Annotated in this window: 48 protein-coding genes, 2 tRNA genes and 12 pseudogenes (2 of these 62 only partly in view); 44 read left to right on the top strand and 18 right to left on the bottom strand. The window is 38.9% G+C overall.

Going from position 1 to position 57,671, the window contains the following annotated elements:
- The 7 genes and pseudogenes from rlmB to cysQ all read left to right on the top strand — a co-directional run.
- Positions 1 to 644: the 3' portion of a 23S rRNA (guanosine(2251)-2'-O)-methyltransferase RlmB gene (gene rlmB, locus V3224_RS15570; protein ID WP_334471598.1), read on the top strand. It extends 94 nt beyond the left edge of the window; 644 of the gene's 738 nt are visible here — the last part of the coding sequence; its start codon lies off the left edge, out of view; its stop codon occupies positions 642 to 644.
- A 209-nt stretch (positions 645 to 853) separates the two neighbouring features.
- On the top strand, positions 854 to 1,246 hold the full coding sequence (gene rpsF / locus V3224_RS15575; protein WP_334471600.1) for a 30S ribosomal protein S6: 393 nt from the start codon (positions 854 to 856) through the stop codon (positions 1,244 to 1,246).
- A gap of 8 nt (positions 1,247 to 1,254) precedes the next feature.
- On the top strand, positions 1,255 to 1,572 hold the full coding sequence (gene priB, locus V3224_RS15580; RefSeq protein WP_032114571.1) for a primosomal replication protein N: 318 nt from the start codon (positions 1,255 to 1,257) through the stop codon (positions 1,570 to 1,572).
- A 4-nt stretch (positions 1,573 to 1,576) separates the two neighbouring features.
- Entirely contained in the window at positions 1,577 to 1,804 is a 228-nt protein-coding gene (gene rpsR, locus V3224_RS15585) for a 30S ribosomal protein S18 (protein WP_000135199.1), read from the top strand.
- A gap of 38 nt (positions 1,805 to 1,842) precedes the next feature.
- A complete protein-coding gene (gene rplI, locus V3224_RS15590; RefSeq protein WP_180816009.1) occupies positions 1,843 to 2,292 on the top strand; it encodes a 50S ribosomal protein L9 in 450 nt (149 codons plus the stop codon).
- A gap of 408 nt (positions 2,293 to 2,700) precedes the next feature.
- Positions 2,701 to 3,321, top strand: coding sequence for an FKBP-type peptidyl-prolyl cis-trans isomerase (locus tag V3224_RS15595; protein WP_334471615.1), 621 nt, complete (start codon positions 2,701 to 2,703; stop codon positions 3,319 to 3,321).
- 316 nt (positions 3,322 to 3,637) lie between these two features.
- Positions 3,638 to 4,340 (top strand): annotated as a pseudogene (cysQ, locus tag V3224_RS15600) (3'(2'),5'-bisphosphate nucleotidase CysQ).
- 57 nt (positions 4,341 to 4,397) lie between these two features.
- On the opposite strand, the gene V3224_RS15605 reads toward cysQ, so the two are convergent.
- The 3 genes and pseudogenes from V3224_RS15605 to V3224_RS30085 all read right to left on the bottom strand — a co-directional run.
- The gene (locus V3224_RS15605) at positions 4,398 to 4,682 is read right to left on the bottom strand and encodes a YtfJ family protein (RefSeq protein WP_442890627.1); all 285 of its coding nucleotides are present in this window, start codon (positions 4,680 to 4,682) and stop codon (positions 4,398 to 4,400) included.
- A pseudogene (locus tag V3224_RS15610) lies at positions 4,664 to 5,638 on the bottom strand (IS701 family transposase). Before V3224_RS15610 ends, V3224_RS15605 begins: the two are co-directional and overlap by 19 nt.
- Positions 5,639 to 5,713: 75 nt before the next feature.
- Positions 5,714 to 5,980 (bottom strand): annotated as a pseudogene (locus V3224_RS30085) (YtfJ family protein); the annotation flags it as partial.
- 313 nt (positions 5,981 to 6,293) lie between these two features.
- Here V3224_RS30085 and V3224_RS15615 point away from each other — a divergent pair.
- From V3224_RS15615 to V3224_RS15640, 6 genes are all read left to right on the top strand, one after another.
- On the top strand, positions 6,294 to 6,500 hold the full coding sequence (locus V3224_RS15615) for a DUF1107 domain-containing protein (RefSeq protein WP_026821849.1): 207 nt from the start codon (positions 6,294 to 6,296) through the stop codon (positions 6,498 to 6,500).
- A gap of 376 nt (positions 6,501 to 6,876) precedes the next feature.
- The gene (locus V3224_RS15620; RefSeq protein WP_334471623.1) at positions 6,877 to 8,916 is read left to right on the top strand and encodes a M13 family metallopeptidase; all 2,040 of its coding nucleotides are present in this window, start codon (positions 6,877 to 6,879) and stop codon (positions 8,914 to 8,916) included.
- A 132-nt stretch (positions 8,917 to 9,048) separates the two neighbouring features.
- Positions 9,049 to 10,059: a carbon-nitrogen hydrolase family protein gene (locus tag V3224_RS15625; protein ID WP_334471625.1), complete on the top strand. Its 1,011-nt coding sequence runs from the start codon at positions 9,049 to 9,051 to the stop codon at positions 10,057 to 10,059.
- A gap of 447 nt (positions 10,060 to 10,506) precedes the next feature.
- Positions 10,507 to 12,249, top strand: a complete 1,743-nt coding sequence (tamA, locus tag V3224_RS15630) for an autotransporter assembly complex protein TamA (protein ID WP_334471626.1) — start codon at positions 10,507 to 10,509, stop codon at positions 12,247 to 12,249.
- Complete coding sequence (tamB, locus tag V3224_RS15635; RefSeq protein ID WP_334471628.1) at positions 12,246 to 16,019, top strand: autotransporter assembly complex protein TamB; 3,774 nt, start codon at positions 12,246 to 12,248, stop codon at positions 16,017 to 16,019. Before tamA ends, tamB begins: the two co-directional genes overlap by 4 nt.
- A gap of 2 nt (positions 16,020 to 16,021) precedes the next feature.
- Positions 16,022 to 16,372, top strand: coding sequence for a gamma-glutamylcyclotransferase family protein (locus V3224_RS15640; protein WP_334471629.1), 351 nt, complete (start codon positions 16,022 to 16,024; stop codon positions 16,370 to 16,372).
- A 62-nt stretch (positions 16,373 to 16,434) separates the two neighbouring features.
- Here the strand turns inward: V3224_RS15640 and ppa are convergent, their stop codons facing one another.
- From ppa to V3224_RS15660, 4 genes and pseudogenes are all read right to left on the bottom strand, one after another.
- On the bottom strand, positions 16,435 to 16,965 hold the full coding sequence (ppa, locus tag V3224_RS15645) for an inorganic diphosphatase (protein WP_334471631.1): 531 nt from the start codon (positions 16,963 to 16,965) through the stop codon (positions 16,435 to 16,437).
- Positions 16,966 to 17,104: 139 nt separating this feature from the next.
- A complete protein-coding gene (gene fbp, locus V3224_RS15650) occupies positions 17,105 to 18,112 on the bottom strand; it encodes a class 1 fructose-bisphosphatase (protein ID WP_334471632.1) in 1,008 nt (335 codons plus the stop codon).
- A 168-nt stretch (positions 18,113 to 18,280) separates the two neighbouring features.
- Positions 18,281 to 18,751, bottom strand: a complete 471-nt coding sequence (argR, locus tag V3224_RS15655; RefSeq protein WP_032114376.1) for a transcriptional regulator ArgR — start codon at positions 18,749 to 18,751, stop codon at positions 18,281 to 18,283.
- A 113-nt stretch (positions 18,752 to 18,864) separates the two neighbouring features.
- Positions 18,865 to 19,660: pseudogene (locus V3224_RS15660) on the bottom strand (IS701 family transposase); the annotation flags it as partial.
- 282 nt (positions 19,661 to 19,942) lie between these two features.
- On the opposite strand from V3224_RS15660, the pseudogene V3224_RS15670 reads away from it, so the two are divergent.
- Positions 19,943 to 20,917 (top strand): annotated as a pseudogene (locus V3224_RS15670) (IS701 family transposase).
- A 331-nt stretch (positions 20,918 to 21,248) separates the two neighbouring features.
- Positions 21,249 to 22,187, top strand: coding sequence for a malate dehydrogenase (gene mdh / locus V3224_RS15675; protein WP_334471635.1), 939 nt, complete (start codon positions 21,249 to 21,251; stop codon positions 22,185 to 22,187).
- A gap of 58 nt (positions 22,188 to 22,245) precedes the next feature.
- Here mdh and V3224_RS30090 read toward each other — a convergent pair.
- Positions 22,246 to 22,464, bottom strand: a pseudogene (locus V3224_RS30090) (helix-turn-helix domain-containing protein).
- Between the two features lie 570 nt (positions 22,465 to 23,034).
- On the opposite strand from V3224_RS30090, the gene V3224_RS15685 reads away from it, so the two are divergent.
- Complete coding sequence (locus tag V3224_RS15685; RefSeq protein ID WP_032114378.1) at positions 23,035 to 23,427, top strand: DNA-binding protein; 393 nt, start codon at positions 23,035 to 23,037, stop codon at positions 23,425 to 23,427.
- Positions 23,428 to 23,448: 21 nt separating this feature from the next.
- Here the strand turns inward: V3224_RS15685 and ispB are convergent, their stop codons facing one another.
- Entirely contained in the window at positions 23,449 to 24,420 is a 972-nt protein-coding gene (gene ispB, locus V3224_RS15690; RefSeq protein ID WP_334471637.1) for an octaprenyl diphosphate synthase, read from the bottom strand.
- 276 nt (positions 24,421 to 24,696) lie between these two features.
- Here ispB and rplU point away from each other — a divergent pair, with 276 nt between their 5' ends.
- The 3 genes from rplU (at position 24,697) to cgtA (ending at position 26,585) form a co-directional block, all read left to right on the top strand.
- Positions 24,697 to 25,011, top strand: a complete 315-nt coding sequence (gene rplU, locus V3224_RS15695; protein WP_334471640.1) for a 50S ribosomal protein L21 — start codon at positions 24,697 to 24,699, stop codon at positions 25,009 to 25,011.
- 19 nt (positions 25,012 to 25,030) lie between these two features.
- A complete protein-coding gene (gene rpmA / locus V3224_RS15700; RefSeq protein ID WP_334471642.1) occupies positions 25,031 to 25,288 on the top strand; it encodes a 50S ribosomal protein L27 in 258 nt (85 codons plus the stop codon).
- Between the two features lie 133 nt (positions 25,289 to 25,421).
- Positions 25,422 to 26,585, top strand: a complete 1,164-nt coding sequence (cgtA, locus tag V3224_RS15705; protein WP_334471644.1) for an Obg family GTPase CgtA — start codon at positions 25,422 to 25,424, stop codon at positions 26,583 to 26,585.
- 50 nt (positions 26,586 to 26,635) lie between these two features.
- Here cgtA and dacB read toward each other — a convergent pair whose 3' ends face one another.
- Positions 26,636 to 28,084 carry a serine-type D-Ala-D-Ala carboxypeptidase gene (gene dacB / locus V3224_RS15710; protein WP_334471646.1) on the bottom strand — a complete coding sequence of 483 codons (1,449 nt, stop codon included), beginning with the start codon at positions 28,082 to 28,084 and terminating at the stop codon, positions 26,636 to 26,638.
- Positions 28,085 to 28,348: 264 nt separating this feature from the next.
- Here dacB and greA point away from each other — a divergent pair, with 264 nt between their 5' ends.
- A complete protein-coding gene (greA, locus tag V3224_RS15715) occupies positions 28,349 to 28,825 on the top strand; it encodes a transcription elongation factor GreA (RefSeq protein WP_032114383.1) in 477 nt (158 codons plus the stop codon).
- A 113-nt stretch (positions 28,826 to 28,938) separates the two neighbouring features.
- Here the strand turns inward: greA and yhbY are convergent.
- A pseudogene (gene yhbY, locus V3224_RS15720) lies at positions 28,939 to 29,230 on the bottom strand (ribosome assembly RNA-binding protein YhbY).
- A gap of 134 nt (positions 29,231 to 29,364) precedes the next feature.
- On the opposite strand from yhbY, the gene rlmE reads away from it, so the two are divergent.
- From rlmE to V3224_RS15805, 18 genes are all read left to right on the top strand, one after another.
- Entirely contained in the window at positions 29,365 to 29,994 is a 630-nt protein-coding gene (gene rlmE, locus V3224_RS15725; protein ID WP_310511366.1) for a 23S rRNA (uridine(2552)-2'-O)-methyltransferase RlmE, read from the top strand.
- 59 nt (positions 29,995 to 30,053) lie between these two features.
- Positions 30,054 to 31,997, top strand: coding sequence for an ATP-dependent zinc metalloprotease FtsH (gene ftsH, locus V3224_RS15730; RefSeq protein WP_334472049.1), 1,944 nt, complete (start codon positions 30,054 to 30,056; stop codon positions 31,995 to 31,997).
- Positions 31,998 to 32,081: 84 nt separating this feature from the next.
- The gene (folP, locus tag V3224_RS15735) at positions 32,082 to 32,930 is read left to right on the top strand and encodes a dihydropteroate synthase (protein WP_334472050.1); all 849 of its coding nucleotides are present in this window, start codon (positions 32,082 to 32,084) and stop codon (positions 32,928 to 32,930) included.
- Entirely contained in the window at positions 32,923 to 34,260 is a 1,338-nt protein-coding gene (gene glmM, locus V3224_RS15740; protein WP_334471650.1) for a phosphoglucosamine mutase, read from the top strand. Before folP ends, glmM begins: the two co-directional genes overlap by 8 nt.
- A 241-nt stretch (positions 34,261 to 34,501) precedes the next feature.
- Positions 34,502 to 34,840, top strand: a complete 339-nt coding sequence (gene secG / locus V3224_RS15745; protein ID WP_334471652.1) for a preprotein translocase subunit SecG — start codon at positions 34,502 to 34,504, stop codon at positions 34,838 to 34,840.
- Positions 34,841 to 34,896: 56 nt separating this feature from the next.
- A tRNA-Leu gene (locus V3224_RS15750) sits at positions 34,897 to 34,983 on the top strand.
- A 62-nt stretch (positions 34,984 to 35,045) separates the two neighbouring features.
- Positions 35,046 to 35,122: transfer RNA gene (locus V3224_RS15755), tRNA-Met, on the top strand.
- 190 nt (positions 35,123 to 35,312) lie between these two features.
- Positions 35,313 to 35,765, top strand: a complete 453-nt coding sequence (gene rimP, locus V3224_RS15760) for a ribosome maturation factor RimP (protein WP_334471654.1) — start codon at positions 35,313 to 35,315, stop codon at positions 35,763 to 35,765.
- A gap of 23 nt (positions 35,766 to 35,788) precedes the next feature.
- On the top strand, positions 35,789 to 37,303 hold the full coding sequence (gene nusA / locus V3224_RS15765) for a transcription termination factor NusA (RefSeq protein ID WP_334471656.1): 1,515 nt from the start codon (positions 35,789 to 35,791) through the stop codon (positions 37,301 to 37,303).
- 21 nt (positions 37,304 to 37,324) lie between these two features.
- Positions 37,325 to 40,015, top strand: a complete 2,691-nt coding sequence (infB, locus tag V3224_RS15770) for a translation initiation factor IF-2 (protein ID WP_334471658.1) — start codon at positions 37,325 to 37,327, stop codon at positions 40,013 to 40,015.
- A gap of 261 nt (positions 40,016 to 40,276) precedes the next feature.
- Complete coding sequence (locus tag V3224_RS15775; RefSeq protein ID WP_334467716.1) at positions 40,277 to 41,149, top strand: IS982 family transposase; 873 nt, start codon at positions 40,277 to 40,279, stop codon at positions 41,147 to 41,149.
- Positions 41,150 to 41,302: 153 nt separating this feature from the next.
- Positions 41,303 to 41,719 (top strand): 30S ribosome-binding factor RbfA, encoded by a 417-nt coding sequence (gene rbfA, locus V3224_RS15780; RefSeq protein ID WP_334471660.1) that lies wholly within the window; start codon positions 41,303 to 41,305, stop codon positions 41,717 to 41,719.
- Positions 41,719 to 42,660: a tRNA pseudouridine(55) synthase TruB gene (truB, locus tag V3224_RS15785; protein ID WP_334471662.1), complete on the top strand. Its 942-nt coding sequence runs from the start codon at positions 41,719 to 41,721 to the stop codon at positions 42,658 to 42,660. Before rbfA ends, truB begins: the two co-directional genes overlap by 1 nt.
- A 122-nt stretch (positions 42,661 to 42,782) precedes the next feature.
- Entirely contained in the window at positions 42,783 to 43,052 is a 270-nt protein-coding gene (gene rpsO / locus V3224_RS15790; protein ID WP_180817329.1) for a 30S ribosomal protein S15, read from the top strand.
- 293 nt (positions 43,053 to 43,345) lie between these two features.
- On the top strand, positions 43,346 to 45,472 hold the full coding sequence (pnp, locus tag V3224_RS15795) for a polyribonucleotide nucleotidyltransferase (RefSeq protein WP_334471666.1): 2,127 nt from the start codon (positions 43,346 to 43,348) through the stop codon (positions 45,470 to 45,472).
- A gap of 123 nt (positions 45,473 to 45,595) precedes the next feature.
- Positions 45,596 to 46,474, top strand: coding sequence for a lipoprotein NlpI (nlpI, locus tag V3224_RS15800; protein ID WP_334471667.1), 879 nt, complete (start codon positions 45,596 to 45,598; stop codon positions 46,472 to 46,474).
- 110 nt (positions 46,475 to 46,584) lie between these two features.
- Positions 46,585 to 46,656, top strand: a complete 72-nt coding sequence (gene yrbN, locus V3224_RS30095; RefSeq protein ID WP_366212778.1) for a protein YrbN — start codon at positions 46,585 to 46,587, stop codon at positions 46,654 to 46,656.
- Positions 46,649 to 48,469 (top strand): DEAD/DEAH family ATP-dependent RNA helicase, encoded by a 1,821-nt coding sequence (locus V3224_RS15805; RefSeq protein WP_334471669.1) that lies wholly within the window; start codon positions 46,649 to 46,651, stop codon positions 48,467 to 48,469. The genes yrbN and V3224_RS15805 overlap by 8 nt, the downstream gene beginning before the upstream one ends.
- Before the next feature lie 86 nt (positions 48,470 to 48,555).
- On the opposite strand, the pseudogene V3224_RS15810 reads toward V3224_RS15805, so the two are convergent.
- From V3224_RS15810 to V3224_RS15830, 5 genes and pseudogenes are all read right to left on the bottom strand, one after another.
- A pseudogene (locus V3224_RS15810) lies at positions 48,556 to 48,816 on the bottom strand (LytTR family transcriptional regulator DNA-binding domain-containing protein); the annotation flags it as partial.
- Between the two features lie 27 nt (positions 48,817 to 48,843).
- The gene (locus V3224_RS15815) at positions 48,844 to 49,716 is read right to left on the bottom strand and encodes an IS982 family transposase (RefSeq protein ID WP_334471673.1); all 873 of its coding nucleotides are present in this window, start codon (positions 49,714 to 49,716) and stop codon (positions 48,844 to 48,846) included.
- Between the two features lie 115 nt (positions 49,717 to 49,831).
- A pseudogene (locus tag V3224_RS15820) lies at positions 49,832 to 50,170 on the bottom strand (response regulator); the annotation flags it as partial.
- A gap of 173 nt (positions 50,171 to 50,343) precedes the next feature.
- The gene (locus V3224_RS15825; RefSeq protein ID WP_442890531.1) at positions 50,344 to 50,493 is read right to left on the bottom strand and encodes a hypothetical protein; all 150 of its coding nucleotides are present in this window, start codon (positions 50,491 to 50,493) and stop codon (positions 50,344 to 50,346) included.
- Between the two features lie 2 nt (positions 50,494 to 50,495).
- Complete coding sequence (locus V3224_RS15830; RefSeq protein WP_334471674.1) at positions 50,496 to 50,933, bottom strand: sensor histidine kinase; 438 nt, start codon at positions 50,931 to 50,933, stop codon at positions 50,496 to 50,498.
- A gap of 66 nt (positions 50,934 to 50,999) precedes the next feature.
- On the opposite strand from V3224_RS15830, the gene V3224_RS15835 reads away from it, so the two are divergent.
- Complete coding sequence (locus tag V3224_RS15835) at positions 51,000 to 51,974, top strand: IS701 family transposase (protein WP_334471675.1); 975 nt, start codon at positions 51,000 to 51,002, stop codon at positions 51,972 to 51,974.
- A 65-nt stretch (positions 51,975 to 52,039) separates the two neighbouring features.
- On the opposite strand, the pseudogene V3224_RS15840 reads toward V3224_RS15835, so the two are convergent.
- A pseudogene (locus V3224_RS15840) lies at positions 52,040 to 53,260 on the bottom strand (LytS/YhcK type 5TM receptor domain-containing protein); the annotation flags it as partial.
- Positions 53,261 to 53,513: 253 nt separating this feature from the next.
- Between V3224_RS15840 and V3224_RS15845 the strand changes: the two are divergent.
- The 5 genes and pseudogenes from V3224_RS15845 to V3224_RS15865 all read left to right on the top strand — a co-directional run.
- Positions 53,514 to 54,472, top strand: a pseudogene (locus tag V3224_RS15845) (HlyD family secretion protein).
- A gap of 18 nt (positions 54,473 to 54,490) precedes the next feature.
- The gene (locus V3224_RS15850) at positions 54,491 to 55,633 is read left to right on the top strand and encodes an ABC transporter permease (RefSeq protein WP_334471676.1); all 1,143 of its coding nucleotides are present in this window, start codon (positions 54,491 to 54,493) and stop codon (positions 55,631 to 55,633) included.
- Complete coding sequence (locus V3224_RS15855) at positions 55,630 to 55,824, top strand: hypothetical protein (protein WP_442890534.1); 195 nt, start codon at positions 55,630 to 55,632, stop codon at positions 55,822 to 55,824. Before V3224_RS15850 ends, V3224_RS15855 begins: the two co-directional genes overlap by 4 nt.
- Positions 55,825 to 55,961: 137 nt before the next feature.
- Entirely contained in the window at positions 55,962 to 56,231 is a 270-nt protein-coding gene (locus V3224_RS15860) for an ABC transporter permease (RefSeq protein WP_442890630.1), read from the top strand.
- A gap of 173 nt (positions 56,232 to 56,404) precedes the next feature.
- A pseudogene (locus tag V3224_RS15865) lies at positions 56,405 to 57,187 on the top strand (ABC transporter permease); the annotation flags it as partial.
- A gap of 224 nt (positions 57,188 to 57,411) precedes the next feature.
- Here V3224_RS15865 and istB read toward each other — a convergent pair.
- Positions 57,412 to 57,671, bottom strand: the 3' portion of a protein-coding gene (istB, locus tag V3224_RS15870) for an IS21-like element helper ATPase IstB (protein WP_334467780.1). The gene runs 502 nt beyond the window's last position; the window shows 260 of its 762 coding nt (coding positions 503-762); its start codon lies beyond the right edge, outside the window; its stop codon occupies positions 57,412 to 57,414.

The following is a 57,671-nucleotide window of genomic DNA, read 5'->3' on the forward strand; positions in this document are numbered from 1 at the left end:
AAGATAAACGTTTATTGCCGATTATTCACCAGCTTGAAAAATTGGGCATTATTATCCAGTTAGCTAATCGTCAATGGATGGATAAGCAGACAGAGAACGCTGTTCATCAGGGTATTATTGCTCAGGTAAAACCCGGGCGGCAATATCAAGAGAGTGATTTAGATATTATTATTTCTCAGACAAAATCACCCTTTTTGCTTATATTAGATGGTATTATCGATCCACATAACTTAGGTGCTTGTTTACGTAGTGCAGAGGCTGCGGGTATTGATGCGGTTATTGTACCAAAGGATAAATCTGCTCAACTTAATGCCATCGCTAAGAAAGTTGCCTGTGGTGCAGCTGAGAGTATGCCATTAATTCGGGTTACCAATCTTGCGCGGACACTATGTCAATTGCAGCAGCATCATATCTGGATTGTTGGCACTGCAGGTGACGCCAATCATACATTATATGAGAGTAAGTTAACCGGAGCGGTTGCATTGGTGATGGGTGCGGAAGGTGAAGGTATGCGTCGTTTAACAAGGGAACATTGTGATGAACTGATTAGTATTCCAATGGCCGGTATGGTTTCGTCTTTAAATGTCTCTGTTGCGACCGGCGTTTGTTTATTCGAAGCAGTACGTCAACGGCACAGTTATTGAGAAAAAAGTAAGAGCATTGATAATCTTGGCAAGATTACTTAACCCAATTCAATGGCGATAAGTGATGATTTAATCTATTGCTTGAGTTTTAACTAAAGGATAGGTATAGTTACGCGTCGATTTTTCAGCCGCACTTAAATAAGTTCCTTGCCTCCATGGGATGCGGCTGACCCTGACAGGAGGCTGTTAATCCGTAAGGAGCAAAACTCATGCGTCATTACGAAATCGTTTTTATGGTTCATCCGGACCAAAGCGAGCAAGTTGCAGGTATGATTGAGCGTTATAGTAGTTCTATCACCGAAGCGCAAGGTCAAATCCATCGCTTGGAAGACTGGGGTCGCCGTCAATTGGCTTATCCAATCAATAAATTGCACAAAGCACACTATGTTCTGATGAACGTTGAAGCGCCGCAAGAAGTGATTGATGAGTTAGAAACAAACTTCCGCTTCAATGATACCGTTGTCCGCAGCATGATTATGCGTGTTAAGCATGCGTTTACTGAAGCTTCTCCAATGGTTAAAGCCAAAGACGATCGTCGCAGTCGTGATTTGGTTGATGAAGACCTGGAAGGAATTGAGGTTGCTGAGGATTCTGAAGAGTAAATTTGGTTGTGAATACTAATCGATTGGTGCTGTCAGGCAAAATCTGTAATGCGCCGATAAGAAAAGTCAGTCCAGCTGGGGTTCCTCACTGCCAGTTTGTGCTCGAACATCGTTCACAGCAGCAGGAAGCCGGTTTTAATCGGCAAGTATGGTGTAGAATAACCATCATCGCCAGCGGACAAAAATTACAACAGTTTACTCACAGTATAACGGTCGGTAGTTGGATCACAGTTATCGGTTTTATTAGTAGCCATCAGGGCGCTAATGGCTTGAATAACTTGGTGCTTCACGCCGAGCAGATTGAATTGATAGATTCTGGAGACTAGCCAAATGGCACGTTATTTCCGCCGTCGTAAGTTCTGCCGTTTCACAGCGGAAGGCGTTCAAGAGATTGATTATAAAGATATCGCAACGCTAAAAAACTATATCACTGAAAGTGGTAAAATTGTACCAAGTCGTATCACTGGTACTCGTGCAAAGTACCAGCGTCAGCTCGCTCGTGCTATCAAGCGCGCGCGTTACCTGTCTCTGTTGCCATATACTGATCGTCATCAGTAATTGGTACGGTCCATTAACGACTTAAAGAGGATAAGGTAATGCAAATTATTCTGCTGGATAAAGTAGCAAACCTGGGTAGCCTGGGTGACAAAGTTGATGTTAAAGCGGGTTATGCTCGTAACTATTTAGTTCCGCTGGGAAAAGCTGTTCCTGCAACTAAAAAGAATGTTGAATTTTTTGAAGCACGCCGTGCCGAATTAGAAGCTAAATTAGCCGATGTTCTGGCTGTTGCGGAAGGGCGCGCTGAAAAAATTAATTCATTAGCAACAGTAACCATCGCCTCTAAAGCCGGTGATGAAGGTAAATTGTTTGGTTCGATCGGGACTCGTGATATTGCTCAGGCGGTCACTGCTGCCGGTGTTGAGGTTATGAAAAGCGAAGTTCGCTTACCAAATGGTGTATTGCGTACTGTTGGTGAACATGAAGTTCATTTCCAAGTGCATAGTGATGTATTTGCAAAACTGAATGTGAATATTATTGCTGAATAATTGCTTTCTGATTATTATGCACAAACAAAAACACCAGCTGATGCTGGTGTTTTTGTTCCGATTTCTATCAGCTAAATCATTGTTGCTATTAATCAATCGTACAAAGTCAATTGTTTTACTTTTTTATCTCTGCCGAGTGTTAGAGGAATTTTTGGCTGGTAGTCGATAATTTTAATTCATGAAATTGTCACTGTTCATATATTATCATTTATAGATATTATATTTAGGAATAAAATTTATTTTTCAAACTGAAATCCCACCTTTAGGTTTTTAGTATTATAAAATTAATGAATTGATATAAAATTAGAATATTATTTTTAACTAGATTTATTTTATATGGTTATTTATCCATTTATTTGAGACTGTTATTCTTTATTATTATTTATAATTTAATAAATAGGAGCTGTTATGACAGATCAGGCATTTGATTCAATTGAAACTCAGGCAAGTTATGGCATTGGTCTTCAAGTTGGTCAACAGCTTTTAGAATCAGGCTTGGAAGGCATTCAGCCAGAAGCTTTACTTGCGGGTTTATGTGATGCATTACATAGTAAAACGCCGGTGGTTCCTGTTGAAGCTTTGCATAGAGCATTACGAGAGATCCATGAACGCGCGGATGCTCAGCGGCGTGAATTTCAGCAAGCTGCGGCGGTGGAAGGACAAAATTTTTTGGACAACAATCAGCAACGTGAGGAATTCAATACTACGGAATCAGGATTACAATTTAGTATATTAAAACAAGGTGAAGGCCCGGTCCCGGCTAAAGCAGATCGGGTTCGTGTTCATTATACTGGTCGATTAATCGATGGTACGATTTTTGATAGTTCAAAAGATCGAGGGCAACCAGCAGAATTTCCTGTTAATGGTGTGATTGCTGGCTGGATTGAGGCGTTAACATTGATGCCTAGAGGATCAAAGTGGGAACTTTATATTCCGCATAATTTAGCCTATGGTGAACGTGGTGCTGGTGCCGCTATTCCACCTTTTAGCACGTTAATATTCGAAGTTGAATTACTAGGAATTATATAATTAAGTTTTACTTGTCATCGAGTTAGTTGGTGTATTAATAAGATAATTCGATAAATAATCTATGCCGTTTTCCGAGATATATTATGCTTGAGCAAATATGTGATTTGGCGAAAGAAGCAGGTAGCGCAATTATGACTATCTCACGAGTTTCGCACGGGCATATAAAATTCTAGAAATGGCTTCAGAACAATAATTAATCTGTAACTTGCTAAGACGTATAAATTTACTTAAATTACAATAAGTTATTTTTAATTTATGAGATTTTTTCTATTTATATATTATGCTGAATTAAACTTAAAAATAGAGCGTTTTTTTATTGGTGCGAAACTCGTGTATCTATGAAAGTGCACAACAACTTGCTGTTAAGCACAAAAAAGATAGCTCTCCGGTGACTGAAGCCGATCTTATTGCTCACCAAATTATTAAAACTGGATTGACAAGTATAACTCCACATATTCCGCTACTCTCTGAAGAAGATCCACCGGCTTGGCAAGAGCGCTGTCATTGGGAAAGCTATTGGTTAGTGGATCCGCTCGATGGAACTAAAGAGTTTATTCATAGAAATGGTGAATTTACCGTTAATATTGCTTTAATTCAGTCGGGTTCTCCTGTTATGGGGATTATTTATGCGCCAGCAAAATGTGCTTTATGCTAGTGAGCAAGGGGCGGCATGGAAAATAGTGGATGGAGTAAAACAATCACTTCATGTTGCTAATGGGCATCCCCCGCTAATTGTTATTAGCCGTTCTTCTCAAGATAAAGAATTGACTGATTATTTGGCACAAATGGGGCAGCATGAAGTTATGGTGATGGGTTCTTCACTAAAATTTTGTCTTATTGCTGAAGGCAAAGCACAGCTTTATCCGCGATTTGGTCCCACTCATATTTGGGATACTGCCGCAGGACATGCGATCGCCCAAGCGGCAGGTGCTAAAGTGACGGATTGGAATGGTAGAACATTAGACTATTCCCCCAGAGAATCATTTATTAATCCGGGATTTAGAGTGTCAATATTCTGATGGTTTAATTAATTATTTTTTTAATTGTGTTTCAATCAATTTAATAACGTTATTTGTCTATTCAGATGTTAGAGCACCATCTTTAGCAAATAATACGTCACCCTTTTTATTTAATACGATGATGGTAGAACTCTTGGGTTTTAGCTGCCAGGTTTTTTTAACTACACCATTATTATCCACAATAATTTGAGAAAACGGGAATTCTCGCTTACTGTCTTCAATACTACTGCGAACAAAAAAGCCGGTTCCTAGAATTGTATCATCAGTATTTATTATTGTTGTTGTCTGATATTTTTTCTGATCAACACGAGTTTCGCACAAAACTAATTTGGGTACGCTAATAAAACACGGATTTGCTCAGTAATAGCACTTTTGGTTACGTCCCAATTTTGTTGATAAAGGGTTATTTTTTCAGATATACGACGTTTATGTTGTTCAAACCACGCAGAAATAGCGAGAAAAATATGATTTCTTTGCGCTCAGCTCGTGCGAGCCTGACAGCGTTCAATACCACAGTTTTGTTTAACTTCTCGATGATAAACTTCAACAGACCAACGGGCATCCATGATAGATTTGAGGTATTGACGGGTGGGATTCTCTTTGTTTGTTACTATGTAATCAATACGGCCGTTTTTGGCTGTAAATTTGAAAACGGTTACCCAACCATATCCTCGCAAGTGTATTGACGTTCCTTCTTCTGAGATGTCTAACTTGTTCAGTTGTTTGTTATGGTTAACAATCCTATTTTTCCTCAGCGTGTTTACCCAGATCCAACCATGAGAGCGAATTGATTTCAGGTTATCCAGGCTAGAATACCAAGCATCCATCACTACGGCTTCTGGCATGATCCCTCTTTTTTTAGCAAGAGTGAGCATTTCGGAAAAGTGCGTGTTTTTTGTTTTTCTATCAGAATCTTTATCATAAATAAGATAATTGATAGGAATTGATTCAACCTTCGTCAGATCATGCCAAAGCAAATTAACTAAACCTATGCCAGCAATAACCTCATGTTCATTACCTGAATATTGAGAATGGACTATCTCTATTTTTTTACTACGTGTTTTGGCAATCAATGTATCATCGGCAATTAGTACGAAAGGGCTTTTTTTGTCTATAGAAGGTTCAACTAATCGCCATAGGTCTTTAGGTCTAAAACATCTACTTTTTAGCCATCGGCTAACAGTGTCATGAGATAAAGGCGATGTGCTTACTTCTGATAACGCTAAACCAGAGTATCTTAAACTGCTTACTTGTAAGAATGTTTTATAGATATCTTTAATACATGGATAACCCGACAAAATATGAACACCCTGATTTTTTCTTGTTTTTAAATTTATACTTCTTTTTTGGAGATTGCGAAACTCGTGATCAAATTTCTTTTGTTTAATTGCCTCTATTAATGGCTCATTGAGCTCTTTAGCGGAAAGGCGCCCGGCAATATGCAGGATCGTTCTTGTTTTGCCAACAAGTTCCTTGCTGCGCCAATCTTGATAAATAAGTTTACCCTTTTCGTTTAACAAAAGTTCACCTCGATCGGTGACAGTTACGGCAGGCACCGGCTTATTAATTTGTAAGATGGCTGTTAATGCAGAAAAAGGGTGAGTTAATAAAATTACTATTGGTATGATCTTTTTTAACATAGTACTCCTCGTTAATCTTTTCTAAACTGGTTATTGATGATTATCCTCGTTTATTAGCATAGTCAATCTTAAATATAATGTCTTTGTTATAGAGAGCTGCTTTAGCACATACAGCAAAAGTTGTTAAGGCTTCAAATGAAAAATATTGTAATGATTATTCAAAACTATTTAACCCGTTATCATGTTATGTAAAATCGTTAAATCTTATTGGAAAAGGAGAACTAAAGCTTGTAACCAGAGTCTATGATTATAAAATGTGTCATGAATCACATTTTTGTGACTTCAAGATCAACAAAGGGGAGGAAAAAGTTGAATGAAGATTTTTCACCGTTATAACCCACTGAAGATTGCGCGTTACGTTAAGATATTATTTCGTGGTCGATTGTATATCAAAGATATGGGAGTATTTGAATTTGACAAAGGAAAGATATTACCCCCTAGAATTAAAGATAAGCGGCATTTCAACATAATGAATGAAATCAATAAAGAAGTCCTTATCCTCCAGACAGAAATAGGTTAACTCATCTGATAAGTTGTGCGCCACATCCTCAGTGGCGCAAATAAAATATAAACTAATCATGACCTAACAATTTTAATCCATAAGTTTTACGACAGATCGGATTAGCAAAAAGTGTTTTACTATACTTCGCTTTATTCGCTTCATGTTAAATTTAATGCTTACCAATCACATTTCATTTTGTGGCTGGCGTTTAATAATTTGGTCTTGGATCTGTCAACAGCGATGTTTTGATTAATATAAAGATTATAACTTTAAACAAAATTAAATTTATGTGTGCGTTTTTGTTAAAAAATTGAAGTAGTATATATACTTTATCAGCTTATCAACACTTGTTGATGGAACATATCAATCTCAAAGAAGAGAAAGGTTTTCTCCTATGCAAAAAACTGTTTTAGCACTACTTATTAGTCTGTCTGCTCTGACAGTCTCCTCCTTTGCTGTTGCCAAAGACGTTACTTACGGTGAACAAAAAATCATACTGTCTGATTCCATTTCTCCGGGTAATGATTTTTATCAATATGTTAATCAAGATTGGATAGCTTATACAAAAATCCCAGCTGGAATGTCACGTATTAATTCCTTTGTTGAGTTATATCTCAAAACAGAAAAACAGCTGCAAGCACTGATAAATAAACTTGAAGTTCAACCGGAAAGTGAGCTTAATCATAATCAACGCAATATTCGTAATCTTTATCGTAGTTATTTAAATGAAACGGTAGTTGAAAAAACAGGTTTAACGCCGGTACAAAATGCCCTGAATGCTATCAAGCAGGCAAAAACTCACGCTGATATTACTAATTTGATGGCAAAACCAGGTTATATGCCATTTATTTCCTATTGGGTTGGGTTGGATGCAAAAGTACCTGATAGCTATGTTCTTTATCTGGGACAAGGTGGTTTAGGCCTACCAAATAGAAATTACTATCTGGATAACACTAAACAGATGGAGACTATCCGTCACGATTACGTCGCTTATATTGCCACTATTTTACATTTAGCGGGAGAAGGCGAAAAAGAAGCACAGTTAAAGGCTAAGCAGATTTTTGCGTTAGAAAAATCGTTAGCAAAAGTTCATTGGACACCAGAAGCTGAACGTGACACGTTGAAAAATTATCATCCGATGACGCTTAGCCAATTGAAAAAGTTTACGCCAGATTATCAATGGCAGGGGTTTATTCAACAATGGAAACTTTCAGATGAACAGTTGGCGAAAGTTATTGTAGAAAATGACAGTGCAGTTGAACAGCTGGCAAAAATATTGGCTAATACCCCACTATCTACCCTACAAGACTACTTAGTTTTCAATTATCTGAGTAGTAAAGCCAATTACTTGAATCAAGCGTTTTCTGATGCTCGATTTAATTTTTATTCAACTCGATTAAATGGTATTAAACAGCAGCGTTCACGTAAAGAACGGGCATTAGAAGTCGTGAATAAACTACAAGGGGAGCCGTTGGGGCAGCTTTATGTTGCAACATATTTTGATCCTGATGCTAAAAATAAGATCCAAAATCTGGTGAGTTATGTTAAAGGAACGTTTAAAACACGTTTGCAAAATAATGACTGGATGGATAAACGGACTTGCCAAGAAGCACTCAAAAAACTTAACCAATTTACGGTTAAAATTGGTTACCCTGAAAAATGGCATGATTTTAGTACGTTGCATTTGCAACCAGATACATTATTCGACAATTATCTGCAAGTACAAAACTGGCTCTATCAAGATAATATGAGCCGGATCGGTGAAAAAGTCAGAAAGTGGGAATGGGGGATGACGCCACAAACAATTAACGCTTATTATAATCCAGTTCAGAATGAAATTGTTTTCCCGGCGGCTATTTTGCAAGCGCCATTTTTTGATCAAAATGCTGATCCTGCTTATAACTATGGTGCCATTGGTGCGGTGATCGGGCATGAGATGGGACATGGTTTTGACGATCAAGGCCGTCTTTATGACGGAACAGGGCACTTAAGAAACTGGTGGTCAACGGCTTCACAGCAGCATTTTAAAGAAAAAACCGCCAAACTTATTAAGCAGTATAACGGGTTTAAAATTGATGGTTTAGCTGTTAACGGTAAACTTACCCTAGGTGAAAATATTGGTGATCTCGGTGGATTAAATATTGCCCTCAATGCTTATAAGCAATTTTCTAAAGAACATTATCCGAATGGTGAACCGCCGATTATCGATGGAATGACGGGATTACAACGCTTCTTTATAGCCTGGGCGAGAACTTGGCGCGAGTTAGCTAATAAAGAGTTAGAGCGTAATAAGATTATGGCTGATCCCCATAGTCCGAACCCCTATCGCGCCAACGGTGTGGTACGCAATATGGATGATTGGTATGCAGCATTTAATGTAGAAAAAGAGCATAAGCTTTATCTGGCACCTAAAGATCGAATCCATATCTGGTAGACTTCAATATCAGGCTCTATAGCGTAGAGCCTGATAAACTTGCTGCTTTCGGGTAATAACGTTAGAAACACTTCATTTGTATAATCGCAAACATAAACGATATGTGATATTCAACAATGAGGTGAATTAATAATGGATAAATCAATCACCGTTGCTTGTGTACAGGCAGCTCCTGTATTTATGGATTTGGAAGGAACTATTGATAAAACTATCGATTTAATAAAAGAAGCGGCCAGTAGAGGGGCGGAATTGATCGCTTTTCCGGAAAATTGGCTACCTGGTTATCCTTGGTTTCTTTGGTTGGAGTCACCTGCGGCATTAACTCCATTGGTTTATCAAAATTCTTTAGTATTAGGCAGTGAACAGGCAAAGCGTATCGCTTCGGTTGCTAAAGAGAATAATATTTGGTTGCTATTGGGCTTGAGTGAAAGAGATCATGGTACGCTTTATATGGTTCAATGGCTCATCAGTAATACGGGGGAAACGGTCGGTGTGCGGCGAAAACTTAAACCGAGTCATGTTGAGCTCACTCTATTTGGTGAAAGTGATGGTTCATCGCTAAAAACGTTTACCACTGAATTAGGTGTGATTGGGGCATTGTGTTGTTGGGAACACATACAACCGTTAACGCGTTATGTTATGTATGCTCAGCATGAGCAAATTCATATAGGGTCTTGGCCTAGTTTTAGCCTTTATTGCGATATAACAGCTGCTTTGAGCCCTGAAGTCAATATCGCGCTTTCAGGATCCTATGCAGTAGAAGGGCAATGTTTTGTTATTGCACCGTGTGCCATTGTGTCAGAGCAGATAATTGAACAGTTATGTACAGATAAAATTAAACGGAACTTGTTAAAAGCAGGTGGCGGCTATGCACGTATATTTGGTCCAGATGGCAGTGAGCTAACAACCCCCTTGGCAGAAAATGAGGAAGGATTACTGTTAGCTACGCTTGACCCTGCTTCAATTACCTTCGCCAAAGCTATCGCCGATCCGGTCGGGCATTATTCACGTCCAGACGTAACTAGCTTATTATTTAATCCTGCGGCTAATCGCCCGTTATCGATTAAAGCCGCTTCTTTTATTGAACTAATATATACAAAACAGATTGTATTGCCAGGGAGTGAAGAAGTTCAGGCGAATTAGAATATTCTGACTGTTAATTGAACAAATGTAGTGATCAATTCTAATATATCCACTTGACTGTATTTATCTGTTTTAACGGTGAGATAGTGACTAAAATTTGTGGTTAGGTGGTAATTATTTTTTCAGTCTATCTTCTATTTATATGCCTTTCTAAACTTTTTCATGGTTAAGAAAATGTTTTGCATTTCGTTTTTTGCAAGAAAATTGCTATTTTTTTAATAAGGTATTTCGTGCATAAATTTTGGCTTGACGATATAAAAATAAACAGACCGATAGTCTTATCAGTTAAAAATGTTTTAGCGTGCTATTCAATAGCCATTATTGCGGCTTAAATGGACAGAAAAAGATTGCATTATTTATTATTAATGTCTTGTATATCTTGTTTAATTTAACCAAAATGAGTGAGTTTTTTATTGTTATAAAGTCTATTTTCCATTAGGAGTTGGCGTGCCAAGATATTCTTTGCTTTGTTTTCTTTGTATGTCGATGGTAGTGTCAGTTGCCAATGGTGCCAATCTTCGTTTAAAAGTTGAAGGATTGACAGGAGAACTTGAAAAAAACGTTCGTATTCAGCTCTCAAATATCACTCAGGATGAAATTGCCCCAGATGGCCGTTTCCAGGTCAGAGTTGATAAAGCAATTCGTTTAGGATTAAGACCGTTAGGTTATTATGAACCCACCATTGAATTCTCTTATCAGGAATTTCAGCCTCCTTCTCGACCCGTTTTGACAGCTAAAGTTGATCCTGGAAAACCTGTTCATGTTGAAAATGTTAGTATAACGTTAAATGGGGCGGCTAAATATGATAAAGATTATGCGGAAATGATAGCTCGCAATACGCCACCAAAAGGAATTATTCTTAATCATGGCGATTATGAAGATTTCAAACAGGGATTTAGTCGGCTGGCAGTGCGTAAAGGTTATTTTGATGCAGAAATGAAGAAAAGTCAGTTAGGGGTCTCATTGGCTCACAGGGCTTCTTACTGGATATTTGATTTCAATAGTGGTGAGCGTTATCGCTTCGGTGCCATCAAATATGAAGGCTCTCAAATTCGCGAAGATTATCTAAATAATATTGTTCCCTTTAAACAGGGAGACTATTATGCCTCTGAACAATTGGCTGAATTCAATCAACGGTTAGTCAATACTGTTTGGTTCAATTCCGCAATTGTGACCCCTGATATTACTAAAGCTCGTGAAAAAGGCACGCATATTCTGCCAATGGACGCAGTCTTAACGCCACGTGCGCGTAATCATGTTGAATTAGGTGGTGGTTATTCGACCGATGTAGGTCCCCGAGTCAAAGCTACTTGGAATAAACCCTGGATTAATTCTAGAGGACAGAGTTCTACTTCCAGCCTTAGTCTTTCGCAACCTGAACAAATTATTGATGCCAGCTATAAAATTCCGCTAAAAAAGAGTCCATTAGAACAATATTATGCCGTTCAGGCGGGCTTTAAACGTACTGACCTAAATGATACTCAGTCTGATACCACAACGCTGAATTTATTAAGGAATTGGGATTATTATAAAGGTTGGCAATATGGCGTTAATTTGCGCTGGAGTCTTAGCCATTTTACCCAGGCAAATATAACCAATACTACTATGCTTCTGTATCCTGGAGCCAGCCTTAGCCGGATGCGACAGCGAGGTGGTGCTATGCCCTATTGGGGGGATAGCCAGCGATATACTATTGATATTTCTAATACTACTTGGGCTTCAGATATCGATTTTGTGGTATTACAAGCACAAAATGTTTGGATAAGAACACCCTGGAAAGGGCATCGTTTTGTGGTAAGAGGCCATCTTGGTTGGATAGAAACTAATCGATTTGACAAAGTCCCACCTGATCTGCGTTTTTTTGCTGGTGGTGATCGCAGTATTAGAGGTTATGGTTATCAAAAAATTTCACCCACCAATAGCCAAGGAAAATTAACCGGTGCTTCAAAATTAGCCGTTGGCTCACTGGAATATCAATATAATGTGACAGGTAACTGGTGGGGCGCAATATTTGTTGATGGTGGTGAGGCGGTAAATGATTTTAGTAAAGATGATTTTAAAGTTGGCGCTGGCGTAGGTATTCGCTGGGTTTCACCGGTTGGGCCTATTAAATTGGATATTGCTGCGCCGGTCGGTGATCCCGATTATAGCAAAGTACAATTTTATATTGGGTTAGGTGCTGAGCTATGAAATGGGTAAAACGCATTAGCCTGGTCTTATTGTTTTTGTTACTAATATTATTAACGATGATTGGTTGGATAGTTACCATCCAATCAGGCTTACATTTTGCCCTTAATACAGCAGTGCGTTGGTTGCCAGGATTAGAAATTGCGACCATTTCCGGTGGCTGGAGTGATTTAAATTTGCAGGGAGTTCGTTATCGAACCAAGGGTATTAATGTTGATGTTGATAAGTTTAATCTTTCACTCGAAGTTAACTGTTTAAAACGTTTTCAATTGTGTGTTAATAATATTTCAACTGACGGCGTCGATGTTAAGATTGATAGCAAAGCCTTTGCATCTACCGAAGAGCTAGCCAACTCAACTCCATTGACTAAATTGTCAACGCCCTATCCTATTTTGTTAAATCAGTTAACACTAAAAAATATCAATATTCAGCTCGATAACAGCCAGATGTCGCTGGCTGAATTAACCATGGCGGCTGATTGGCAAGCTAATCTGTTAACAATTAAACCAACGACAATTAATGGATTAGTGGTTAATTTGCCAAAAACTTTAGTGGAAGAAAATAAAGCGACAGCAAAAGCAGTAATAAAAACCAGCGATCAGGTAGCCGATAAATCACCCGCGGAAACATTAAAAGCACTATTTGCTGAGCCTTTATTAGCTAACTTACCTGAAGTCGTTTTACCTATCGATATTAATATCGAGCAGATCCGAGGAGTAAGCTGGTATTTAAGTGGTGATACTAAGGTGGCAATTGATAATTTGACATTAATGGCGAGCGTACAAAATCAGCAGATAGCTATCAAACAATTTGTTGTTGTGATGCCTGAAGGCAAGATCACTATTACCGGTGATGCTAATTTGGCTCAGCAGTGGCCGGTCAATACTGCTGTTCAAGCTGAATCCTATCTTAACGATCTTAAGGGGCAACAAGTTGATTTAAAACTGGAGGGGGCTTTATTACAACACCTTAAATTAATGTTAAGTTTAACGGGTCCCATCAAGGCTAATTTGGTCGCTGAAGCAGCCTTATCACAGGCAGGATTGCCAATTCAATTAACCTTAGAGAGCCAGCAGCTTAATTGGCCACTACAAGGTGAGCCAGAATATCGTTTAAAAGATCTACGTTTACGTTTAAATGGTATGGTGACAGGTTATGATCTCTCATTCCGAACTGATATTAATGGACGGGATTTGCCACCGACGTTGTTAACGCTTGATGCTAAAGGGAATGAACAACAGTTTCGGTTAACGCGTTTGCGATTGAATGCGTTGCAGGGAAAAACAGAATTAACCGGTATTATCGATTGGAGTAAAGCGATAAGTTGGAATGGGTTATTAACTTTATCCGATATTAATACTGCAAAACAGTGGCCACAATGGCCAGTTAAATTGCAGGGTAAAATCGTCACGACTGGCAGTTTACATGGTGGTAGCTGGCAATTAAAAATTCCTGAAATTACCCTTGATGGTAATGTAAAAGGTCATTTATTACGCACACGTGGACAGATAAGTGGCAATGCCGCAGGTCAATGGAACATTCCCGTTTTCAATATCTTACTCGGACGCAACAAATTAGATATTAATGGACATCTGAGTGACAGCTGGCAACTAGATGGGATAATTGATGCGCCAGCTCTCGATGGTGTATTACCTGGTTTAGCCGGAGTAATAAAAGGACAATTAAAATTACGAGGTGATTTAAAGTCACCTCAATTACTGGTTGATATCGCAGCTCATAGCGTTAAATGGCAAGATGGCTTAGCTATCGATAAAGCAACTATTCAAGGTGATATCCGTTCTGATAAACAGATCCATGGCCAACTAATTGCTGCTGTTCAGCAGTTGAAACAGGCAGATTTAGTTGTTCATAATTTCACCTTGGATGCTAAAGGTAATGAGCAGCAGCATAGTGTTAACATCAATATCGATGGAAAACCCATTTCAGGTCACTTAACCCTGAAAGGCAGTTTTGATCGACAGAAAGCGTTATGGCAAGGTGTGTTAGATAATACGTTATTTAACACCCCGATCGGTGAATGGCAGTTAAGTCGGGCGGTGTCAATTGAGTATGCCAATCAGCAACAGGAAGTCACAGTTTCGCCTCATTGTTGGCTAAATACTAAAGGGCACTTTTGTTTGTCTAAAATGGCTAAAATTGGTAAATCCGGTAATGCAGATATTCTGCTACAGCAGTTTGATTTAGCACTACTCAAACCCTTTTTGCCAGCGGAAACTCAGCTAGCTGGCAGTTTTGATGGTGATGCGAAAGTGAGTTGGTATGCCGATGGGCATTCGCCGCAGGTGAAAGTAAATTTGTTTGGTAATGGCGTCAAAATCAAACAATTGATTGAAGGATCATTGTTACCCGTTGAATTTCAAACGCTAAGCTTGAATGCAGATATGAGTAACGGTAAGGCAGTATTACAGTGGTTAATACAAATTACCAATAATGGCAAATTTTCAGGCAATATACGGATTGACGATCTGGAACAAAGTCGTAGATTATCGGGTAGTATTAATATTAACGATATTTCATTAGCCTTAATTCGTCCAATTTTAAGTAATGGTGAAAGGTTAGATGGCAATTTGAATGCCGATTTAAGGTTGTCTGGCAATATGAAGCAGCCGTTATTAAATGGTAATTTGGCGCTTTCTAATGTAGCAGCAAAAGGACACTGGTTTCCATTTGATATCAATCAGGGGTTCCTCAAACTGGATTTTATGGGAACTCGCTCTCAATTGACAGGACGTATTAATACACCTGAAGGTTATTTGAAGTTAGTTGGAGAAGCGGATTGGCGTAATATTAAAGCCTGGCAAGCGAGAATTTCTGCCACAGGTAACAAATTGCGGATAACATTACCGCCAATGGTTCGTATTGACGTGGAGCCGGATATTGTTTTTGAAGCTACGCCTAATTTATTAAGTCTCAATGGCAATGTAAATATTCCTTGGGCACGTATTACGGTACAAGAATTACCAGAATCAGCAGTTGGCGTTTCATCAGATGAGGTGATGTTAGATGCAAATTTACATCCAATTGAGAAAAAAGGTATATCAATTCCGATATTAACTAATCTACAGATTAAAATTGGAAATGATGTTCGTTTGGATGCATTTGGCTTAAAAGCGCGATTAACAGGAATATTGAAAGTTATCCAAGATAAGCAAGGGCTGGGTTTAAATGGCCAGATTGATATTCCTGAAGGTCGATTTCATGCATATGGGCAAGATCTAATTGTGCGAAAAGGACAAATTTTATTTTCCGGCCCCGTTGATCAGCCATTCTTAAATGTAGAAGCGATCCGCAATCCAGATAGTACCAATGATAATGTGATTGCGGGGGTAAGAGTTACAGGCTTGGCTGATAAACCAAAAGCAACGATTTTCTCCGAGCCAGTTAAATCGCAGGAGGAAGCTCTGTCTTACTTACTGAGAGGTGAAGGGTTAAATAGTAGTGGCGCAGATAGTACTCATATGGCTGCTTTGCTGATTAGTCTGGGAGTTTCCAAGAGCGGAAAATTATTGGGAAGTATTGGTGAAACATTTGGTGTTTCCGACTTAGCATTAGATACTCAGGGCGTTGGTGACCAATCTCAAGTTGTCGTGAGTGGTAAGATAACGAATGATTTGCAAGTTAAATATGGCGTAGGGATATTTAATTCTCTTGCTACATTAACACTACGCTATCGTTTGATGCCAAAATTGTATCTAGAAGCTGTGTCTGGCGTGGACCAGGCACTAGATCTGCTTTATCAGTTTGAGTTTTAATTATGCGTATAATTGTTTATGGTAGTTTAAGGCGTAATCAGGGAAATCATCATTGGATGACTTATGCTCAGCTGTTAGGACAGTATAGGTTGGAAGGTTATGAGATTTATGACTTAGGTTATTACCCTGCAGTAATACGTGGTGAAGGGACGATAGAGTGTGAAGTTTATCGTATTACACCATCCATTTTGACTGAACTTGATGAATTAAAAAGGAACTCTCAGGATTATGTAAGAGAATTGATACCTACACCTTATGGTAATGCATGGATTTATCTTTATAAACTTTCGGTAGATGGTTTACGCCGAATTGAAAGTGGTGATTGGCTAAGGCGTGATGGAAAAAGCAAATAAATTTTTCTAACCAGATCCCGTTTATCGCTGATAAAGGGGATCTAATTAAAACTCTATAATGGTTATTTTTTAGCTGCGCGTTCAAAAGAAGAAAGAATTTCAGCTTTTGCCGCATCAACATTTTCCCAACCATCCACTTTTACCCATTTGCCTTGTTCTAAATCTTTATAGTGTTCAAAGAAATGTTTAATTTGAGCGCGTAGTAATTCAGGTAAATCGTTAATATCTTTAATATGATCATATTCTTTAGTTAATTTAGAATGAGGCACCGCAACCAATTTTGCATCTTCACCCGATTCATCGGTCATTTTTAATACCCCGATTGGGCGACAACGAATTACTGCTCCTGGTTGTAGCGGATAAGGTGTTGGAACTAAAACATCAACGGGATCGCCATCCAAGGAGAGAGTATGATTGATATAACCATAATTACAGGGATAAAACATAGCGGTAGACATAAAACGATCGACAAAGATGGCGCCAGATTTTTTATCTACTTCATATTTTATCGGATCCGCATTCGCGGGAATTTCTATAATAACATAGATATCTTCAGGCAGCTCTTTCCCTGCCGGTACATTATTTAGGCTCATAAAAAATGTCCTTTATTTAAAGCTAAAAATTGAGTAGCGGTTATTATAGCCGTAAACGAAACAAAAACTCACTATCACTATAAAAATAAGCTTAACAATAAAGGCCAGATCGTTTGCCTTTATTGCGTATGATAGGATGTTATTCATTAACTGAAAATTCAAGCATAAAGCTTTCGGCTTTTTCTACCATAGATTTTGTTCCAACAAAGAAAGGTACACGTTGATGTAGTTGTTCTGGGACGATATCTAAAATTCGATTAGTACCATCACTTGCTTTACCTCCTGCCTGTTCGGCTAAAAAGGCGATCGGATTGCATTCATATAGCAAGCGTAATTTACCTTTAGGGTGACTTGCTGTACTTGGATAAATATAAATCCCACCTTTTAGTAAATTTCGGTGAAAATCTGCCACCAAAGAGCCAATATAGCGGGTGGTATAAGGGCGAAGCGTTGCGGGATCTTGTTCCTGGCAATATTTTATATATTTTTTTACCCCTAATGGAAATTTACTATAATTTCCTTCATTGATTGAATACATATTGCCTTGTGGTGGAAACATCACTTTTTCGTGAGATAGACAGAAGACGCCCAGAGAAGGATCATAGGTGAAGGCATGCACACCATAACCGGTTGTGTAAACCAGCATGGTTGAAGAACCATAGACAACGTAGCCGGCAGCGACTTGTTGATGGCCCGGTTGTAAAAAATCTGCTTTAGTAACCGATTGGCCAATTGGTGTAATACGGCGGCAAATAGAGAAAATAGTTCCAACGGAAACATTTACATCGATATTTGATGAACCATCTAATGGATCCATTAACACAACATATTTGGCATTTTCTGCCCGATCACCAGCGAAAATTACGATTTCGTCTTCTTCTTCGGAAGCAATGCCAGCAACCTCTCCTCGCGCTTTCAAAGCGGCTTTTAATTTTTCATTAGCGTATAGGTCAAGTTTCATTTGAACTTCGTCTTGAATATTACAGGCACCACTTGCGCCTAAAATATCCACCAAACCGGCTTTATTAATATCGCGGTGAATGATTTTTGCACCTAATTTAATTGCTGATAATAATGCGGTAAGTTCACCCGTAGCATGAGGAAAATCATGTTGTTTTTCAACGATAAATTCGTCTAATGTTTTCATGACCAAGGTCCTGAGTCTAATTTTATAGAGATTTTGTAAGGAATCGTGTTCCTTGTGTGCGTGCAGTTTAGCCAAATTAGGCCAAGATTAATAGTTGGATTATTTTTACTGATCAAGAGAACGATTCATTTCATATTATCGCGCTGATCAGCGCGATAACTTTGGCTTTTACAACTCTTGTTCAAACAAATTCAAGATGGCTTCATAAAGTTGTTCGGTGGAAAATCCCAAAGTTGGGGTAGAAAAAATGGTATCATCGCCGGCGATACTACCTAAAATTCCTTCTGAAGTTCCTAACGAATCTAATAAACGAGCAATGAGCTGTGCAGCGCCAGGACTAGTACGAATAACCACAATTGATTGATTGTAGTTAACATCTAATACCAAATTTTTTAGCGGGCTAGTTGTTGTGGGAACAACCAGTTCAGCAGGTAGGCAATAAACCATTTCCATTTTGGCATTACGGTTACGCACCGCACCAAACTTTGTCAGCATTCTAGAAATTTTTGACTGGTTTATATTTTCAAAGCCTTGCTCTTGAAGTGCTATAACGATCTCACTTTGGGAGCTAAATTTTTCTTCCTTGAGCAAAGCTTTAAAAGCTTTCACGAGATCTTCTTGTTTAGAAGAAACATACATAAATCACCTTTTTCAAGACGTTAAGTAGAGCGGTATTATGTATAAAGGTGAATTTTTATGCAACAAGCAGTTCTAGCCTGTTGCTATGAATATAACACGAGTTTCGCACAAAACTAATTTGGGTACGCTAATAAAACCACGGATTTGCTCAGTAATAGCACTTTTGATTACGTCCCAATTTTGTTGATAAAGGGTTATTTTTTCAGATATACGACGTTTATGTTGTTCAAACCACACAGAAATAGCGAGAAAAATATGATTTCTTTGCGCTCGGCTCGTGCGAGCCTGACAGCGTTCAATACCACAGTTTTGTTTAACTTCTCGATGATAAACTTCAACAGACCAACGGGCATCCATGATAGATTTGAGGTATTGACGGGTGTGATTCTCTTTGTTTGTTACTATGTAATCAATACGGCCGTTTTTGGCTGTAAATTTGAAAACGGTTACCCAACCATATCCTCGCAAGTGTATTGACGTTCCTTCTTCTGAGATGTCTAACTTGTTCAGTTGTTTGTTATGGTTAACAATCCTATTTTTCCTCAGCGTGGTTACCCAGATCCAACCATGAGAGCGAATTGATTTCAGGTTATCCAGGCTAGAATACCAAGCATCCATCACTACGGCTTCTGGCATGATCCCTCTTTTTTTAGCAAGAGTGAGCATTTCGGAAAAGTGCGTGTTTTTTGTTTTTCCATCAGAATCTTTATCATAAATACGATAATTGATAGGAATTGATTCAACCTTCGTCAGATCATGCCAAAGCAAATTAACTAAACCTATGCCAGCAATAACCTCATGTTCATTACCTGAATATTGATAATGGACCATCTCTATTTTTTTACTACGTGTTTTGGCAATCAATGTATCATCGGCAATTAGTACGCAAGGGCTTTTTTTGTCTATAGCACGAGTTTCGCACCAATAAAAAAACGCGCTATTTTTAAGTTTAATTCAGCATGATATATAAATAGACAAAACCTTATAAATTAAATACAAGTTATTGTAATTTAATAAAATTTATGTGTTTTAGTAACTTACAGATTAACCATTGCTTTTAAGCCATTTCTAGAACTTTATATGCCTGTGCGAAACTCATGTATAATAAAAATAGCAATAATACACGAGTTTCGCAATCTCCAAAAAAGAAGTATAAATTTAAAAACAAGAAAAAATCAGGGTGTTCATATTTTGTCGGGTTATCCATGTATTAAAGATATCTATAAAACATTCTTACAAGTAAGCAGTTTAAGATACTCTGGTTTAGCGTTATCAGAAGTAAGCCCATCGCCTTTATCTCATGACACTGTTAGCCAATGGCTAAAAAGTAGATGTTTTAGACCTAAAGACCTATGGTGATTAGTTGAACCTTCTATAGACAAAAAAAGCCCTTGCGTACTAATTGCCGATGATACATTGATTGCCAAAACACGTAGTAAAAAAATAGAGATGGTCCATTATCAATATTCAGGTAATGAACATGAGGTTATTGCTGGCATAGGTTTAGTTAATTTGCTTTGGCATGATCTGACGAAGGTTGAATCAATTCCTATCAATTATCGTATTTATGATAAAGATTCTGATGGAAAAATAAAAAACACGCACTTTTCCGAAATGCTCACTCTTGCTAAAAAAAGAGGGATCATGCCAGAAGCCGTAGTGATGGATGCTTGGTATTCTAGCCTGGATAACCTGAAATCAATTCGCTCTCATGGTTGGATCTGGGTAACCACGCTGAGGAAAAATAGGATTGTTAACCATAACAAACAACTGAACAAGTTAGACATCTCAGAAGAAGGAACGTCAATACACTTGCGAGGATATGGTTGGGTAACCGTTTTCAAATTTACAGCCAAAAACGGCCGTATTGATTACATAGTAACAAACAAAGAGAATCCCACCCGTCAATACCTCAAATCTATCATGGATGCCCGTTGGTCTGTTGAAGTTTATCATCGAGAAGTTAAACAAAACTGTGGTATTGAACGCTGTCAGGCTCGCACGAGCCGAGCGCAAAGAAATCATATTTTTCTCGCTATTTCTGCGTGGTTTGAACAACATAAACGTCGTATATCTGAAAAAATAACCCTTTATCAACAAAATTGGGACGTAATCAAAAGTGCTATTACTGAGCAAATCCGTGTTTTATTAGCGTACCCAAATTAGTTTTGTGCGAAACTCGTGTAATAAAAATTATTAGTCAGTTATTTGCCTACTTTGTGGAAATTAGCGATAAATTATTGTTTAAAAAATAATGTTATTTGTAAAAAATGGCAGTCGTGTCTCTAAATTATGCTGCTACCTAAGCAATATTAAAAAAGTGCCCCTTATCGCATTAGTCGATAAGAATTTTATTTAAAATGAAAGAAAAAATTTACAAGATTTATTTATTAACAAGAATTAATCGTAATTAATAGACTGTGTTATGAATAACGTATGTAATAGGTTGAAAGTTTTTAAGCCATTTTGAAGTGTCATCATATAAAGGAGTATCAGCATGAAATTAGCTATTTTTGGAGCAGCAGGTGGTATCGGCCAAGCACTTGCACTTCTTCTTAAAAACAAGCTTCCATCAGGCTCAGAGCTTTCTCTTTATGATATTGCTCCTGTGACCCCTGGTGTTGCTAAAGATTTAAGCCATATTCCAACAGATGTAAAGGTAATTGGTTTTGCTGGTGAAGATCCGACACCCGCACTTGACGGTGCTGATGTAGTATTAATTTCGGCAGGTGTTGCCAGGAAACCAGGTATGGATCGCTCAGATTTGTTTAATATCAATGCCGGTATCGTTCGTAATCTGATTGAAAAAGTTGCTCAGAGCTGTCCTAAGGCGTTAATTGGTATTATTACTAATCCGGTTAATACTACTGTTCCGATAGCAGCAGAAGTATTAAAAAAGGCCGGCGTGTATGATAGAAATCGATTATTTGGGGTAACAACCTTAGATATTATTCGTTCTAATACTTTTGTTGCTGAATTAAAAGGTAAAAAGCCTCAAGAAATCGAAGTGAAGGTTATTGGTGGTCATTCTGGCGTAACGATCCTACCGCTACTCTCTCAAATTGCCAATGTTAGCTTTACCGAGCAGGAAGCTGAGGAGCTAACCAAGCGTATTCAAAATGCCGGCACTGAAGTTGTTAAAGCAAAAGCTGGTGGCGGATCAGCGACACTTTCTATGGGCCAAGCCGCTGCACGTTTTGGTTTATCATTAATTGACGCTTTAAATGGTAAAGAAAATATAATCGAGTGTGCATATGTGGAAAGTGATGGTGAATATGCTCGTTTTTTTGCTCAGCCAATACGTTTAGGTAAAAATGGGATTGAAGAAAGATTACCTATTAATATTATGAATAAATTTGAAAAAAATAAATTGGAAAATATGTTAGAGACACTCAATGAAGATATTAAATTAGGCGAAGATTTTATTAATAAATAATATTATTAACTTCATTAAATAATAAACCGCAGATATGAGTCTGCGGTTTTTTTATAATTTATTCGTTATTTTTATTAGTAGGCCGACGAATATTTCGTTCTAATAATTCTCCTGTATTGAAATCGTAATAATGGCTTGGTCATATTTCAGAAGGATGAAGGTTTAAAAAGTTCGCAATTATCCATTCCCGAGATAATGCATTGGCTAATGTTGTTCCGCGTTTTCTTAGCGCTGCAATAATATCCGCAGGATGCCAATCAGATTTCTGTGAAATCATTTTTAATCCTTTTTCTATTAAATATATTGCTGTATTAGTGGTATAAATAACAGATAGTTCTGACATGTATTTCGAACTAGAACTTGTTATTAGAAATAAAATAACATTTTTTTTTCTTTAATAGTTTCTTATTTTTTTCTTAAAAATCTCTTTTTTGAACTTGATTACAAAAAATAGAGAAATTTTACAGATATTTTAAGAAATATAGTGAGGCTCTCTTCAATTTATTAGGAGTATAAATAATTAATTCTAGTTATGTTAATTTAGTATAATAGAATGACAAAAATAAAAATCTTTAATTTATATTAATTCCTTAGAATTAATAGTTATAAAATAATTTGTCCGATATTAATAGAAAAAAAATTAGTTAATAATGATAGTGAAAAGGAGAACAATATTTGCAAGAGATAAAAAAAGAAATAATCCTACAATTTTATTCAATGCTTTTTCTATGGTTAGAAAATTGGGAGGATTTTAAAAGAAAAAAATAATCTAAAAGGCCATCATTTTTAACAATTAGATTTGCAGAATTAGGTTATGTATTAATACCAAAAGTGATGCGAGAAAATTATGAAAAAAGAATGGTATACCGCGAAAGAACTTGCTGGATTGGTTGGTTTGCCTTCATCACCACAAGGTATCAACCTAATGGCTCGCAGGGAAGGATGGGAGCAACGTCGAAAACGTGGGGTTCAAGGCAAAGCTGTTGAATATCATGTTAGTAGTCTACCTGAAGATGTATTTAATGTATTATCGCTAAATGATAACTCTATTGATTATCGCGGCAAAGGAAAACGACAAGATGCTTTTTTAATTTGGGTCGAAGCTTATAAACAATTAACAAAAAAAGAGCGTGAAAAGATTATTAAATTTATTTTACGGGAAGGATTGGAAAAGTTAATTGGTTATATCAATTGTTGTGAAGCGATATTGGTGGAAGAAGATAACTCTGGAACAGGATGAGCTGTTCCAGAGAAGTTTTTATTACGAGGGGCGTTGAATGGAAATGCAAGCCAAGCTGATTAGAGCATCTTTATAAGATGTATCAGGCAAGATATCGAGAGCTTTAATTGCTTTATCAGCTTCCTCTCTAGCTCGGCTGCGGGTATATTCAAGAGAGCCACAGCGTTTCATGGTAATTAATATGATACTGAGTAAATGACGCCCATTACCTTTTTCTATTGAGTTACGAATAAGTGCAGATTCTTCTGCGGTGCCTTTTTTCATTGCATGAAGTAGAGGTAGTGTTAGTGTTCCTTCATCCAAATCATCGCCAATATTTTTGCCAATAGTGGTGCTATCCGCGTCATAATCCAGAAGATCATCAATCAGTTGGAAGGCAGTACCAAGATAACGGCCATAATCTCGTAAGGCTTGCTGTTGGATTTCATTGGCACCTGATACGATCGCTGATGCGTGTGTCGCTGCTTCAAATAGGCGTGCAGTTTTACTATATATTATTTGCATATAGGTACTTTCGGTGATGTCTGGATTATTACAATTGATTAATTGTGAAACCTCACCTTCTGCGATGATATTTGTTGCATCAGACATCAGCTTTAAAACGGGCATAGAATCAAGCTCTGTCATCATTTGAAATGATCGGGTATAAATGAAGTCTCCGACTAATACACTAGCAGCATTACCAAAAACAGCATTTGCTGTTTTTTTACCGCGCCGCAAGGTGGACTCATCAACAACATCATCATGTAGTAGTGTTGCGGTATGAATAAATTCAACCAATGCTGCTACATTAATGTGTTTTTCTCCTTGATATCCTAAAGCCCTTCCAACCAGGATAGCAATCATGGGCCGAATTTTTTTTCCACCACCGCTAATAATATAGTGGCCCAGCTGATTAATGAGATGGACATCTGAATTTAATTGATTCAAGATTGTTTTATTAACCGCTTCCATGTCTTTTGCGGTTAGATTGATAATTGATTCTAAATTCATTTTATAAATTCTTTTATCAATTTGGTTTTACCTAAACATAATATTTAGTCAAGTGATTTCGTGCTGTTAATCTGCCGCTAATTGTACTGTAAAATTAATTACAAATGAACGGCTACGGAATAAATACACTTCAGAAAGTAGATTTTTTATTATTAGATTGAATTCTAGGCTTGTCTTCTGATGCTTTTTTGCGTAGAATTCGCGCCCTATTGTGAGTATTTATAAAATGCACTCTGAAATCAAATATGCTAAGGGAGTGTGTTAAGCGGAGTTTATATGTACGCGTACGCGGTTTTCCAAAGTGGTGGTAAACAACACCGAGTCAGCGAAGGCCAAACAGTTCGCCTGGAAAAGCTAGACATTGCGACAGGTGAAACTGTTGAGTTCGATCAAGTATTGATGATCGCCGACGGTGATGATATTAAAATCGGTGCTCCTGTCGTTGAAGGCATCAAAGTTAAAGCTGAAGTTATTGCGCATGGTCGCGGTGAGAAAATTAAAATTGTTAAATTTCGTCGCCGTAAACATAGCCGTAAACAACAGGGCCACCGTCAGTGGTTTACTGATGTTAAGATCACTGTTATTGCTTAAGAATTAGGAGAGCAGATTAATGGCACATAAAAAGGCTGGCGGCTCAACGCGTAATGGTCGCGATTCCGAAGCAAAACGCCTAGGTGTAAAACGTTTTGGTGGTGAATCTCTGTTGGCAGGTAGCATTATTGTTCGTCAGCGTGGTACGAAATTCCATGCTGGTAGTAATGTTGGTTGTGGTCGCGATCATACCCTATTTGCATTGGCTGACGGAAAAGTTAAATTTGAAATTAAAGGACCAAAAAATCGTAAATATATCAGTATTGAAGCTGAATAAGTTTTTTTGATCTTTAAATAGCGTTTAAAAAAGCCCTGCAATTTTGCGGGGCTTTTTATATTACCTTATGTGATACCATCTCTGGGTAAAACTACCATCTAGCGTATAATGTCTAGTATGCGGAGAAAAGATAATGAAATTTGTTGATGAAGCCAAAATATTAGTTACAGCTGGCGATGGTGGCAATGGCTGCGTTAGCTTCCGCCGTGAAAAATATATCCCTAAGGGCGGGCCTGATGGTGGAGATGGTGGAGATGGTGGAGATGTTTATCTGTTGGCTGATGAAAATCTTAATACGTTGATCGATTATCGATTTGAAACAATCTTCCAGGCTGAGCGGGGACAGAATGGTCAAAGTCGTGATTGTACTGGCAAACGTGGTCAAGATAAGACCATTAAAGTCCCGGTTGGCACGCGAATACGTGATTTTTTAACCAGAGAAATCGTTGGTGATATGACACGTCACGGGCAACGTTTAATGGTTGCGAAAGGTGGATTTCATGGTTTAGGTAATACCCGATTTAAATCATCAGTCAACCGTGCTCCCCGTCAAAAAACGATGGGAACGAAAGGTGAAACAAGAGAATTGCTACTTGAATTGATGTTATTGGCTGATGTAGGCATGCTAGGTATGCCGAATGCTGGTAAATCGACTTTCATTCGCTCAGTCTCGGCGGCAAAACACAAAGTTGCTGATTATCCATTTACTACTTTGGTGCCGAGTTTGGGCGTAGTACGCATGGATAGTGAGCAAAGCTTTGTTATTGCTGATATCCCTGGCTTAATTGAGGGAGCGGCAGAAGGAACAGGTCTTGGCATTCGTTTCTTAAAGCATTTGGAACGTTGCACGATACTTCTGCATCTTATTGATATTTGCCCTATTGATGGTTCTGATCCGGCTCAAAATGCCAAAATAATTGATGCGGAACTGGAAAAATATAGTGAGAAATTAGCACAAAAACCGCGGTGGTTAGTTTTTAACAAAGTTGATCTTTTGACCCCCGAAGAGGCTAATGACCGTATAAAAGCCATTATTGAAGCATTAGGATGGCAAGATAAGTATTATCAGATTTCTGCGGTAAATCAGCTAGGTGTTAAAACACTTTGTTGGGATATTATGACGTTTATCCAAGCCCATCCTCAAAATATATCGGTAGATAGTGCAGGATCCGATAAAGCTGAATTTATGTGGGATGATTATCACAAAGAACAACTACTTGATAATGAAACGGATCTGGATGATGACGATTGGAATGAAGACGATGAACAGGGAATCGACTTCATTTATAAGCGTTAATTAATGCGAATTATTTTTTAGCGGGTATCGAGTAGATACCCGTTTTTCTATTAGTAATTACGATAAAGATCTTTATAGAGATGGCTTTCAAAACGGACAAGCGGAATACGGCGACTATTATATTGCGCTGGTGGCAAGCTATAAGCTGAAATAAACTGCACGAAAGCGATACGCTGACCACTTTGCGCGGTAATGAAGCCGACGAGATTATATACTCCCTGCAAAGCACCGGTTTTAGCTGAGACCTTACCATTAACGCCTGCATTGCCTAAGCCACCACGATAACGTAAAGTGCCATCATGACCAGCTAATGGTAACATAGCAATAAAGTTCAGTTGACTATCATGTCTAGCAATATATTGCAAAATAGACATCATAGCTGTTGGTGTAATTAAATTGTGACGAGATAGTCCTGAACCATCTACCATAATCGTATTGGCTAAGTTAATATTGGCTTTCTGTTTTAAAATCTGGCGGATAGCATCGCAGCCAGAAGACCAAGTACCCGGGACACCATAATATTCACGGCCTATGGTTCTAAAGATCGCATCAGCTATCATATTATCAGATTTTTTTAACATTATTGTCAGCAAATGATGTAGCGGTTTAGGTTTTGTCGTGGCCAGGATATTTCCTGCTATGGTAGGCAAGTGGCGTTGTTTAATGTGCCCGGTAAGCGTGATTTTGGTATCTATCAGGTTAGTTTTTATAATAGCTCCTGCATAGCTTGCGCCGTTTTGAACGGCAAATGCTAATGGTAGCGGTTCAGCGCGTTGAGTTAAGCAACCCGTTAATATATAACGGTTTAGTTCTCCTGGTATAACGTCTAATGCGCAATAACGTGCATCAGTTGAACCTTTTGCTAGCGTAATAACTTGACTGAACATATTAATAGGGTAAAAAGAGGCAGTATGGACATGTGCGATATCGCCAGGTTTCTGACCACTATGTAAAGTGGCTGAAAAACAGTTTTTATCGATAATAGCGGCGCTTGGTGGAGCACTAAAACATTGTGTCATATCATTCCATACCCACCCTGGAGCCTTATCTTGGCCAGCGAAGGCTGATATATCGATGATTAAATCGCCGTCAACTTGTTCAATACCAAGTTGCTTTAATTCAGCTACCATGTTGCGAATTTGTTGGCGCGTTAAGGTTGGATCGCCAGTGAAGCGCACAACCAAATCACCTTTTAAACGATGATCGATAATTTTTCCTTCAGTTTCGAAATGGGTGACAAATTGATAATCGCGACCTAATTGAAGTAATGCAGCTAGTGCGGTAATAATTTTTTGAGTACTTGCAGGTAGTGCCATTTGTTGGCTATGGTAATCGAACAATGGAGTATCACTCCCCACTTTTTGCGCGATAAAAGAGAGATTTGTACCTGCAGGCAGATAATTAATATAGTTTTCAATTGGCGCTGATAGCGCCTGATTGAATATGAAAAGTAGGTTAAATAACCAATATGATCTTCCAATTTTTTTTAAAAAAGCCATAAGTGCTGTATATAAAAGTAGACATAATAGACATACTAAAGTGTAATGCAGAAAAAAGTAAACGGTGACCTAGCATTAAGTGTGCGTTACAATGGTTAATTAAATGATAGAATAATAAAGTTATAAATTAATAGTTAACAAGGTTTGCCCCCTTTTTTGTTTGCCCAGAATGTTGTTTTGTCAGAAGTGCTAATTTGCTTTAATGACAGAAAAATCAGGAAGATATTTAATTTTTATTTAGGAAAGAATCAGAGGCATTTATTAATGAAACAGATTCCAATGACGGTACGTGGCGCAGACAAGCTGCGTAAAGAGTTAGAATTTTTAAAGAATATTCGCCGTCCTGAAATTATTGCTGCTATTGCAGAAGCACGTGAACATGGTGATTTGAAAGAAAATGCAGAATATCATGCAGCGCGTGAGCAGCAAGGGTTTTGCGAAGGGCGTATCCAAGAAATTGAGGCTAAATTGTCTCATGCGCAAGTTATTGATGTAACAAAAATGAAAAATGAGGGCCGTGTAATATTCGGCGCGACAGTTACCGTATTTAATGTAACGACAAATGAAGATCAGATTTATCGTATTGTGGGTGATGATGAAGCCGACATCAAAGAAAATCTCATTTCTGTTAATTCACCAATAGCTCGAGGCCTGATCGGTAAGACTATGGATGATGTGGCAGTTATCAACACCCCTGGCGGTGAAGTTGAATATGAAATTTTACGAGTGGAATATATTTGATTTTCATTTTATCTTAAAGTGTTATGTTCTTGAGTTAATTCAAAAGTAAAAGAGGCCAAAGCGGCCTTTTTTACCCTGAAGTGGGATGGCATTTTTGTATAAATGTAGAAAACTTATTTAGGTAAAATGATTTTGCGTGCTTCAGAAGGGCGATAGAGTATCAAAATTTTACCAATAATTTGCACATTGATAGTCGGTTTCTCGAACAATAGCGTTAGCTATCAAATTTTTGCTTTCGCGATCTTCGCTCGCTATCTTGATTTTAATAAGTTCATGATATGACAAAGATTGTTCGATTTCAGCTAAAACACCTTCAGTTAAACCATTGTTACCTATCATTAGAACAGGGTTTAGATGATGAGCAAGGCTTTTTAGATATTGTATTTGCTTTTTATTAAGAGTCATTGTTTTTTGCTTTAGTGGGATTGAAAACGGTACATTCTACCGCCATCTTTTAGTTATCACCATAAATTCTATAATTTTGGTATATCGAAAATGGCAGAGATCAGTGTTATTTTATAAGTATAGTTGGAAAAACAATGGCTAATAAAAAGCGTTCAGCAAGCTCTAGTCGTTGGTTGCAGGAACATTTTAGTGATAAATACGTTCTTCAAGCACAAAAAAAAGGGTTTCGCTCGCGTGCATGGTTTAAATTGGATGAGATCCAGCAGAGTGATAAAATATTTAAACCTGGTATGACCGTTGTTGATTTAGGGGCAGCGCCTGGTGGTTGGTCTCAATATGCAGTAAGCAAAGTTGGCCAGACGGGGCGGGTTATTGCATGTGATTTATTACTAATGGATCCCATCGTAGGTGTTGATTTCTTACAAGGAGATTTTCGGGATGAGCAGATATTGAAGGCATTACTTGAACGAGTTGGTGATAAAAAAGTCCAGGTTGTTATGTCTGATATGGCTCCCAATATGAGTGGGACACCTGCTGTCGATATTCCTCGATCCATGTATCTGGTTGAGCTAGCGTTGGATATGTGTCGCGATGTACTGGCTACTGGGGGAAGTTTTATTGTTAAAGTATTTCAGGGAGAAGGCTTTGATGAATATCTGAGGGAAATTCGCTCTCTATTTTTGAAAGTTAAAATTCGTAAACCAGATGCTTCACGGTCACGTTCACGTGAAGTGTACATTGTAGCGACAGGACGCAAAATATAGTACCCTGTACGTTATTTATTTAACATAGTTGTAATGAAGAGGTTCATCCCTTGAGTGACATGGCGAAAAACCTGATTCTCTGGGTAGTCATTGCGGTAGTCCTGATGTCTCTATTCCACAGTTTTGGTCCTAGCGATTCGAATAGTCGCAGGGTGGATTATTCTACCTTTATGAATGAGTTAACTCAGGATCAGATACGTGAAGTGCGGATTTCTGATCGTGAAATTAGTGTTAAGAAAACGGATAACAGTCGTTATACGACTTATATTCCAGTGAGAGAGGATCCAAGATTGTTGGATACCTTGCTTGAAAGGCATGTCACCGTCATTGGTGAACCACCTCAAGAGCAAAGTTTCTTAGCGACTATTTTCATTTCCTGGTTCCCAATGCTATTACTAATTGGGGTTTGGATCTTTTTTATGCGTCAGATGCAAGGAGGAGGTGGCAAAGGTGCTATGTCCTTTGGTAAGAGTAAGGCGCGCATGCTGACAGAAGATCAAATTAAAACCACTTTTGCTGATGTTGCCGGTTGTGATGAAGCGAAAGAAGAAGTTGGTGAGCTAGTTGAATATTTGCGTGAACCGGGTCGTTTTCAAAAATTAGGTGGTAAGATTCCTAAGGGAATTCTGATGGTAGGGCCACCGGGAACAGGTAAAACTTTATTGGCAAAAGCCATTGCAGGTGAAGCAAAAGTTCCCTTTTTTACTATCTCCGGTTCGGATTTCGTAGAAATGTTCGTTGGTGTTGGTGCTTCTCGAGTTCGTGATATGTTTGAACAAGCAAAGAAAGCCGCGCCTTGTATCATATTTATTGACGAAATCGATGCGGTTGGCCGCCAACGTGGCGCAGGTTTAGGAGGAGGGCACGATGAACGTGAACAAACTCTTAACCAAATGTTGGTAGAGATGGATGGATTTGAAGGTAATGAAGGTATTATTGTTATTGCCGCTACCAACCGTCCCGATGTGTTAGATCCGGCATTATTGCGTCCTGGACGTTTTGATCGGCAGGTTGTTGTGGGTTTACCTGATGTACGTGGTCGTGAGCAGATTTTGAAGGTTCATATGCGCCGTGTACCTTTAGATCCTAGTGTTGATGCTTCAGTATTGGCACGAGGCACACCTGGTTTTTCTGGTGCTGATTTAGCTAATTTAGTTAATGAAGCCGCCCTTTTTACAGCACGCGGAAATAAGCGTGTTGTCACGATGGTGGAATTCGAAAAGGCAAAAGACAAGATCATGATGGGTGCTGAACGTCGCTCTATGGTGATGACAGAGGAACAAAAAGAATCTACGGCTTATCATGAGGCTGGCCATGCGATTATAGGACGTATTGTTCCAGAACATGATCCTGTTCATAAAGTGACAATTATCCCACGAGGTCGTGCGTTAGGTGTCACATTCTTCTTGCCAGAAGGTGATCAAATTAGTGCCAGTCGGCAAAAGCTAGAAAGTCAAATTTCTACGCTTTATGGCGGCAGATTAGCTGAAGAAATTATTTACGGTTCAGAAAAGGTATCTACTGGCGCGTCAAACGACATTAAAGTAGCAACTAATCTTGCTCGTAATATGGTGACGCAATGGGGTTTTTCTGAGAAATTAGGGCCATTGCTCTATGCCGAAGAAGAAGGTGAGGTTTTCCTGGGCCGCTCGGTTGCTAAAGCTAATCATATGTCAGACGAAACTGCGCGAGCAATTGATGAAGAGATCAAGGCAATTATTGATCGTAATTATAAACGAGCTCGTCAGATTTTGAATGAACACATGGATATTTTGCATGCGATGAAGGATGCATTGATGAAATATGAAACCATTGATGCACCTCAAATTGATGATTTGATGAATCGCCGTCCAGTTAGAGCTCCAGCTGGCTGGGATGATAATGATAGTAATCCTACTACAACATCCTCATCACAAGGAGAGCCAGAAAAGAATATTTCTGCCGCTCAGGGTGAAGATAATGTGCAAGAAAATGATAATGGAAGTAACACAGAGAATCGTTAATGATCATTGGTTCTCTATGTGAAATGAATAAATGATTGAAACCCCAGGACAACCTGGGGTTTTGTTTGGTTGAGTAAGGTGATTATGAAAATTACTGCCCGAAAAATAGAGCTTGATCTTAATTGTCCTGTTGTTATGGGAATATTAAATGTTACTCCAGACTCTTTTTCTGATGGTGGTATATACAATCGTTATGACTATGCGCTCAAGCATGTAGCTAGTATGGTTAACCATGGTGCGGCAATTATCGATATTGGTGGTGAATCAACCCGTCCGGGTGCTAGCGAAGTCAGTCTACAGCAAGAACTTGATCGAGTTATCCCAATAATCGAAGCAGTAACTGACCGTTTTGATGTTTGGGTTTCTGTTGATACATCTAAAGCTGTTGTCATGACAGAGGCAGCTAGAGCAGGTGCGCATATTATTAATGATGTTCGGTCGTTACATGAACCGGGTGCATTAGAAGCTGCGGCTGAAACAGGATTACCGATCTGTATTATGCATATGTTAGGTCAACCTAAGACAATGCAACAAACACCCGATTATAAAAATGTGGTTGTAGAAGTAAAGCAGTATTTATCAGATGAAATTGAACGCTGTGAAGCGGCTGGCATTGCGAAAAATCGTTTGATTATTGATCCAGGTTTCGGTTTTGGTAAAAACTTGGTGCATAATTATCAATTATTAGCGAAATTGAATGAATTTCATGCTCTCGGAGTGCCACTACTAGTGGGTATGTCACGTAAATCTATGATTGGTGAACTATTAGATGTACCACTAGAGGAACGGCTTATTGGAGGTATCGCATGCGCAGTTATCGCAGCTATGCAGGGAGCACAGATTATGCGTGCTCATGATGTAAAAGAAACTGTACAGGCTATGAAGATTGTTCAAGCAACCCTTTCAGTAAAGGAAACAGATGATTATGAGTAAGCGCAAATATTTTGGCACCGATGGTATTCGTGGCAAAGTAGGAGAAAACCCAATTACCCCTGATTTTGTTTTGAAATTGGGTTGGGCAGCGGGTAAGGTTTTAGCGCGGCATGGTTCTCGTAAAATAATCATAGGTAAAGATACACGCATTTCAGGTTATATGCTGGAGTCATCTTTAGAAGCGGGTCTTGCAGCAGCGGGGTTATCAGCTGCATTTACAGGTCCTATGCCTACACCAGCGATTGCTTATTTAACACGCACATACCGTGCTGAAGCGGGCATTGTTATTTCTGCTTCCCATAATCCCTATTATGATAATGGTATTAAATTCTTTTCGATTGATGGCACTAAATTACCTGATGATGTAGAAGAAGCAATAGAAGCTGAGATGGAAAAACCACTTACTTGTGTTGAGTCTGCCGAATTAGGACGAGCGAGTCGCATTGTTGATGCTGCTGGGCGTTATATAGAGTATTGCAAAGGGACGTTTCCCAGTGACCAAAGTTTAAGTGGATTAAAAATAGTTTTAGATTGTGCTAATGGCGCAACCTATCATATTGCTCCGAATGTTTTAACTGAGCTTGGTGCGGAAGTCATCGCAATCGGCTGTGAACCAAATGGACTGAATATTAATGAGGGCTGTGGCGCGACTGATGTTACGCTATTGCAAAAACGTGTGGTAACAGAAAAAGCGGATATTGGTCTTGCTTTTGATGGTGATGGAGATCGGGTAATAATGGTTGATCATCGTGGTAATAGAATAGATGGTGATCAAATTCTTTATATTATTGCGCGTGATGCACTTCGACAAGGTCAATTGCACGGTGGAGTTGTTGGCACTTTAATGAGTAATATGGGATTAGAATTAGCCCTGCAACAGTTGGATATACCTTTTATCAGGGCAAAAGTTGGCGATCGTTATGTTCTCAAAAAATTACAAGAGCAAGGATGGCGGCTTGGTGCTGAAAATTCAGGCCATATTATTTTGTTAGATAAAACGACAACAGGTGATGGAATTATTGCTGGTTTACAAGTTCTAAGTGCGATGCTCCGTAATAATATGAGCCTTTATGATCTCTGTTGTGAGATTAAATTGATGCCTCAAGTATTAATAAATGTGCGTTTTTCCGGTAGCCATAATCCATTGGCCACAGAAGAAGTTTTAAATGTGGTAAACCAAGTGGAAAAAGAACTAGCAGGTAGAGGACGGGTTTTATTGCGTAAATCAGGTACCGAGCCTTTAATTCGTATCATGGTGGAAGGTGAGAATGAAAAGCAGGTTACCGCAATGGCTAATCGCATTGCTGAAGTTGTCAAGCAAGTGAAATAGGTCATAATATTTTTATAAAAGATCATATGGTTGTATAAGTATTGTGTTGTTTTTCGTCAACTGGCTTTGGAGAACAACTTTTGTTGTTTTTTTCTACAAATAGTACGATGAGATAAAAATAATCTTGCTTGTCAGCTAAGGTTTGGTTAGTATTCAAAACCGCTTCTTAAAGTAACGACTTAAGGAGCAAGTTGCAGTAGATAGGTTTTTGCGAACTTTATTGTCAAATAGGTAGTTAGCTATGTACATAACCCTTTTGGTTATCTTTTTATTAGTCTCAATTGCGCTGATTGGTATGGTCATGCTGCAACAAGGGAAAGGTGCTGATATGGGAGCTTCATTCGGTGCAGGTGCTTCTGCAACATTATTTGGTTCATCAGGATCAGGTAATTTTATGACGCGGATGACTGCTATCTTTGCAACATTATTCTTTGTTATCAGTTTAATTTTAGGGAATTTAATTGCTAATAAAAGTGTGACTGGAAGCAAATGGGAAAACATTGGTGAACCTGTTAAAGTTGAGAAACCAGTGGGAGTTCCTACAGCGCCTGTACCCCCAACAAGTGATATCCCTCATTAATTAAGCAACAGTTTGTGCAGTGAGGCGGTTTTATTAAAAAATTGTCTTACTGGTGTGCCGAGGTGGTGAAATTGGTATACACGCTACCTTGAGGTGGTAGTGCCTATAAAACGGGCGTACGGGTTCAAGTCCCGTTCTCGGCATCATTTTAAAAGATAGCTTGCGTTTCGCATATTATCAGCGTAAAATTTGTGGAATTTCCGAACGCGGGATGGAGCAGCTTGGTAGCTCGTCGGGCTCATAACCCGAAGGTCGTCGGTTAAAATCCGGCTGCCGTAACCACTTCTTAGCATATGATCTATTTCAGGCGTCTTATTGGATTATTTTCGTTTGGAAGAGTGCTGAGTCAGGGGTTAAACCTACTGGCAGTGTATAGGGTCCAGTTGCATAAAGCCCCGGCTTTCGGGGCTTTTTGTTATTTAAAACAGAATTCCTGGGCTTTTAGCCCTTTTTTTATGTCTGGGGGTGTGGTTTGTCCACGTTAGAGCAAAAATTAATATCGATGATTTCAGAGCCGGTAGAAGCTCTAGGTTTTGAATTTGTTGGTCTGGAGTTTATTCGAGCACGGGTTTCGACATTACGCGTTTATATTGATAACGAAAATGGTATTACCGTTGATGATTGTGCCGAAGTTAGCCACCAGGTCAGTGGAGTACTGGATGTTGAAGATCCGATCTCAGAGCTCTATAACCTGGAGGTATCTTCACCAGGACTTGAGCGTCCACTCTTTACTGTTGCACACTATCAGCATTTTATTGGTAAAGAAGTGAATTTAATATTAAGAATAGCAATGCAGAACCGTCGTAAATGGCGAGGTATAATTAAAGCTGTTGATGACGAAATGATTACGGTTACTGTGGATGGCAAGGACGAAGTGTTTGCACTAAAAAACATCCAGAAAGCTAACCTGGTACCCCACTTTTAATAAAGTTCAATGAGGCAACTAGGATGAATAAAGAAATTCTGGCTGTTGTGGAAGCGGTTTCTAATGAAAAATCGCTTCCTCGCGAAAAAATCTTTGAAGCGCTTGAAACCGCATTAGCAACAGCTACTAAGAAAAAATATGAACAAGAGATTGATGTTCGCGTTAATATTAATCGTAAAACGGGAGATTTTGATACATTTCGTCGTTGGTTGGTGGTTGAAGAAGTTACACAGCCGACACGGGAAATTACTTTAGATGCGGCAAAATTTGAAGACTCAGAGATTAATTTAGGCGATTATGTAGAGGATCAAATAGAGTCTGTTACCTTTGACCGCATTACCACTCAAACTGCAAAACAGGTTATTGTTCAAAAGGTACGTGAAGCTGAGAGAGCGATGGTTGTCGAGCAATTTCGTGAGCAGCAAGGTGAAATCATTACTGGGGTGGTAAAAAAAGTCAATCGTGAAAATATTACCTTGGATTTCGGTAATAATGCCGAAGCGGTAATTTTACGGGAAGATATGTTACCACGTGAAAACTTTCGACCAGGTGACCGTGTGCGTGGTGTATTGTATGATGTACGCCCAGAAGCGCGTGGAGCGCAGCTGTTTGTTAGCCGTTCTCGTCCTGAAATGTTAGTAGAATTATTTCGCATAGAAGTACCGGAAATCGGTGAAGAAATTATTGAAATTAAAGCCGCTGCTCGTGATCCAGGATCGCGGGCAAAAATTGCCGTAAAAACGAATGATAAACGCATCGATCCAGTAGGCGCTTGTGTTGGGATGCGTGGTGCAAGGGTGCAAGCAGTATCAAGCGAACTTCGAGGAGAGCGTATTGATATTGTTTTGTGGGATGATAATCCTGCACAATTTGTGATTAATGCGATGGCGCCAGCTGACGTTGCCTCTATTGTCGTTGATGAAGATAAATGTACGATGGATGTTGCCGTTGAAAGTAGTAATTTGGCTCAGGCAATTGGCCGCAATGGACAAAATGTTCGCTTAGCTTCCCAGTTACTGAAAAAGCATCGCGGAGATGACAGATGGGAATTGAATGTAATGACCACGGAAGAACTTGAAGCTAAACATCAAGCAGAGGCACATGCATCTATTGATTCTTTTGTTAAGCACCTTGATATTGATGAAGAATTCGCTACTGCTCTCGTTGAAGAAGGTTTTTCTACATTAGAAGAATTAGCTTATATACCAATCAACGAACTATTAGAAATTGAAGGTCTTGATGAGACAACGATTGAAGTTTTGCGTGAAAGAGCGAAAGCAGCGCTGACGACATTAGAATTGGCTCAAAAAGAGAGTATGGGGGATAATCAGCCAACTGAGGATCTGTTAAATCTACCAGGTATGAATCATGCTTTAGCAATGAACCTAGCTGCTCATGGTATTTGTACATTGGAAGATCTTGCCGAGCAGGGGATCGACGATCTGAGAGATATTGAAGAAGGGCTGAATGATGAACAGGCTGGTGAAATTATTATGGCTGCGCGCAATATTTGCTGGTTTGGCAACGATCCAAAATAATTTGTAGCAGGAAGGAACAGAATGGCAGATGAAACTGTAAAATCATTGGCAGCAGAGATTCAAACTTCAGTTGAACGCCTGGTACAGCAGTTTGCTGATGCCGGGATAAAGAAAACTGAAAATGATGCTGTTACTCAAAATGAAAAAGAAACTTTACTTGCATACTTAAATCGTGAAGATGGGACGACAGGTAACCAGACTGGCAAATTAACACTACAGCGAAAAACTCGCAGCACACTAAGTGTGCCGAGTACTGGCGGAAAAAGTAAATCAGTCAACATTGAGGTCCGTAAAAAGCGCACATATGTTGATCGCGATGCCTTGGAAAAAGCGAAAGCTGAAGAACAAGTGAAGCATGAAGCGGAAGAGCAAGCAAAGCGCGAAGCAGAACAAAAAGCAAAACGTGAAGCTGAAGAGAAAAAAGCGAAACGTGAAGCAGCTGAAAAAGCAAAGCGCGAAGCAGCGGAAAAAGAGAAAGTGAAACAAAGTAAAAATAATCCAAAAACAGCTAAATCCAGTCAAGATTCGGCTGCTTATACTGAAAAACAGCGTCGCGAAGCTGATGCAGCAGAGCTTAAACGTAAAGCTGAAGAAGAGATGCGACGTAAGGTTGAAGCGGAAGCTAAACGCGTTGCCGAAGAAGCTCGTCGTATGGCAGAGGAAAACTCCAATCGTTGGAGTAGTAATGACGAAACGGAAGATAATGCAGATTATCATACTACGACTTCTCGTCATGCTCGTGAAGCAGAAGATGAAAATGATGCCCAAGAAGAAGGCCGTCGCGCCCGAAATCGAGCTGGAAAGGCTACTCGGCAGAAAAAAAATAATAAACATTCTGAAAAAGCTGATCGCGAAGAAGAGCGAGCGGTTGGTCGTACGAATAAAACCAAAGGTAAACAGAAAAAAACCAGTTCATTACAGCAGAGCTTCACAAAACCGGTTGCGGTTATTAACCGTGATGTTGTGATTGGCGAAACCATCTCGGTTGCTGAATTAGCGAATAAGATGGCAGTCAAAGGCTCACAAGTTGTCAAGACCATGATGAAAATGGGCGCTATGGTGACCATCAATCAGGTTGTTGATCAAGAAACAGCGCAACTTGTGGCAGAGGAAATGGGGCATAAAGTTATTTTACGGCGTGAAAATGAGCTGGAAGAAGCGATTTTAAATGATCGTGATACCGGTGAAGCAGTTGCAGAACCTCGGGCGCCAGTCGTAACCATCATGGGACATGTTGACCATGGTAAAACTTCATTACTTGACTATATTCGTTCAACTAAAGTTGCATCGGGTGAAGCTGGCGGCATTACGCAGCACATAGGTGCCTATCATGTTGAAACAGATAAAGGCATGATTACCTTCTTAGATACACCAGGACATGCTGCATTTACTTCAATGCGTGCTCGCGGTGCTAAAGCAACGGATATTGTTGTTTTGGTCGTTGCGGCGGATGATGGTGTGATGCCTCAGACGATAGAAGCTATTCAGCATGCCAAGGCCGCTAATGTGCCGGTTGTCGTTGCAGTTAATAAAATTGATAAACACGAAGCTGATCCTGATCGCGTCAAAAATGAGCTGTCGCAATATGGTGTTGTGGCTGAAGAGTGGGGTGGCGAAAATCAATTTATCAATGTATCTGCCAAAAAAGGGACAGGGATTGATGAATTATTAGAAGCTATCTTATTACAAGCTGAAGTATTAGAACTCAAAGCGGTTCGTACTGGAATGGCAAGTGGTGTTGTTATCGAGTCTTATTTGGACAAAGGTCGCGGTTCGGTTGCGACGATTTTAGTTCAGGAAGGCACCCTTAATAAAGGTGACATTGTATTATGTGGTTTTGAGTATGGCCGTATTCGTGCAATGCGTAATGAATTAGGTGAAGATATTCAGTCTGCAGGGCCATCGATTCCGGTTGAAATTCTGGGGTTATCAAATGTACCTTCAGCAGGCGATGAAGCAACGGTTGTCCGTGATGAAAAGAAAGCGCGTGAGGTTGCACTTTATCGTCAAGGTAAATTCCGAGAAGTAAAATTGGCACGCCAGCAGAAGTCAAAACTAGAAAACATGTTTGCTAATATGGAAGATGGTAAGATTTCTGAGTTAAATATTGTATTAAAAACCGATGTACAAGGTAGCTGTGAAGCCATTACTGATTCGTTGCAAAAATTATCAACTGATGAAGTGAAAGTGAAAATTATTGGTTCAGGTGTAGGTGGTATTACAGAAACCGATGTTACATTGGCTGCTGCTTCTAATGCAATTATCATTGGTTTCAATGTCCGCGCCGATGCTGCAGCAAGACGCATTGTTGAAAGTGAAAATTTGGATCTACGCTATTATTCGGTTATTTATAGTCTTATCGATGAGATCAAACAGGCGATGAGTGGTATGTTGGCGCCTGAATATAAACAGCAAATTATCGGATTAGCCGAAGTCCGTGATGTGTTTAAATCACCTAAGTTTGGGGCCATTGCTGGTTGTATGGTTGTTGAAGGCATAATCAAGCGTAATAACCCTATCAGTGTATTGCGGGATAATGTGGTTATTTATGAAGGTGAATTGGAATCATTACGTCGCTTTAAAGATGATGTCAACGAAGTACGCAATGGCATGGAGTGTGGTATTGGTGTGAAGAATTATAATGATGTACGTGTAGGTGATATGATAGAAGTATTTGAAATCATTGAAGTGAAACGTTCTATTGATAATTAATGCCTGCTTTATTGATGCTTATTAAAAGGCCATAACTGATGTTATGGCCTTTTAGTTAAAGATTTATAGATAACCATTTAGATCGGGTATATTGGTTATCGACTGTTGCGATGGGATTAATTCTATTATGATAAATAATAGTTAACCTGAGTTCGGGATAAGAAATAAAGAGAAAGTCTTGATATTCAAATAGTTGAATGAGCCTGTTTTGTTAAAATACTCTAACAGTCTGGTTAAAGAGTAGAGCATTGTTAAACAATTATGGAAAATCTTACTGAACTTTATTGCCTGATGGATGATTTTTGCAAAGACTTCGAGCCAAAAATGCATGAATATTTGCTGACTAACGGTACTAAGCGTCGTAGACGGTCTACTCAGCTTTCGTTGGCGGAAATGATGACACTGGTTGTGTTGTTTCATCAACTCCGATTCAGGCAATTCAAGGTATTTTATCTCTATTATGTCCGCTTATATCTCCGGAAGGAATTTCCTAACTTGCCATCCTATTCACGCTGTGTAGAGTTACTTCCGCGTAGTGCCTTAGCGTTAACGGCACTGTTTGAGTCAATTAAGGGAAAATGCACGGGGCTATCGGTTGCCGATTCTACTCCGATAGCGGTGTGTGATAACTTACGGATCCGCAGACATAAAGTCTTCAATGGGATAGCTGAACGGGGAAAAAATTCAACAGGTTGGTTCTTTGGTTTCAAGCTTCATGTAATTATCAATCATTTGGGGGAAATACTCAGTTTTCGACTCACACCAGGAAACACCGATGATCGGAAACCATTGCCTGAGCTGACAAAGGATCTTTCTGGTTGTTTGTACGCAGATAAAGGGTATTTATCGGCTTCACTGAAACAGCAACTCAAAACGATGGGAATTAGCCTTATAACGAATATCAAGAAGAAAATGAAGCCTATTAAACAGACTTGTTTCGACAAAGCCATCTTGCGTCATCGTTCTGTCATTGAAACGGTATTTGATGAGTTAAAAAATCTTTGTCAAATAGAGCATACGCGACATCGCTCTCCGGCTAACTTTGTAGTGAATTTATTAGGCGGACTGGTTGCATATTGTTTAATGCCATCTAAACCAAAGATACCTGTTGCAGGTACGTATCTTCAAGTATAATTGATAATGCTTATCCCGAACTCAGGTTAGTTAATATTTATTTTATATAGAAATCAAATAGATATAAGTATTGAATTTTATTTTTCTAATATATATATCATAATAATTAATGGTCATTATATTTTAGTTTTACCCTTGTGAGGAGATATCATAATGGCAAGAGAGTTTGGTCGTGCTCAGCGTGTTGCCCAGGAAATACAAAAAGAGATCGCCATTATTCTTCATCGAGAAATTAAAGATCCACGTGTTAAAATGGCTACTGTCTCAGGGGTGGAAGTTTCTCGTGATTTGGCTTATGCCAAAGTGTTCGTGACTTTTTTAAACATATCAGCAAAAGAACATGAAACAGATATGGTTAAAAATGGTATTAAAGTATTGAGTGGTGATATGGCGAAACATATTCGTTCTTTGTTGGGTAAAGCGATGTGTTTACGTATTGTTCCTGAATTAACTTTTTTTTATGATAGCTCTTTGGTGGAAGGTATGCGTATGTCTAATTTAGTTAGCAACGTGATCCGTGATGATGAAAAGCGCCGTCATACTACAAAAGATGATACAGAGAGGAAGTAATGAGGCGTCGTCGTGGTCGTGAGGTTCACGGAGTATTGTTATTAGATAAACCGGCAGAACTTTCATCTAATGACGCTTTGCAGAAAGTACGTCGTTTATTTAATGCAAAAAAAGCCGGTCATACAGGAGCACTCGATCCTTTAGCAACCGGCATGTTACCGATTTGTTTGGGGGAAGCAACCACATTTTCACAATTTTTGCTTGATTCTGATAAACGCTATCGGGTTATTGCTCGTTTAGGACAGCGTACTGATACTTCAGATGCGCATGGTAAAATAATTTGTCAACGCCCTATCGAAATAACACAACTGCAACTTGATAAGGCACTAGATAAATTTCGTGGTAATTTAATCCAAATACCGTCTATGTATTCTGCGCTTAAATATCAGGGTAAGCCACTTTATGAATATGCCCGTCAGGGGATTACTATTGAACGTGAAGGCCGACCAATTACTGTTTATGATTTACAATTTGAGCGCTGGCAAGGGAATGAACTGGAATTAACAATTCATTGTTCTAAAGGAACTTATATACGAACTATTATTGATGATTTAGGTGAATTGTTGGGTTGTGGTGCTCATGTGATTTATCTAAGGCGCTTACAGGTAGCTAGTTATCCCAGTGAACGTATGGTAACAATAGAACAATTATATACGCTTAAGCAGCAAGTGGAATTAGGGACAACTTCTCTGGAGGCACAATTAGATCCTTTATTATTACCAATGGATACAGCAGTTAATCATTTTCCTGAAATCAATATTTCATCGATTGTTGCAAGCTATTTTAAACAAGGGCAAGCGGTTGTTGTTGCTAACCATCGGCTTTCCGAAGGTAATAAAGTTCGCGTAACAGAAGGTGATATGCATAAATTTATTGGTATTGCTGAGATCGATGAACAAAATAGGATAGCACCTCGTCGTTTAGTGGTGGAAAGTGTTTGATAGGATTTAGAGTAATCTTGCGTTATGATTAATTGAAGCGTAAAATAGGTGAGCATTATGTTCGGGAAGGCTGAATTAGAGATTGGCTTTCCCTATGTTTAATGGAAAATTTGGAGTTATTTATGTCTCTAAGTACTGAAGCGAAAGCGCAAATTATCTCAGACTATGGCCGTGATAAAAATGACACGGGTTCTAGTGAAGTTCAAGTTGCTCTATTGACTGCAGAGATCAATCATTTGCAAGGTCACTTTGCAGAGCACAAGAAAGATCACCACAGCCGTCGAGGGCTGTTGCGTATGGTTGCTCAGCGTCGTAAGCTATTGAACTATCTTAAGGGTAAAGATGTTGCTCGTTATACCACACTTATTGAGCGCTTAGGATTACGTCGCTGATTAGTTGGTTTCAAAAGAAAAGGGGCCAGTAGGCCCCTTTTCTGCTAGAAAGCGGAAAAAATTTTTAGAATTGGTTTACACTTACAAAATGATTTTAGGAAATAGATTTTTGTCAATTTATTTCTAAATAATGTGAGCTTCTTTAGCTACAACCGGTTCGCGCGGCTAATGAGAATACTGATATTCACAAAATAAGTAAAAATATTCAGTATTGTCATTAGTCGCGAGGATGTAGCAAGAAAGGAAATATTGGTGTTGTTATATAAATAAACAGCTATTAAAAGGGTATTATTTTGCTTAATCCTATTGTTCGTAAATTTCAATATGGCCAGCATACCGTCACTATCGAAACGGGTATGATGGCGCGTCAGGCGACTGCTGCAGTTATGGTTAATATGGATGATACAGCCGTATTTGTCACTGTTGTTGGGCAGAAAAAAGTGAAAGAAGGGCAGGATTTCTTTCCACTGACAGTTAACTATCAGGAGCGATCTTATGCTGCCGGCCGAATCCCCGGTAGTTTTTTTCGTCGTGAGGGGCGTCCTGGTGAAGGTGAAACACTGATAGCCCGGCTGATTGATCGTCCACTTCGTCCCTTGTTTCCAGAGGGATTTGTCAATGAAATACAAATTATTGCTACGGTTGTATCCATTAATCCGCAAGTGAATCCAGATATTGTTGCTATGATCGGCGCCTCTGCTGCATTATCTATATCTGGTATTCCATTTAATGGTCCAATTGGTGCAGCTCGTGTTGGTTATATTGATGACCAGTATGTTTTAAATCCCACCGTTGATGAATTGAATAGCAGTCGCTTAGATTTAGTTGTCGCAGGTACGTCGAGTGCGGTACTAATGGTAGAGTCTGAAGCTGATTTATTGACGGAAGAGCAAATGCTTGGTGCGGTTGTTTTTGGTCACGAGCAACAGCAAATCGTGATTGATAATATTAATGCCTTGGTAGCCGAAACAGGTAAAGAAAAATGGGATTGGCAGCCTGAAGCGATTAATGAAGAATTACATAATCGTATTGCTCAATTAGCTGAAGAGCGGTTAGGTGATGCTTATCGTATTACTGAAAAACAAGAGCGTTACACTAACGTTGATGCAATTAAAGAAGATGTCGCTAATGCGCTTTTGGCGGAAAATGAATCTTTAGATGTTGCTGAGATAAACGACATTCTTTCCGGTTTAGAGAAAAAAGTTGTCCGTACTCGGGTATTAAAAGGTGAACCGCGGATTGATGGGCGAGAAAAAGACATGGTACGTGCACTTGATGTCCGTACGGGTGTATTACCTCGTACCCATGGTTCAGCATTATTTACGCGCGGAGAAACGCAGGCGTTGGTCACGGCAACTCTTGGTACTGAACGTGATGCGCAAGTTATTGACGAGCTGATGGGTGAATATACCGATCGTTTTCTATTCCATTATAATTTCCCTCCTTATTCAGTAGGTGAGACAGGCATGGTCGGTTCACCAAAAAGGCGTGAAATTGGCCATGGGCGTTTGGCTAAGCGTGGAGTATTGGCGGTGATGCCGAATCAGTCAGAGTTTCCCTATACCGTACGTGTAGTGTCTGAAATCACTGAATCTAATGGCTCTTCTTCTATGGCTTCCGTCTGTGGGGCATCACTAGCATTAATGGATGCCGGTGTTCCAATTAAGGCAGCGGTAGCAGGTATTGCAATGGGATTAGTGAAAGAAAACGATGATTTTGTTGTGCTTTCCGATATCTTGGGTGATGAAGATCATTTAGGCGATATGGATTTTAAAGTCGCGGGTAGTCGTGAAGGTATTAGTGCTCTGCAAATGGATATCAAGATTGAGGGCATTACGCGTGAAATTATGCAAGTTGCGTTAAACCAGGCAAAAGGGGCTCGTTTACACATTTTAAGTGTTATGGAAGAGGCTATTAATGGCCCTCGTGAAGAGATTTCTGAGTTTGCGCCACGTATTCATACTATCCACATCAATCCTGATAAGATCAAAGATGTAATAGGTAAAGGTGGTTCTGTCATTAGAGCATTGACTGAAGAAACCGGTACTACGATTGAAATTGATGATGATGGTACCGTAAAAATTGCTGCAACCGATAGTTCTAAAGCAGAAGCGGCTATTCGTCGTATTGAAGATATTACCGCAGAAGTTGAAGTTGGTCGTATCTATCAGGGCAAAGTCACACGTATCGTTGACTTTGGTGCTTTTGTTGCTATTGGTGGTGGTAAAGAAGGGCTGGTGCATATCTCTCAGATAGCAGAAAAACGCGTTGAAAAAGTTACTGATTACTTACAGTTAGGTCAGGAAGTGCCAGTCAAAGTATTGGAAATTGATCGGCAGGGGCGTATTCGCCTTAGTATTAAAGAGGCGGTTTCTGCTGAAAAGCCGGCTGAAACAGAAACACAGATTTCTGCAGAATAATTTGACGTAAGGCTCGGTGTCCTGTAAAAAGAGCACCTACTCAGTTTTTTTAATAGCTGAGTCTCCGGTAATTGTGGGGATTGACGGGATATATTGATTAGTTTCTGTCTTTGGGAGAAGGAAATGAATTCTTTTCTGCGCTGGCTTTATACTGCTGCTATTGTTTTTATTGTCGGTTGCAGCAGTGAAAACTGGCGTAAAAATGAAGTCTTTGCTGTCCCATTGCAACCCACATTGCAACAAGAAGTAATATTGGCTCGTATGGAACAGATCCTTGCGAGCCGGTCGTTGTCCGATGATGAATATGCACAGCTTTTATATGAACGCGGTGTGTTGTATGATAGTCTCGGATTGAGGGCGTTAGCGCGCAATGATTTTACCATGGCGCTAGCTATACGTCCTGATATTCCGGAAGTTTTTAATTTTCTGGGAATATATTTTACACAGGCAGGCAATTTTGATGCTGCCTATGAAGCGTTTGATTCTGTTTTAGAGCTTGATCCAACTTACAATTTCGCGCGCATGAATCGGGGTATTGCACTGTATTATGGTGGGAGATATCGATTGGCGCAGGGTGATCTGCTGGCGTATTATCGACAAGATCCAAATGATCCTTTCCGCAGCTTATGGCTTTATTTAGTGGAGAAAGAGATAAAACTAAAAATCGCGCAAGCCAATTTGTTATCTCGTTATAACCAAGCGGAAAAAGGGCAATGGGGCTGGAATATAGTTGAATTCTATTTAGGTAAAATCAGTGAAAAAACATTGATGGTTCGTCTGAAAGAGAATTCAACAGATAACACTTCGCTCGCTGAGCATCTTAGTGAAACTAACTTCTATTTAGGTAAATATTACCTAAGTCTGGGGGATAATGATAACGCTATAGCGTTATTCAAGCTTACGGTAGCTAGCAATGCACATAGCTTTGTTGAGCACCGCTATGCTCTGTTGGAACTGGCTTTGTTAGGTCAGGCACAAGACGACCTTTCAGAATCAGGCTAACAGTAGCGACGAACATATCATCACTGCTTTTTTAAGTCTTCATCGATTGTGATGAGGGCTCGTTGTTCGTTTAATAACATAATTTGAGCCAGTTCACATTTTAAATGAAAATGACCGAAATTTTTTTCGCAGAGTTATGTAAACTGGCCGCCATAATAAATGAGGCACTTTTGCATGACTAATGAGACTGAAATCTCTTTTGCTGATTTAGGTTTATCAACACCGATTCTTTCTGCACTAAATGACCTTGGTTATGAAAAACCATCGCCAATCCAGCAGCAATGTATCCCCTATTTATTAGATGGGTGTGACGTATTAGGTATGGCACAAACCGGTAGTGGTAAAACCGCCGCTTTTAGTTTACCGCTATTACATAATATAGATATCACATTGAAAGCCCCTCAAATTTTAGTGTTGGCACCAACGCGTGAGTTAGCCGTACAAGTTGCGGAAGCCATGGGTGAATTCTCCAAACACATGCGTTCAGTAAATGTAGTCGCACTTTATGGTGGGCAGCGTTACGATTCGCAACTACGCGCACTAAGGCAAGGCCCACAAATTGTAGTAGGAACTCCGGGTCGCTTATTAGATCACTTGAAACGAGGGACGCTAAATTTATCCCATTTACGTGGCTTGGTTCTTGATGAAGCGGACGAAATGTTACGTATGGGGTTCATTGAAGACGTTGAAAATATCATGAGTCAGATCCCAACCGAGCATCAAACGGCACTATTTTCTGCCACAATGCCGGAAGCGATCCGTCGTATTACTCGTCGTTTTATGACATCACCAAAAGAGATCAGCATTCAATCCAGTGTGACGACGCGTCCAGACATTACCCAAAGTTATTGGTCTGTCTATGGCATGCGTAAAAATGAAGCATTAGTTCGTTTTTTGGAGGCTGAAGATTTTGATGCGGCAATTATTTTTGTACGCACTAAAAATGCCACATTAGAGGTTGCTGAAGCGCTTGAACGTAGTGGCTATAATAGCTCGGCTCTAAATGGCGATATGAATCAAGCTCTACGTGAGCAAACTTTAGAGCGTTTGAAAGATGGCCGTCTTGATATATTAATTGCCACCGATGTTGCAGCACGCGGTCTAGATGTTGAACGTATTAGTTTAGTTGTTAATTATGACATACCGATGGATGCAGAATCTTATGTGCATCGAATTGGTCGTACCGGTCGAGCAGGTCGAGCTGGGCGTGCTATTTTGTTTGTCGATAATCGTGAACGTCGACTACTACGCAATATTGAACGTACCATGAAGCAGCCAATTGCCGAAGTTGAGTTACCAAGTTCTGCGCTGTTAAGTGAACGTCGCCAAGCTAAATTTGCTGAAAATATTCAAAAGCAATTAGAAAGCGGTGATTTAGAAAAATATCGTGCATTACTGGCTAAATTAGTTGTTGATGATGATCTGGATATGGAAACCTTAGCTTCCGCACTATTAAAAATGGCGCAAGGTGATCGGCCGCTAATATTGCCACCTGATCCTGTTCGTCGTGCAAAACGTGAATTTAATTCACGTGATGAGCGTCGTCGCAGTAACGGCACTTCTGAACGTAGTCCGCGTCGCGATGTCGGTGATATGGAATTGTACCGTATTGAAGTTGGTCGTGATGATGGCGTTGAAGTTCGCCACATTGTCGGTGCAATTGCTAACGAAGCAGATATTAGTAGTCGTTATATTGGTAATATTAAATTGTTTGCTTCACACTCAACAATAGAGTTACCAAAAGGTATGCCAAATGAATTACTTAATCATTTGACACGTACACGTATTTTGAATAAGCCAATGCAAATGCAATTGTTAGGTGAAGCACAACCGTTTGAACGTCGTGGTAACGGTGGGCAGCGTAATGGTGGTGAATTACGTGAGCGAGGACGTCGCTTTGGTAATGAACGTCGTAGTGAGCGTGAACAGTTCCGTGGTCGTAACGAAGGGAATAATAACGCTGGATTACGCCGTCGTAGCAATCACAATATCTAATGTAATAGGATTATTGTCCTATTTAGCGCCAAAAGCTGAATTCAATTGAATTCAGCTTTTTGTTTATTAAAAGGTTATCAACCGAATTAGCATAATCCTAACGCTTCTTTAAAGACTTTCAGGTAGCGACGGCTGATCGGAATATGCTGATCATTACTTAATACCAGTTTTGCCTGATTATTTTCAGTAAAAATAATTTCTTTTAGTTGGGCCATATTGATCAAGTATTGGCGGTGGCAACGAACCAATGTGGTACGCATTTCAATAGTGCGTAGTGTCAGTTCGGTAAATCCTTCTTGATTTTTGTTGTTCATAACATATACACCATTCATACGAGATGTAATGTAACCTGAGTTCGGGATAAGCATTATCAATTATACTTGAAGATACGTACCTGCAACAGGTATCTTTGGTTTAGATGGCATTAAACAATATGCAACCAGTCCGCCTAATAAATTCACTACAAAGTTAGCCGGAGAGCGATGTCGCGTATGCTCTATTTGACAAAGATTTTTTAACTCATCAAATACCGTTTCAATGACAGAACGATGACGCAAGATGGCTTTGTCGAAACAAGTCTGTTTAATAGGCTTCATTTTCTTCTTGATATTCGTTATAAGGCTAATTCCCATCGTTTTGAGTTGCTGTTTCAGTGAAGCCGATAAATACCCTTTATCTGCGTACAAACAACCAGAAAGATCCTTTGTCAGCTCAGGCAATGGTTTCCGATCATCGGTGTTTCCTGGTGTGAGTCGAAAACTGAGTATTTCCCCCAAATGATTGATAATTACATGAAGCTTGAAACCAAAGAACCAACCTGTTGAATTTTTTCCCCGTTCAGCTATCCCATTGAAGACTTTATGTCTGCGGATCCGTAAGTTATCACACACCGCTATCGGAGTAGAATCGGCAACCGATAGCCCCGTGCATTTTCCCTTAATTGACTCAAACAGTGCCGTTAACGCTAAGGCACTACGCGGAAGTAACTCTACACAGCGTGAATAGGATGGCAAGTTAGGAAATTCCTTCCGGAGATATAAGCGGACATAATAGAGATAAAATACCTTGAATTGCCTGAATTGGAGTTGATGAAACAACACAACCAGTGTCATCATTTCCGCCAACGAAAGCTGAGTAGACCGTCTACGACGCTTAGTACCGTTAGTCAGCAAATATTCATGCATTTTTGGCTCGAAGTCTTTGCAAAAATCATCCATCAGGCAATAAAGTTCAGTAAGATTTTCCATAATTGTTTAACAATGCTCTACTCTTTAACCAGACTGTTAGAGTATTTTAACAAAACAGGCTCATTCAACTATTTGAATATCAAGACTTTCTCTTTATTTCTTATCCCGAACTCAGGTTAATGTAGAGCACTTCGCCAAGGGGTATCAACCAAATACGATTGTGGCCTACACAGGGAATGTATTTAAGGGAGATATTACTCGACAATTGTTCAATATTCTGTTTTTGTCGATAGTGATGTAACCGCTGAAGGGTTTTTGATAAACGGTTTTTTTCTAACGGTTTTAGCAAATAGTCAAAAACGTGCTCCTCAAAAGCTTGAATAGCGTATCCGTCGAAAGCGGTAACAAATATAATATAAGGCCGATGTTGCGGACCGAGCATTTGTACCATTTCAAGTCCTGTAATGCGAGGCATTTGAATATCAAGGAAAACAACATCCGGTTTTTTATGATGACACGAGTTTCGCACAGGCATATAAAATTCTAGAAATGGCTTAAAAGCAATGATCAATCTGCAAGTTACTAAAACACATGAATTTTCTTAAATTACAATAAGTTGTATTTGATTTATAAGGTTTTATCTATTTATATATTATGCTGAATTAAACTTAAAAATAGAGCGTTTTTTTATTGGTGCGAAACTCGTGGATGAATAACCCTGAGCGCTTCAATGGCATTAGAGCATTCGCTAATAATATCAATATTGGCTTCCTGCTCTAATAGGTAACGTAAATTCTCGCGTGCAAGAGGTTCGTCATCAACAATTACAATCTTCATTGTTAAGTCGCCTGGTTTGTTACGTTAATATCGGGCATACACAGCCTGACACAAGTAAATTGTTCTGGTTGGCAGAAGATATTGATACCATATTGTTCACCGTAGTGGAGTTTCAGACGCTTATCTACCAGCTTTATGCCTAATCCATCATTTATTTCCGCAGGTTGATATAATCCTGCATTATCTTTAATTTCAATATAAATATGCCCATGTTGTTGAAAGGCACGAAGGCTAATTCGGCCAGTATTTAATAAATGTGCGGTTCCATGTTTGATCGCATTTTCAACTAGGGTTTGTAGTGAAAACGTCGGTAATTTAGTGACTTGCAATTTTGGCGGGATCTGGATTTTAATTTGCAGATGCTCACCAAAACGCGCTTTTTCAATTTGTAAGTAAGTGTTTACATGTTCAATTTCGTCATACAATGTTGTTATCGTCACGAGTTTCGCAATCTCCAAAAAAGAAATATAAATTTAAAAACAAGAAAAAATCAGGGTGTTCATATTTTGTCGGGTTATCCATGTATTAAAGATATCTATAAAACATTCTTACAAGTAAGCAGTTTAAGATACTCTGGTTTAGCGTTATCAGAAGTAAGCCCATCGCCTTTATCTCATGACACTGTTAGCCGATGGCTAAAAAGTAGATGTTTTAGACCTAAAGACCTATGGCGATTAGTTGAACCTTCTATAGACAAAAAAAGCCCTTGCGTACTAATTGCCGATGATACATTGATTGCCAAAACACGTAGTAAAAAAATAGAGATGGTCCATTATCAATATTCAGGTAATGAACATGATGTTATTGCTGGCATAGGTTTAGTTAATTTGCTTTGGCATGATCTGACGAAGGTTGAATCAATTCCTATCAATTATCGTATTTATGATAAAGATTCTGATGGAAAAATAAAAAACACGCACTTTTCCGAAATGCTCACTCTTGCTAAAAAAAGAGGGATCATGCCAGAAGCCGTAGTGATGGATGCTTGGTATTCTAGCCTGGATAACCTGAAATCAATTCGCTCTCATGGTTGGATCTGGGTAACCACGCTGAGGAAAAATAGGATTGTTAACCATAACAAACAACTGAACAAGTTAGACATCTCAGAAGAAGGAACGTCAATACACTTGCGAGGATATGGTTGGGTAACCGTTTTCAAATTTACAGCCAAAAACGGCCGTATTGATTACATAGTAACAAACAAAGAGAATCCCACCCGTCAATACCTCAAATCTATCATGGATGCCCGTTGGTCTGTTGAAGTTTATCATCGAGAAGTTAAACAAAACTGTGGTATTGAACGCTGTCAGGCTCGCACGAGCCGAGCGCAAAGAAATCATATTTTTCTCGCTATTTCTGCGTGGTTTGAACAACATAAACGTCGTATATCTGAAAAAATAACCCTTTATCAACAAAATTGGGACGTAATCAAAAGTGCTATTACTGAGCAAATCCGTGTTTTATTAGCGTACCCAAATTAGTTTTGTGCGAAACTCGTGATCGTTTCAGGGCGTTTTAAATTTTTACGCAAGAAGGTAGAGAGTTAGTTTATCAGTTCAGTAGCTTGTTTGCGGTCGTTACGTATCACGGCTTGTAGGGTATTGAGTGCATTAAATAAAAAATGAGGATTAACTTGTGCATGAAGCAATTTTATTTCTGACTTTAACAAAGATTGTTTATTTCGTTCATATTGGCCAGATAGAGTTTGGGCGGATATGAGGCTAGCAATAGCCTCTCTTAAAGTAAGATTAATTGAACTAAATAATCGATTTTTTTCCTCATAAAGCTTAATGGTACCAATAACTTGTTGATTTTCTGCTCGTAACGGGATCACTAAAACTGAACCAATTTTACAGTTGATACTCATTGAGCATTGATAGGGTTCTTCATTTCCGTCTGCGTATACCACCTGATTATTTTTAATCGCACGCATTGTTGGTTTAGAAGTAAGTTTAGCGCTGGCAATATGATGATCAGAGCCAATGCCAACAAAAGCGAGAATTTTTTCTGTATCAGTGATTGTAACTGCACCAATTTGTAATTGTTGATAAATAATATTAGCAACATGCATACTATTATGAGTATTAAATCCTTGGCGCAATATTCCTTCGGTATGAGCCGCAATTTTTAACGCTTGGGTAGAAAGGGCCGTGGTATATTTTTCAATAATAGCTCGCCTATCCAACAAAATACGAATAAATATCGCTGCACCTATACTATTGCTAATAATCATCGGCAGGGCAATATTTTTAACCAGGGTGATAGCGTTAGCAAAGGGTTTTGTTAGTAATAAAATGATTAACATTTGCAGAATTACAACTAAAAAAGTCACACTGGCAGCAGTATAGGGATTAAACAGCTTGTTGATTTGCATCTGTTTTATGTAATAACGATGTACCAATCCGCCAATTAAACCCTCCATAAGCGTTGACAGCATGCAACTAGTTGCTGTTGCACCACCGAGTGAATAACGGTGTATTCCGCCGGTAATACCGACCAATATTCCCACACTGGGACCGCCGAGGAAACCGCTTAATACGGTACCGATGGCGCGAGTGTTAGCAATTGCATCACCAATATATAACCCCAAATAGCTACCGATAATTGAAAAAGCAGCAAAGATAACATAACACATCAGCTTATGAGAGGTAAAAATCGTGACTTTTAATAATGGAATAATGAGCGGGGTTTTACTAAGTATCCAGGCGATAATTAAATAAACACACATTTGTTGGAGTAATAACAGTAATAAATCAAAGGCATACATAGTTAATCCAGTAAAAAATACATTTCATGGTATCGCATAACTGAATGAGCAGGACTAAAATTGAATGGTTACTAGTCAAAATATGCGTAGGATAAAGATTAGATTGTACAATAGTAAAGGTATACCGTCTGTTTTGTGCGATTTAGAGCACGAATTTATTAACAACTTACATTTTAAAAGCGCATACTGAATTGTTTGTTAATTGCAAACAGTAGAGTTGTATGTGAAATAGTTAAGGTATGTTATAGTTAATATGAAAAGAAGAATCTCATTTTTAGTGCTACTGATGCTGATCGTTGTTGCGATTGCTGTGTTGCTTTATACACAGAATAAGCACCTTTTGTTACAAGGGGAAGTTGATGCACCTGAAGTCATCGTTACCTCTAAAGCTAGAGGACGTGTAATTGAGCGTCATATTGAACGCGGTGACATGGTACAAAAAGGACAATTGTTGATCACCTTGGAAAGGCCGGAATTGCAAGCGCAACTAGCGGCATTGAAGGCAGTACGTGATCAAGCTAAAGCGCAACTTGATTTATCTTTAAATGGTACTCGCGAAGAGACGATCCGTAATGTTCAAGCTGTATTAAAACAGGCCCAATCCCAATATACCAATGCAAATAACGAATATATCCGACTGAATAATTTATCGGGTAAAGGCTATGTTTCGGCTAATGAGTTAGATAGAGCACGGCGGGCGAAAGATGTCGCTTTCCATCAGGTAAATAGCGCTCAGGCGCAATTAGATGAAGCTAAAAATGGTGATCGCATTGAATTGCGGAATAAATATGCCGCTGCATTACGGCAAACCGAGCAACAAATGATTGAGTTGCAGGTGCAAGTTGATGATTTACTTGTTAAAGCACCGGTTGATGGTGAAGTTGGCCCCATACCGGCCGAAGTTGGCGAATTATTTAATGCCAATAGCCCACTGCTGACACTTGTTTGCCACAGGCCTACTTTATTTATAATTTACGCGAAGATATTATGGCCTACGTTCGTAAAGGCGATAAGGTATCGATACGTGTTCCTGCTTTACAGGACAAAATTATTGTAGCGGAAATACGCTATATTGCACCAATGGGCCACTATGCAACTAAACGCGCAACACGTGCAACTGGAGACTTTGATTTAAGGACATTTGAAGTACGCCTTTATCCACTAGAGCCTATTGATGGATTGCGTCCTGGGATGAGCGCACTGTGGGCTTAGGATAAATAGATGTTTTTTATGACAATAAAAGCAATATGGGCTAACTTTAGTTTTGCTTTTAATCAAGAAATACAGATTGCTGTTCGTAGCCCGATCCTACATTGGTTAAGTTGGATATTTCCATTACTTCTATTTATATTAGTAAGCGCTAACTTTTCTGAAGGAACCTTGTTAAATCTTCCTGTTTCAGTGGTTGATCATGACCATAGCCTATTATCAAATAAGTTAATTCGTAATTTAAATGCAGCGTCACATGCTGATATTAAAGCGATTGATGGCACAATCAATACTTCGTTATTACGTTTAGGCAGTGCTAAAGATTATGCTTTGCTCTACATTCCCTCTCATTTTGAAAAGGATGTTCTTACGGGTCGGCAACCGACAGTCAGAATGTATTATAATGCCTTATTTTATGCCTCTGGCAGTTATGCCATCCAAGATTTTAGCGGGGTAATCGCTCAACTGAATGCACAATTCCGTCCAATATTAGCTTCATCAATGGGATGTAGTATACCTCTTTTGGCCAGAGTTACCCTCTCTTATGACAGTCTGTTTAACCCTAGTGGAAACTATATCTATTATCAGCAATTTGCCGCTACTATCCATATGTTACAGTTGTTTGTTATCACTTGTACTATCTATATTATGTCGCGTGGCACGGCATTATTAACCAACAAAACATTTACCAGTGCATTATTAGGCAAATTGGCGCCTTACACCCTGTTTTTTACCACATTATTATTAATTGAAATTGCTGCTCTCTCTTTTTTCTTTGACGCTAAAATTACCGGTAACCCATTTTACCTTTTGCTGGTGGGCTTTTTTTATGTCATTGCCGCCCAGAGTGTCGGTATGTTGTTATTCGTTTTTACCAAAAGTATTTTTACTGCCTATAGTTTGATCGGCATGTTGGTTAGCCTGGCATTAGCTTTTTCTGGTTTTGCCATGCCAATAATGGCAATGGCTTGGCCCGTGCAGATTGTGGCAAATATTCAACCACTTACTCATGCATTAAATGTGATGTTTGATATTTTTTTGCGAGAGGTTTCTTTGCTACGCGTCATGCAAGTCTGTTTAATATTACTAATTTACCCTGCTATTTGTGCCTTTTTGATCCGTAATCGCCTGTTAACAAGGCTAAGAATGCAGGAGGCCTTTTGATAAAGCTATATTTGCGGACTTTTTATCGGGTATTACTTGGCATGTTGGCAAAGCCTATGTGGTTATTGTTGTTGATTTCGTTATCGATTATGAATCTGGTTTATATTCGGCCAGTACTGTGGGATTTGCCGGTAGCAATTATTAATCAAGATCACGAGTTTCGCACCAATAAAAAAACGCTCTATTTTTAAGTTTAATTCAGCATAATATGTAAATAGATAAAACCTTATAAATTAAATATAACTTATTATAAATTAAGTAAATTTATGCATTTCAGTAACTTGCAGATTAATCATTACTTTTAAGCCATTTCTAGAATTTTATAGGCCTGTGCGAAACTCGTGAAGATCATAGTTCTGCTAGCCGCTTACTGATGAACCGACTGGATACGATACCAAAAATAAAATTACACAGTTGTGATGATTTGGCCAGAGCAAGGGCTGATATGCGTGAACGGAAATTGTTTGCCATTATTCTTATTCCTATCGATTTTGAAAAGAGTTTACTCAATGGTAAAAATATTACGGTACCCGTTTATGGTGATGGTACTAATCGACTTGCCAGCGGCCAAATACAGCCACGAGTTTCGCACCAATAAAAAAACGCTCTATTTTTAAGTTTAATTCAGCATAATATGTAAATAGATAAAACCTTATAAATTAAATATAACTTATTGTAAATTAAGTAAATTTATGCATTTCAGTAACTTGCAGATTAATCATTACTTTTAAGCCATTTCTAGAATTTTATAGGCCTGTGCGAAACTCGTGACAGCAAGAAATTTCCTCTGCTTATATTCAGTTGTTAAACGAATATAATACTCAACGGCTAAGAAATGCAGGGTTTACTGATCAACAGGCCAGTACATTATTAACACCCATTAAAGGAATAACAGAACCTTTATTCAATCCGGGCCCGAGTTTTGCTGCGATTGTTTTTCCAGGTTTATTGGTCATGTTATTACAACACTCATTGTTAGTCGCTTGTGTGAAAGCCTATATTGACGTTCACAGAGCGGCAAACGGCAAAATTTCATCCGCTGTTTATCTGGGGGCATGGTCAGCGTTGTTACCCATTTGGTTATTCCTATCGGCCATCTTTTTTGCACTTTGGCCTTGGGTATTGGGTTACCGACAAGAAGCACCACTTTATCAGCTTGTGATCGTCACCTTACCATTCTTATTGGCGGTTTTAGGATTAGGTAAGTTTGTTACCGAATTTTTACGTAGTGTCGAAATGATTTATCTAACACTGGCTTTTCTAACCACGCCGGTATTTTATATTTCAGGCGCTATTTGGCCATTACAAGCAATGCCGGATTGGGTAAGAATGGTTGCTTATTCCTTACCTTCAACATGGGCAATAAAAGCGATAGCGGGTATTAACCAACTTGATTTAAGTTTATCTGACGTAGGTATTGATATCTTGATGATGCTAATGTTATGCACAATTTATGCGTTACTGGGCATATTGATCAATATGTTACGTAGTGGCGAACTGCGCCAGTTCAGCCACTGTCAACGATCACCGAAAACTGATCCACTTTTTAGCTAACACGAGTTTCGCACAGGCCTATAAAATTCTAGAAATGGCTTAAAAGTAATGATTAATCTGCAAGTTACTGAAATGCATAAATTTACTTAATTTACAATAAGTTATATTTAATTTATAAGGTTTTATCTATTTATATATTATGCTGAATTAAACTTAAAAATAGAGCGTTTTTTTATTGGTGCGAAACTCGTGGCTAAATCCGATCAATCAAAATTGATCCACTTTTACTCAGTCATTGCTCCTGAGCGCCGCTTATCTTTCAATCGATAGCTTTCACCGCTTAATTGCAGTACATGCGAATGATGAAGTAAACGATCAAGCATAGCGGCAGTTAATGTTGCGTCATCAGCAAAAGCATTTGGCCATTGCCCAAATGATAAGTTACTCGTCAATATGACACTGCCATGCTCATAACGCTTGGCAATCACATTGAAAAACAGGTTTGCTTCTTCTCGCCCAAACGGCAGGTATCCAATCTCATCGA

Source organism: Arsenophonus sp. PmNCSU2021_1 (genome assembly GCF_036919435.1).
GTDB classification, from domain to species: Bacteria; Pseudomonadota; Gammaproteobacteria; order Enterobacterales; family Enterobacteriaceae; genus Arsenophonus; species Arsenophonus nilaparvatae.

Excerpts from the sequence above, each read along its gene's own strand:
- cgtA (WP_334471644.1), top strand. The coding sequence starts at position 25,422 with ATGAAATTTGTTGATGAAGCCAAAATATTAGTTACAGCTGGCGATGGT.
- nlpI (WP_334471667.1), top strand. The coding sequence starts at position 45,596 with ATGAATTCTTTTCTGCGCTGGCTTTATACTGCTGCTATTGTTTTTATT.
- infB (WP_334471658.1), top strand. The coding sequence starts at position 37,325 with ATGGCAGATGAAACTGTAAAATCATTGGCAGCAGAGATTCAAACTTCA.
- V3224_RS15615 (WP_026821849.1), top strand. The coding sequence starts at position 6,294 with ATGAAGATTTTTCACCGTTATAACCCACTGAAGATTGCGCGTTACGTT.
- V3224_RS15850 (WP_334471676.1), top strand. The coding sequence starts at position 54,491 with ATGACAATAAAAGCAATATGGGCTAACTTTAGTTTTGCTTTTAATCAA.
- V3224_RS15620 (WP_334471623.1), top strand. The coding sequence starts at position 6,877 with ATGCAAAAAACTGTTTTAGCACTACTTATTAGTCTGTCTGCTCTGACA.
- argR (WP_032114376.1), bottom strand. The coding sequence starts at position 18,751 with ATGTATGTTTCTTCTAAACAAGAAGATCTCGTGAAAGCTTTTAAAGCT.
- truB (WP_334471662.1), top strand. The coding sequence starts at position 41,719 with ATGAGGCGTCGTCGTGGTCGTGAGGTTCACGGAGTATTGTTATTAGAT.
- ppa (WP_334471631.1), bottom strand. The coding sequence starts at position 16,965 with ATGAGCCTAAATAATGTACCGGCAGGGAAAGAGCTGCCTGAAGATATC.
- V3224_RS15805 (WP_334471669.1), top strand. The coding sequence starts at position 46,649 with ATGACTAATGAGACTGAAATCTCTTTTGCTGATTTAGGTTTATCAACA.
- rpsO (WP_180817329.1), top strand. The coding sequence starts at position 42,783 with ATGTCTCTAAGTACTGAAGCGAAAGCGCAAATTATCTCAGACTATGGC.
- nusA (WP_334471656.1), top strand. The coding sequence starts at position 35,789 with ATGAATAAAGAAATTCTGGCTGTTGTGGAAGCGGTTTCTAATGAAAAA.
- rbfA (WP_334471660.1), top strand. The coding sequence starts at position 41,303 with ATGGCAAGAGAGTTTGGTCGTGCTCAGCGTGTTGCCCAGGAAATACAA.
- rpsR (WP_000135199.1), top strand. The coding sequence starts at position 1,577 with ATGGCACGTTATTTCCGCCGTCGTAAGTTCTGCCGTTTCACAGCGGAA.
- rpmA (WP_334471642.1), top strand. The coding sequence starts at position 25,031 with ATGGCACATAAAAAGGCTGGCGGCTCAACGCGTAATGGTCGCGATTCC.
- fbp (WP_334471632.1), bottom strand. The coding sequence starts at position 18,112 with ATGAAAACATTAGACGAATTTATCGTTGAAAAACAACATGATTTTCCT.
- mdh (WP_334471635.1), top strand. The coding sequence starts at position 21,249 with ATGAAATTAGCTATTTTTGGAGCAGCAGGTGGTATCGGCCAAGCACTT.
- V3224_RS15640 (WP_334471629.1), top strand. The coding sequence starts at position 16,022 with ATGCGTATAATTGTTTATGGTAGTTTAAGGCGTAATCAGGGAAATCAT.
- ispB (WP_334471637.1), bottom strand. The coding sequence starts at position 24,420 with ATGAATTTAGAATCAATTATCAATCTAACCGCAAAAGACATGGAAGCG.
- V3224_RS15685 (WP_032114378.1), top strand. The coding sequence starts at position 23,035 with ATGAAAAAAGAATGGTATACCGCGAAAGAACTTGCTGGATTGGTTGGT.
- secG (WP_334471652.1), top strand. The coding sequence starts at position 34,502 with ATGTACATAACCCTTTTGGTTATCTTTTTATTAGTCTCAATTGCGCTG.
- rlmE (WP_310511366.1), top strand. The coding sequence starts at position 29,365 with ATGGCTAATAAAAAGCGTTCAGCAAGCTCTAGTCGTTGGTTGCAGGAA.
- glmM (WP_334471650.1), top strand. The coding sequence starts at position 32,923 with ATGAGTAAGCGCAAATATTTTGGCACCGATGGTATTCGTGGCAAAGTA.
- dacB (WP_334471646.1), bottom strand. The coding sequence starts at position 28,084 with ATGGCTTTTTTAAAAAAAATTGGAAGATCATATTGGTTATTTAACCTA.
- folP (WP_334472050.1), top strand. The coding sequence starts at position 32,082 with ATGAAAATTACTGCCCGAAAAATAGAGCTTGATCTTAATTGTCCTGTT.
- ftsH (WP_334472049.1), top strand. The coding sequence starts at position 30,054 with ATGGCGAAAAACCTGATTCTCTGGGTAGTCATTGCGGTAGTCCTGATG.
- greA (WP_032114383.1), top strand. The coding sequence starts at position 28,349 with ATGAAACAGATTCCAATGACGGTACGTGGCGCAGACAAGCTGCGTAAA.
- V3224_RS15625 (WP_334471625.1), top strand. The coding sequence starts at position 9,049 with ATGGATAAATCAATCACCGTTGCTTGTGTACAGGCAGCTCCTGTATTT.
- rplI (WP_180816009.1), top strand. The coding sequence starts at position 1,843 with ATGCAAATTATTCTGCTGGATAAAGTAGCAAACCTGGGTAGCCTGGGT.
- V3224_RS15815 (WP_334471673.1), bottom strand. The coding sequence starts at position 49,716 with ATGGAAAATCTTACTGAACTTTATTGCCTGATGGATGATTTTTGCAAA.
- rplU (WP_334471640.1), top strand. The coding sequence starts at position 24,697 with ATGTACGCGTACGCGGTTTTCCAAAGTGGTGGTAAACAACACCGAGTC.
- V3224_RS15595 (WP_334471615.1), top strand. The coding sequence starts at position 2,701 with ATGACAGATCAGGCATTTGATTCAATTGAAACTCAGGCAAGTTATGGC.
- tamB (WP_334471628.1), top strand. The coding sequence starts at position 12,246 with ATGAAATGGGTAAAACGCATTAGCCTGGTCTTATTGTTTTTGTTACTA.
- V3224_RS15775 (WP_334467716.1), top strand. The coding sequence starts at position 40,277 with ATGGAAAATCTTACTGAACTTTATTGCCTGATGGATGATTTTTGCAAA.
- rpsF (WP_334471600.1), top strand. The coding sequence starts at position 854 with ATGCGTCATTACGAAATCGTTTTTATGGTTCATCCGGACCAAAGCGAG.
- V3224_RS15825 (WP_442890531.1), bottom strand. The coding sequence starts at position 50,493 with ATGAAGATTGTAATTGTTGATGACGAACCTCTTGCACGCGAGAATTTA.